At 71.4% G+C, this 57,390-nt stretch carries 49 protein-coding genes and 2 pseudogenes (1 of these 51 only partly in view); 35 read left to right on the top strand and 16 right to left on the bottom strand.

The genetic code is table 11. From position 1 onward, the window contains the following. The 7 genes in view from ACFVYN_RS10870 to ACFVYN_RS10840 are tightly spaced (at most 24 nt apart) and all read left to right on the top strand, a layout consistent with a single transcriptional unit that may run on beyond the window. Window positions 1–1,388 carry the end of an alpha-(1->3)-arabinofuranosyltransferase family protein gene (locus ACFVYN_RS10870; RefSeq protein ID WP_389995857.1) on the top strand. It extends 2,824 nt beyond the left edge of the window, so only the last 1,388 of its 4,212 coding nucleotides appear in the window; the start codon falls outside the window, past its left edge; its stop codon occupies window positions 1,386–1,388. Next, a complete protein-coding gene (locus ACFVYN_RS10865) occupies window positions 1,385–2,752 on the top strand; it encodes a condensation protein (RefSeq protein WP_389995616.1) in 1,368 nt (455 codons plus the stop codon). The genes ACFVYN_RS10870 and ACFVYN_RS10865 overlap by 4 nt, the downstream gene beginning before the upstream one ends. After that, entirely contained in the window at window positions 2,749–3,483 is a 735-nt protein-coding gene (locus ACFVYN_RS10860; RefSeq protein WP_389995614.1) for a methyltransferase domain-containing protein, read from the top strand. Before ACFVYN_RS10865 ends, ACFVYN_RS10860 begins: the two co-directional genes overlap by 4 nt. 24 nt (window positions 3,484–3,507) lie before the next feature. Further along, a complete protein-coding gene (locus ACFVYN_RS10855) occupies window positions 3,508–4,413 on the top strand; it encodes a hypothetical protein (protein ID WP_389995855.1) in 906 nt (301 codons plus the stop codon). Further along, window positions 4,410–4,619, top strand: a complete 210-nt coding sequence (locus ACFVYN_RS10850) for a Trm112 family protein (RefSeq protein ID WP_352383532.1) — start codon at window positions 4,410–4,412, stop codon at window positions 4,617–4,619. Before ACFVYN_RS10855 ends, ACFVYN_RS10850 begins: the two co-directional genes overlap by 4 nt. Then, window positions 4,616–5,449 (top strand): FkbM family methyltransferase, encoded by an 834-nt coding sequence (locus tag ACFVYN_RS10845; protein ID WP_389995611.1) that lies wholly within the window; start codon window positions 4,616–4,618, stop codon window positions 5,447–5,449. Before ACFVYN_RS10850 ends, ACFVYN_RS10845 begins: the two co-directional genes overlap by 4 nt. Next, window positions 5,415–6,014 carry a hypothetical protein gene (locus ACFVYN_RS10840; RefSeq protein ID WP_389995608.1) on the top strand — a complete coding sequence of 200 codons (600 nt, stop codon included), beginning with the start codon at window positions 5,415–5,417 and terminating at the stop codon, window positions 6,012–6,014. The genes ACFVYN_RS10845 and ACFVYN_RS10840 overlap by 35 nt, the downstream gene beginning before the upstream one ends. A gap of 37 nt (window positions 6,015–6,051) precedes the next feature. On the opposite strand, the gene ACFVYN_RS10835 is transcribed toward ACFVYN_RS10840, so the two are convergent. Next, window positions 6,052–7,116: a MerR family transcriptional regulator gene (locus ACFVYN_RS10835; RefSeq protein WP_389995606.1), complete on the bottom strand. Its 1,065-nt coding sequence runs from the start codon at window positions 7,114–7,116 to the stop codon at window positions 6,052–6,054. Window positions 7,117–7,242: 126 nt separating this feature from the next. On the opposite strand from ACFVYN_RS10835, the gene ACFVYN_RS10830 reads away from it, so the two are divergent. The 4 genes from ACFVYN_RS10830 (at window position 7,243) to ACFVYN_RS10815 (ending at window position 12,360) form a co-directional block, all read left to right on the top strand. Beyond that, window positions 7,243–8,115 carry a RimK family alpha-L-glutamate ligase gene (locus ACFVYN_RS10830; protein ID WP_389995604.1) on the top strand — a complete coding sequence of 291 codons (873 nt, stop codon included), beginning with the start codon at window positions 7,243–7,245 and terminating at the stop codon, window positions 8,113–8,115. An 85-nt stretch (window positions 8,116–8,200) separates the two neighbouring features. Continuing rightward, on the top strand, window positions 8,201–9,646 hold the full coding sequence (locus ACFVYN_RS10825; RefSeq protein ID WP_389995601.1) for an acyl-CoA synthetase: 1,446 nt from the start codon (window positions 8,201–8,203) through the stop codon (window positions 9,644–9,646). After that, window positions 9,639–11,144, top strand: a complete 1,506-nt coding sequence (locus ACFVYN_RS10820; RefSeq protein ID WP_389995598.1) for a carboxyl transferase domain-containing protein — start codon at window positions 9,639–9,641, stop codon at window positions 11,142–11,144. The genes ACFVYN_RS10825 and ACFVYN_RS10820 overlap by 8 nt, the downstream gene beginning before the upstream one ends. A 178-nt stretch (window positions 11,145–11,322) precedes the next feature. Next, a complete protein-coding gene (locus ACFVYN_RS10815; protein ID WP_389995595.1) occupies window positions 11,323–12,360 on the top strand; it encodes a rod shape-determining protein in 1,038 nt (345 codons plus the stop codon). 27 nt (window positions 12,361–12,387) lie between these two features. Here ACFVYN_RS10815 and ACFVYN_RS10810 read toward each other — a convergent pair whose 3' ends face one another. Continuing rightward, window positions 12,388–13,017, bottom strand: coding sequence for a ScbR family autoregulator-binding transcription factor (locus tag ACFVYN_RS10810; protein WP_389995591.1), 630 nt, complete (start codon window positions 13,015–13,017; stop codon window positions 12,388–12,390). Between the two features lie 374 nt (window positions 13,018–13,391). On the opposite strand from ACFVYN_RS10810, the gene ACFVYN_RS10805 reads away from it, so the two are divergent. Continuing rightward, window positions 13,392–13,892, top strand: coding sequence for a hypothetical protein (locus tag ACFVYN_RS10805; RefSeq protein WP_389995852.1), 501 nt, complete (start codon window positions 13,392–13,394; stop codon window positions 13,890–13,892). Window positions 13,893–13,935: 43 nt separating this feature from the next. Here ACFVYN_RS10805 and ACFVYN_RS10800 read toward each other — a convergent pair whose 3' ends face one another. After that, window positions 13,936–14,850 (bottom strand): DUF4231 domain-containing protein, encoded by a 915-nt coding sequence (locus ACFVYN_RS10800; RefSeq protein WP_389995588.1) that lies wholly within the window; start codon window positions 14,848–14,850, stop codon window positions 13,936–13,938. Window positions 14,851–15,132: 282 nt separating this feature from the next. After that, window positions 15,133–16,062: an anti-sigma factor RsbA family regulatory protein gene (locus ACFVYN_RS10795; protein WP_389995585.1), complete on the bottom strand. Its 930-nt coding sequence runs from the start codon at window positions 16,060–16,062 to the stop codon at window positions 15,133–15,135. A 360-nt stretch (window positions 16,063–16,422) separates the two neighbouring features. Here ACFVYN_RS10795 and ACFVYN_RS10790 point away from each other — a divergent pair, with 360 nt between their 5' ends. The 3 genes from ACFVYN_RS10790 to ACFVYN_RS10780 all read left to right on the top strand — a co-directional run bounded on the left by ACFVYN_RS10790 (window position 16,423) and on the right by ACFVYN_RS10780 (window position 19,824). Then, complete coding sequence (locus ACFVYN_RS10790; protein ID WP_389995582.1) at window positions 16,423–17,094, top strand: ANTAR domain-containing protein; 672 nt, start codon at window positions 16,423–16,425, stop codon at window positions 17,092–17,094. 441 nt (window positions 17,095–17,535) lie between these two features. Further along, complete coding sequence (locus ACFVYN_RS10785; protein WP_389995579.1) at window positions 17,536–18,138, top strand: hypothetical protein; 603 nt, start codon at window positions 17,536–17,538, stop codon at window positions 18,136–18,138. A 159-nt stretch (window positions 18,139–18,297) separates the two neighbouring features. Then, window positions 18,298–19,824, top strand: a complete 1,527-nt coding sequence (locus ACFVYN_RS10780) for an APC family permease (RefSeq protein WP_389995576.1) — start codon at window positions 18,298–18,300, stop codon at window positions 19,822–19,824. Between the two features lie 21 nt (window positions 19,825–19,845). Here the strand turns inward: ACFVYN_RS10780 and ACFVYN_RS10775 are convergent, their stop codons facing one another. Further along, window positions 19,846–20,544, bottom strand: coding sequence for a hypothetical protein (locus tag ACFVYN_RS10775; protein WP_389995573.1), 699 nt, complete (start codon window positions 20,542–20,544; stop codon window positions 19,846–19,848). Beyond that, a complete protein-coding gene (locus ACFVYN_RS10770) occupies window positions 20,541–21,092 on the bottom strand; it encodes a SigE family RNA polymerase sigma factor (protein ID WP_389995570.1) in 552 nt (183 codons plus the stop codon). The genes ACFVYN_RS10775 and ACFVYN_RS10770 overlap by 4 nt, the downstream gene beginning before the upstream one ends. Before the next feature lie 408 nt (window positions 21,093–21,500). Here ACFVYN_RS10770 and ACFVYN_RS10765 point away from each other — a divergent pair. The 4 genes and pseudogenes from ACFVYN_RS10765 to ACFVYN_RS10750 all read left to right on the top strand — a co-directional run. Further along, a pseudogene (locus ACFVYN_RS10765) lies at window positions 21,501–21,674 on the top strand (esterase-like activity of phytase family protein); the annotation flags it as partial. Between the two features lie 76 nt (window positions 21,675–21,750). Then, window positions 21,751–24,600: an ATP-binding protein gene (locus ACFVYN_RS10760; RefSeq protein ID WP_389995567.1), complete on the top strand. Its 2,850-nt coding sequence runs from the start codon at window positions 21,751–21,753 to the stop codon at window positions 24,598–24,600. A 120-nt stretch (window positions 24,601–24,720) separates the two neighbouring features. Then, window positions 24,721–26,352: a protease pro-enzyme activation domain-containing protein gene (locus tag ACFVYN_RS10755; protein WP_389995565.1), complete on the top strand. Its 1,632-nt coding sequence runs from the start codon at window positions 24,721–24,723 to the stop codon at window positions 26,350–26,352. A 163-nt stretch (window positions 26,353–26,515) separates the two neighbouring features. Continuing rightward, window positions 26,516–29,374: a beta strand repeat-containing protein gene (locus tag ACFVYN_RS10750; protein WP_389995562.1), complete on the top strand. Its 2,859-nt coding sequence runs from the start codon at window positions 26,516–26,518 to the stop codon at window positions 29,372–29,374. Window positions 29,375–29,458: 84 nt separating this feature from the next. Here the strand turns inward: ACFVYN_RS10750 and ACFVYN_RS10745 are convergent, their stop codons facing one another. Continuing rightward, a complete protein-coding gene (locus ACFVYN_RS10745; protein WP_389995560.1) occupies window positions 29,459–30,952 on the bottom strand; it encodes a ricin-type beta-trefoil lectin domain protein in 1,494 nt (497 codons plus the stop codon). A 375-nt stretch (window positions 30,953–31,327) separates the two neighbouring features. Next, window positions 31,328–32,401, bottom strand: a complete 1,074-nt coding sequence (locus ACFVYN_RS10740; protein WP_389995557.1) for a LacI family DNA-binding transcriptional regulator — start codon at window positions 32,399–32,401, stop codon at window positions 31,328–31,330. A gap of 631 nt (window positions 32,402–33,032) precedes the next feature. Between ACFVYN_RS10740 and ACFVYN_RS10735 the strand changes: the two genes are divergently transcribed. From ACFVYN_RS10735 to ACFVYN_RS10725, 3 genes and pseudogenes are all read left to right on the top strand, one after another. Then, the gene (locus ACFVYN_RS10735) at window positions 33,033–35,042 is read left to right on the top strand and encodes a ricin-type beta-trefoil lectin domain protein (protein WP_389995849.1); all 2,010 of its coding nucleotides are present in this window, start codon (window positions 33,033–33,035) and stop codon (window positions 35,040–35,042) included. A gap of 231 nt (window positions 35,043–35,273) precedes the next feature. Further along, a pseudogene (locus tag ACFVYN_RS10730) lies at window positions 35,274–35,396 on the top strand (NADP-dependent oxidoreductase); the annotation flags it as partial. Between the two features lie 76 nt (window positions 35,397–35,472). After that, a complete protein-coding gene (locus tag ACFVYN_RS10725; protein ID WP_389995554.1) occupies window positions 35,473–36,180 on the top strand; it encodes a phosphotransferase in 708 nt (235 codons plus the stop codon). Window positions 36,181–36,313: 133 nt separating this feature from the next. On the opposite strand, the gene ACFVYN_RS10720 is transcribed toward ACFVYN_RS10725, so the two are convergent. Further along, window positions 36,314–36,550 carry a hypothetical protein gene (locus ACFVYN_RS10720; protein WP_389995551.1) on the bottom strand — a complete coding sequence of 79 codons (237 nt, stop codon included), beginning with the start codon at window positions 36,548–36,550 and terminating at the stop codon, window positions 36,314–36,316. Window positions 36,551–36,824: 274 nt separating this feature from the next. On the opposite strand from ACFVYN_RS10720, the gene ACFVYN_RS10715 reads away from it, so the two are divergent. Next, window positions 36,825–37,784 (top strand): DUF1152 domain-containing protein, encoded by a 960-nt coding sequence (locus tag ACFVYN_RS10715; protein WP_389995549.1) that lies wholly within the window; start codon window positions 36,825–36,827, stop codon window positions 37,782–37,784. Window positions 37,785–37,936: 152 nt separating this feature from the next. Further along, entirely contained in the window at window positions 37,937–38,221 is a 285-nt protein-coding gene (locus ACFVYN_RS10710) for a hypothetical protein (protein ID WP_389995547.1), read from the top strand. 29 nt (window positions 38,222–38,250) lie between these two features. On the opposite strand, the gene ACFVYN_RS10705 is transcribed toward ACFVYN_RS10710, so the two are convergent. From ACFVYN_RS10705 to ACFVYN_RS10690, 4 genes are all read right to left on the bottom strand, one after another. Continuing rightward, window positions 38,251–38,994, bottom strand: coding sequence for a DUF4232 domain-containing protein (locus ACFVYN_RS10705; protein ID WP_389995544.1), 744 nt, complete (start codon window positions 38,992–38,994; stop codon window positions 38,251–38,253). 734 nt (window positions 38,995–39,728) lie between these two features. Next, window positions 39,729–40,586 (bottom strand): hypothetical protein, encoded by an 858-nt coding sequence (locus ACFVYN_RS10700; RefSeq protein ID WP_389995541.1) that lies wholly within the window; start codon window positions 40,584–40,586, stop codon window positions 39,729–39,731. Between the two features lie 203 nt (window positions 40,587–40,789). Next, entirely contained in the window at window positions 40,790–40,969 is a 180-nt protein-coding gene (locus tag ACFVYN_RS10695; protein WP_389995538.1) for a hypothetical protein, read from the bottom strand. A 362-nt stretch (window positions 40,970–41,331) separates the two neighbouring features. Continuing rightward, window positions 41,332–42,795: a benzaldehyde dehydrogenase gene (locus ACFVYN_RS10690; protein WP_389995535.1), complete on the bottom strand. Its 1,464-nt coding sequence runs from the start codon at window positions 42,793–42,795 to the stop codon at window positions 41,332–41,334. A 137-nt stretch (window positions 42,796–42,932) separates the two neighbouring features. Between ACFVYN_RS10690 and ACFVYN_RS10685 the strand changes: the two genes are divergently transcribed. From ACFVYN_RS10685 to ACFVYN_RS10665, 5 genes are all read left to right on the top strand, one after another. Beyond that, the gene (locus ACFVYN_RS10685) at window positions 42,933–45,386 is read left to right on the top strand and encodes a SpoIIE family protein phosphatase (protein WP_389995532.1); all 2,454 of its coding nucleotides are present in this window, start codon (window positions 42,933–42,935) and stop codon (window positions 45,384–45,386) included. Window positions 45,387–46,142: 756 nt separating this feature from the next. Then, a complete protein-coding gene (locus ACFVYN_RS10680) occupies window positions 46,143–47,579 on the top strand; it encodes a carboxylesterase family protein (protein WP_389995530.1) in 1,437 nt (478 codons plus the stop codon). Window positions 47,580–47,642: 63 nt separating this feature from the next. Beyond that, entirely contained in the window at window positions 47,643–48,668 is a 1,026-nt protein-coding gene (locus ACFVYN_RS10675) for an alcohol dehydrogenase catalytic domain-containing protein (RefSeq protein ID WP_389995527.1), read from the top strand. Between the two features lie 43 nt (window positions 48,669–48,711). Beyond that, on the top strand, window positions 48,712–49,167 hold the full coding sequence (locus ACFVYN_RS10670) for a YybH family protein (RefSeq protein WP_389995524.1): 456 nt from the start codon (window positions 48,712–48,714) through the stop codon (window positions 49,165–49,167). Between the two features lie 146 nt (window positions 49,168–49,313). Next, window positions 49,314–49,694 (top strand): VOC family protein, encoded by a 381-nt coding sequence (locus tag ACFVYN_RS10665; RefSeq protein WP_389995521.1) that lies wholly within the window; start codon window positions 49,314–49,316, stop codon window positions 49,692–49,694. A gap of 46 nt (window positions 49,695–49,740) precedes the next feature. Here ACFVYN_RS10665 and ACFVYN_RS10660 read toward each other — a convergent pair whose 3' ends face one another. Then, the gene (locus ACFVYN_RS10660) at window positions 49,741–50,676 is read right to left on the bottom strand and encodes a helix-turn-helix domain-containing protein (RefSeq protein ID WP_389995518.1); all 936 of its coding nucleotides are present in this window, start codon (window positions 50,674–50,676) and stop codon (window positions 49,741–49,743) included. 126 nt (window positions 50,677–50,802) lie between these two features. On the opposite strand from ACFVYN_RS10660, the gene ACFVYN_RS10655 reads away from it, so the two are divergent. From ACFVYN_RS10655 to ACFVYN_RS10630, 6 genes are all read left to right on the top strand, one after another. After that, window positions 50,803–51,198 carry an MmcQ/YjbR family DNA-binding protein gene (locus ACFVYN_RS10655; RefSeq protein WP_389995516.1) on the top strand — a complete coding sequence of 132 codons (396 nt, stop codon included), beginning with the start codon at window positions 50,803–50,805 and terminating at the stop codon, window positions 51,196–51,198. Continuing rightward, the gene (locus tag ACFVYN_RS10650) at window positions 51,195–51,563 is read left to right on the top strand and encodes an MmcQ/YjbR family DNA-binding protein (protein WP_389995513.1); all 369 of its coding nucleotides are present in this window, start codon (window positions 51,195–51,197) and stop codon (window positions 51,561–51,563) included. The genes ACFVYN_RS10655 and ACFVYN_RS10650 overlap by 4 nt, the downstream gene beginning before the upstream one ends. Before the next feature lie 100 nt (window positions 51,564–51,663). Next, window positions 51,664–52,977, top strand: a complete 1,314-nt coding sequence (locus tag ACFVYN_RS10645; RefSeq protein WP_389995511.1) for a replication-associated recombination protein A — start codon at window positions 51,664–51,666, stop codon at window positions 52,975–52,977. A gap of 164 nt (window positions 52,978–53,141) precedes the next feature. Beyond that, window positions 53,142–53,897: an SDR family oxidoreductase gene (locus tag ACFVYN_RS10640; RefSeq protein ID WP_389995507.1), complete on the top strand. Its 756-nt coding sequence runs from the start codon at window positions 53,142–53,144 to the stop codon at window positions 53,895–53,897. 40 nt (window positions 53,898–53,937) lie between these two features. Further along, the gene (locus ACFVYN_RS10635; RefSeq protein ID WP_389995504.1) at window positions 53,938–54,627 is read left to right on the top strand and encodes a TetR/AcrR family transcriptional regulator; all 690 of its coding nucleotides are present in this window, start codon (window positions 53,938–53,940) and stop codon (window positions 54,625–54,627) included. Window positions 54,628–55,172: 545 nt separating this feature from the next. After that, the gene (locus ACFVYN_RS10630) at window positions 55,173–55,451 is read left to right on the top strand and encodes a hypothetical protein (RefSeq protein WP_389995502.1); all 279 of its coding nucleotides are present in this window, start codon (window positions 55,173–55,175) and stop codon (window positions 55,449–55,451) included. A 320-nt stretch (window positions 55,452–55,771) separates the two neighbouring features. Here ACFVYN_RS10630 and ACFVYN_RS10625 read toward each other — a convergent pair whose 3' ends face one another. After that, on the bottom strand, window positions 55,772–56,455 hold the full coding sequence (locus ACFVYN_RS10625; RefSeq protein WP_389995499.1) for a response regulator: 684 nt from the start codon (window positions 56,453–56,455) through the stop codon (window positions 55,772–55,774). A gap of 52 nt (window positions 56,456–56,507) precedes the next feature. After that, on the bottom strand, window positions 56,508–57,390 hold an 883-nt coding region (locus ACFVYN_RS10620), incomplete at its 5' end, for a sensor histidine kinase (protein WP_389995496.1).

Raw genomic sequence — 57,390 nt, 5'->3', positions numbered from 1 at the left:
TCACCGCGACCGCCGACTCCACAGCGACCCTCGGCACGGGCCTGTCCGCCCGCAATCTCACCGACGGCGACCTCACGACGGCCTGGATCGCGGGCGACCGCCCCACCATCCACCTCAGCTGGGACGGCAAACAGCCCATATCCGAGCTGGTGTTGGCACCCGCGGGCGGCCTCTCCACCCGGCCCACCGAAGTGGACATCACCTCGCCCGACGGCGCGACGGTCGCCGGGGTTGACGAGAACGGCGCGGTGCGCTTCCCGGCGATCACGACCGACCGCCTCGACATCACGATCACCAAGACGGCCCCGCTGGTCCTGCACAACCCGGTCGCCGACGAGGACCTCCAGCTCCCGGTGGGACTGACGGAGGCCTACCTCCCGGCCCTCGACCAGTACCGGACCCCGCAGCCAAAGGCCGACCGGACGTTCTCCCTGCCGTGCGGCAAGGGTCCGGTGACGGCGATCGACGGGAAGCTGTACCAGACGGGAGTGTCGGGCCGGATCCGCGACCTGACCGAACGGCGGGAACTGACGGTGACGCTCTGCCAGTCGGGCCGTTCCGACGCCGAGGTGTCCCTCCCCTCCGGCGAGCACGTCGTCGAGGGCGGGGACGCCGGTCCGCTCGCCCTGACCGCCATCACCCTGACCCGCGGCACGGTCGCCGAACCGACCTCCCTGACACGGGAGTTGCGAATACGGGACTGGCTGGGCGACAAGCGCGAGGTGAGCGTGGGCTCGGGCGCCGCCTCCTACCTCACGACGTACGAGAACTACAACGACGGCTGGAAGGCCACCCTGAACGGCAAGTCGCTCACCCCGCTGCGGCTCGACGGCTGGCAGCAGGGCTGGCGCATCCCCGCGGGGGCGGGCGGCACGGTGAAGCTGTCGTACGAGCCCGCGACGACGTACGACGGCGCGCTGATCGGCAGCGGGGTCGCACTGGCGGTGTTGGTGGGCCTGGTGCTGTGGCGCAGGCGCTCCCCGAACTCCGACGAGCCGCAGCCGGTGCCCCCGGAGCCGGGGGTGTGGCTCGGGGTGGTGGCGCTCACGCTGGTGGGCGTCGTGATCGCCGGGTGGTTCGCGCTGCTGGTGCCGGCCTTGGCGCTGCTCGCGTCCCGACGGCACGGGCTCCTGGTGCCGATCGCCTTCGTGGCACTGGCGGGGGCGGGGATCGTCGCGGCGGTGGGCGCGGGAGAGCCGGTGGGCGCGTCGCACGGGGCGTTCGGGCATGTGGCCCAACTGCTGGCGCTGATCGGCCTGTTCGCGGCGCTGGTGAGCGTGGGTGAGCGTGAGAGTGAGCGCGGGGCTGAGGCACCCCCCGAATCCGAGGCCCCGACACAGCACCTGCCGCCGGTCGAGGCGAGCAAGGGGAGGACGGAACCGACATGACCCCACCGACACGCATCCCGTTCCCGGTGGTCGACGAGGTCTCCCGCCACTGCCTCCAGGAGGAGGAACCGGAGACGGTCCACATCGAGGTGCACCTGCCGGGACGGCTGGACCGGTCACGGCTCCGCAAGGCGTTCCTGGAGGCCCTGCACCGGCACCCACGGATCCTGATGCGGGAGGCCCCGGGGGGCCGGTACCGCCGCCGCTACGAGTGGGAACTGACGACGGAACCGGATGTGGAGGTGGTGACCTTTCCGGAGCCGGGGCGGGATGCGCTGCGGGACGCGAGGACAAGGGCGCTGATGGAAACACCACCGCTCTCGCTGTCTCCACCCATACGACTGGAGGTGGTCGAGGAGGCAGGCCCGCCAGAGGGCAGCGAGGCGACCGACTTGGTGGGAGTGGCCCCACCTGGTAAGGGGCGCGGGGAACGGCGCGACCAGCCCCCACAGAGCGGCACCCGGCATTCGACCGTCCTCTTCCTGACTATCAACCACACAGCCCTCGACGGCCCCGCCTGCCTCCGCATCCTCGCCACGGCAGCCGAAATCTACGGCGGTAAGGACAACTCCCCCGCCGCACCCCCCACCCGCACCCCGGAACCCCCCGCACCCACCGAGAGCACCCCCTCCAACTGGTCCCGCCCCGCCCGCGTAGCGCAAGGCACCCCCGAGAACTCCCCCGGCAACGGCCTCCTCGTCACCGAACTCGCCCTCCCCCACCGCCCCAAGGGCTCCCCCTACACGGTCAACGACCAGCTCATGGTCACCACGGCCCTGACGATCGCCCACTGGAACAAGGAACACGGAGAAACCCCCCGCCCCCTCCGCATCACGATGCCCGTCGACGACCGCCCGAGGGACACCACGATGCCGATAGGCAACGGCACCCGACTGGTAGAAGTCCCGTTCTCGTCGGGCGAGTTGAAGCACGGCCCCGACGACATGCCCGCGTTCCTGCGCCGCACGGCACAACGCACGCGCGCTCTCAAGTCCCTCACCCGCCCCCAACTCGGCCACGGCGCGGGTCTGCTGACCGCCCCGGTCACCCCGGTGGCCTGGCGGGCGGCCCTGACCCGGGGCCTTCGCCGAGCCGCCGCCCCCTGGACCTCCACCACGCTCCTCAGCAACATCGGCCGCATCCCGTACCCCTTGGACTTCGGTGAGGAGGCCGGTCGCGCGCACGCCGTGTGGTTCTCGGCACCGGCGAGGATGCCCCGCGGCCTGACCGTCACGACCGCCTCGACCGCGGGCCGGCTGCATCTCGCCCTGCGCTGGTCACGGGCCCTGCTCAGCCACGGCGACGGCGCCCATCTGCGGGACCTGTTCGAGCACTACCTGCACACCACGGAGGTGGCCCCGTGAACACCACCGCACCCCCGCACCGCGGCCTCAGGGACTTCTACGAGGACCCAGCCGTCCCGGTCGCCTCCGGCACCCCCCGCTCCCTGCGCCAGGCCCGCATGCTGGCCGGGGCCCTCGGTACGGCCGGAACCGCCGCGCGCACCGTCCTGGACATCGGCTGCGGCGACGGCACCGCGGCCGCCACCGCGGCCCCGCTCCTCACCGGTCACCGGATCGTCGGCGTCGACTGGTCCCAGGACGCCCTCAGGCGGGCCCGCAGCAGGCTGGCGTACGCCGTGCGCGGTGAACTCACGGGCTCCGGGCTGCCGTTCAAGGACGCCTCCGTCGACGCCGTGCTGTTCAGCGAGGTCGTCGAGCATCTCGTCGACCCGGACTCGGCACTGGACGAGATCCGCCGCATCCTGCGCCCGGGAGGCCATCTCATGCTGTCCACACCGAACCTGGCCGCCTGGTACAACCGCGGACTCCTGCTGGCCGGCGTCCAGCCGGTGTTCTCGGAGGTGAGCCTGCGGGCGATCCACGGGCGGCCGGGGCGGGAGGTCGTGGGGCATCTACGGCTGTACACGGCCCGTGCGCTGCGGGAGTTCGTCGCGGCGGCCGGCTTCGAAGTCGTACGGCTGGAGGGGGCGCCCTTTCACGGGGTGCCGCGTCCGCTGCGCGCACTGGACCGGCTGGCGTGTGCCAGACCGTCGCTCGCGTCGATCCTGCTGCTGCACGCGCGCAAGACCTAGGGGGCGTGGACCATGTGGTGGGGAGTGGCGGCGGCCCTGTTGGCGAACACCCTGTACAGCGTCGGATTCGTGCTGGAGAAACGGGCGCTCACCGCCCTGCCGGAGGTGACGATCCGGGAACCGGTCAAGCTGCTGGGGCTGGTGCTCCGCAGCCCCCTGTGGATCGGCGGCTCGCTGTCGCTGGCGGCCGGGTTCGGGGCGCAGCTCGCGGTGTACCGGACGCTGCCGATCGCGGCCGCGCAGGGCATCTTCGTCTCCGGTCTGGTGCTGCTGGTGCTGCTGTCGGCACGGCTGCTGGGCGAGGAGACGACCGGCCGGGAGCGGTACGCCCTGGGCGCGATCCTCGCCGCGCTGCTGATGGTGGTGCTGTCGCTGAAGGAGGGCTCGGACCACGTCAGCCGGGATGCCCCGTACCAGCTGATCCTGCTGGTGTGCGTGCCGTCGCTGGCGGCGGGCGTGTGGCTGTACGGCTCCGCCGAGCGGCGCACGAGACACCGGCACCGGATGCCGACGACCGGCGTCGAGTACGGCGTCGCGGTGGGTCTGCTGTACGGGGTGAGCTCGCTCGCGATCAAGGGCGTGTCGAGTTATCTGACCTCAAGTGGGCTCGGCGGCGCGGTAGTTGAGCTGTTGGCCTCTCCGTATCCGTATCTCCTGTTGTTCACCGGGGCGTTCGGTCTGGTGATGTCGCAGGCGGCGCTGCAGCGCTGCCGGGCCTCGCTGATCGTGCCGGTGTGCACGACGGTGACCTGTCTGTACACCGCGGTGCTCGGCACGCTCTCGTTCGGCGAGTCCCTGCCCCACGATCCGCTGCGGCTCACGCTGCGCCTCTCGGGCACGGTGCTCGCGGTCGGCGTACTGCTGAGCATGCCCAAGCACGATCCGGCGCCCCAACCGCCTGTCGCTGCCAAGGAGTTGACGCCCCCATGAACCCCGACGACCCGCTGCTGCAGATCCTGGCGTGCCCGCTCGACAAGGGTCCCCTGCACCTCGTACCGCCGGACGACGTCCTCTACAACCCCCGGCTGCACCGCCGTTACCCGATCGTCGACGGCATCCCCCAGCTGCTGCCGGCCTCCGGTGAGCAGGTGACGGACGACGAACACGAAGACTTCCTGAAACGGATGACCCCATGACCACAACGGCCCGTACCTGGGCGGCGAGAGTGGCCCCCCATCTGCCCACCCGGCTCGTCGCGGCGGCGGCCCGGGCGGTGTACCCGCGCTTCGAGCCGGAGCTGGCACGCCTGGCCGAGCTGTGCCCGGCGGACTGCCGGACGGCGGTGGACGTGGGCGGCTGGTACGGGCCGTGGACGCGCCGGCTGGCGGGGCGGGCGCGGCAGGTGGTGACTGTCGAGCCGGTCCCGCATCTGGCCCGGCTGCTGACCTCGGCGGCTCCGGCGAACGTCCAGGTCGTGCAGGCCGCGGCCACGGACCGTCCGGGCACCGCCCGGCTGTGGCTGCCGCCCGGCGACGAGGGCGACCGCGGGGTGTCCTCCCTGGTCCGGCGGGACATCCACGGCCGTGCGGTGGACGTCCGCTGCGTCACGCTGGACGAACTGGGCCTGAAGGACGTCGGGTTCATCAAGATCGACGTGGACGGGAGCGAGCTGGCGGTGCTGCGCGGGGCGACGGGCATCCTCGCGCGCGACCGGCCCGCGCTCTTCGTCGAACTGGAGTCCCGGATCCAGCCGATCGCCCCGGTGGTGACGTACTTGTCCCTCCTCGGCTACGACGGCTGGGTGCTGCCCCGCGCCACCTGGGTCCCGCTGTCGGGCTTCCCCCTGGAGGCCCACCAGGAGACGGCCTCGTACGTCGTCGACCAGGGCCTCCTGCGCCGGGTCCTGCCCTTCCTGCACCGCCCGCGGTACATCAACTCGGTGCTGTTCCTGCCCGACGGCCGGCGGCCCGGTGTCAGTGCGGTGGGGGACGATGGGGACCATGTCCTCCGGAAAGCCCGCGGCTAGCCCCTTCACCGTCCACGACTTCCACCTGGTCCTGCTGCGCCGCATGGCCGACCACAACCCCGACCTGGTGGAGGGCGCCCGACACACCCTGGGCGTGTCGATCGCGGACATGCGGGAGGCCAACAAGCGCTGGCAGGCGATGGTCCGCTCCCCGCGGGCCCGCGCCGCGGCGTCCCGGTACCGCTCGGTCCTCGGCACCCCCGAGACCGTCCTCACCCGCAAGGTCGGCGACCTGGAGTGCGAGGCGTGGCTCTGGCCTCTGCCGCTCTGGCCCGACCTCCGCTTCGAGGTCCTGCTGGCCCCGAACGGCTCGACGGTGTGGAACGAATGGCTGGTCAGGGCGCCGGAGTCCAAGGGCCCCGACCTCCGCACCCTGGAAGACCTCACCCCATGGTCCTGCACGGTGGACGAGGCGGCCCGGGCCTTCCCCCCGGCCCGCCCCCTGGAGGGCACGGCCCCGACCCGCTGGGGCCTCATGTTCACGGCCCCGGACGGGAAGGGCGTACGGCGAGAGGTGGTGGCGGAGTTCACGTGGGGCCTGCTGCAACGGCTGTCGGTGCGCTGATCGGTCCCGGGCCCCGCCCGCAGGGGCGTCGGGCGCGTCAGGCCACCGCCTCCACCACGTCCGCCACCACGCAGCTGACGTTGTCCGGGCCGCCCGCCGTGTTCGCCGCGTCGACCAGGGAGTGGACGGCCTCGTCGGGGGCGGGGGCGGTGGTGAGCAGGGCGCGGATGGTGGTGTCGGGGACGACGCCCGAGAGGCCGTCGGAGCACAGGAGGTAGCGGTCGCCGGGTTCGGCGTCGTGCAGTTTCAGGTCCGGGATGCCACCGGCGGTCGTGAGTGCCTTGAGGAGCAGGGCGCGCTGGGGGTGGGTGACGGCCTCCTCCGCGGTCAGCCGGCCCTCGTCGACCAGGGACTGGACCATCGTGTGGTCGTGGGTGATGCGGAAGAGCGCGCCGCCGCGCAGGAGGTAGGCGCGCGAGTCGCCGATGTGGACCAGGGCGAGCCGGGAACCGGTCCACAGCAGGGCGGTCAGGGTGGTGCCGTTCTCGTCGGTGCCGGCCACGTCACGGACCGCCTCGCTCGCCCCGTGCACCGCGTCCGCCAACAGGTTGAGGACGTTGCCGGCCGGGAGTTCGGCGCTGTCGGCGCTGTCGAGGAACAGCAGCGCCGCCACGGCCGCGCTGCTGGCGGGGGCGCCCGCCGGGCCGTAGCCGTCGGCGACCGCGAGGAGGCGGGCGCCCGCGTAGGCCGTGTCCTGGTTGGCGGGGCGGACCAGACCGGGGTCCGAGTGGGCGCAATAGCGCAGTTCGAGCATGGTGGTGTCCTTCCTCGGTGTCGCCGTCAGCTCGTCGACGAGGAACGCGGCGAGGTCCCGCCGTACGGCCGTCTCCGCCTCGACCCGCGCCCAGTACGCGCGGATCTCGCCGGCGGCGGCAGCGGGCGGCAGCGCACACACCGTGCGGATGCGGGCCAGCGGCATGCCGAGCCGGCGCAGCCACGCCACCAGCCGGGCCTGTTCGAGCTGGGCCGGGGCGTAGTAGCGGTAGCCCGTCTCCGCGTCGACGCGTGCCGGACGCAGCAGCTCCAGCTCGTCGTAGAGCCGCAGCGCCTTCGGCGACAGACGGCACGCCCGCGCGAAGGCCCCGATCGTCAGCCACTCCATACGGCCTCCTCACGTTCCTCGCTCCTGATGGTGGGGCTTCACCGAGGGGGAAGGTAAAGGGGTTGCCGCTGTTTCCCCCGCTGCGGTTAGCCTGCCGGACGAGCCCCGATGGGAAAGGACCCCGCCGTGCCCCGAGTCGCCCTCGTCACCTACGACCCCCACCCCGAGCCCAGCAAGGACGCCGACCTGCCCGTGCTGGTGGCGGCGCTGCGTGAGGCCGGGGCCGACGCGCAGGCCGTGGTCTGGGACGACGACGGCGTCGACTGGGCCGGCTACGACCTGGCCGTCATCCGGTCGACCTGGGACTACACCTGGCGGGCGGCCGAGTTCGTGGCGTGGGCGGAGCGGTGCGGCAAGGTGACACGGCTCGCCAATCCGACGCAGGTGGTGCGCTGGAACACCGACAAGCGCTACCTCGGGGAGCTCGCCGAGGCGGGGGTGCCGGTGGTGCCGACCCGCTTCCTCGCGCCCGGCGACCCGGCCGACCTGCCCGGCGACCACGAGTACGTCGTCAAGCCCACCTCCGGGGCGGGCGCGCGGTACGCCGCCCGGTACACGCCCGAGCAGCACGACAGTGCCGTACGGCATCTGGAGCGCATGCACGCGGAGGGGCTGACCGCGATGGTGCAGCCGTACATGCGGGCCATCGACGCGGGCGGTGAGCGGTCGCTGCAGTTCTTCGGGGGCCGGCTGCTGCACGCCAGCCGCAAGCGGGCGGTCCTCGCTCCCGGTACCGCCTTCGACGCGGCGAAGGTCGCCCACCCGGGTCTGGAGCCCTGGACGCCGACCCCGGCCGAACGCGCCGTCGCCGAGCTCGCCCTGGCCGCCGTGCCGGACGCACCGGAGCTGCTGTACGCGCGCGTGGACCTCGTCGACGGGGAGGACGGGCAGCCGCGGGTGATGGAACTGGAACTGGTCGAGCCGAACCTCTTCCTGTTCCTGCACCCGGAGTCGGTGGGGCCGGTGGTGGAGGCGGTGCTGGCGGCCGCCCAGAGGTGAACAGACCGGGGAGGCTCCCGACCGCATGGGGAGGCTCGCTCCCGACCGCACGCCGAGCAGCAACGACAGTCAAGGAGTACGACGCGTGTCCTCTCTCTTCCCGGCCCTGACCGGCGCCGCGGCGGACCGTCCCGCCCTGCGGTTCGGTGACCGCTCCCTGACCTACGCGGAACTCGCCGCCGCGACCGGAGCCTTGGCCGGTCGCCTCGCCCGGTACGACCGGGTGGCCGTCTGGGCGACCGCCGAGCTGGAGACCGCGGTGGCCGTGGTGGCGGCGCTGGAGGCCGGTGTCGCGGCGGTGCCGCTCAACCCGAAGTCCGGCGAGAAGGAGCTCGGGCACATCCTGGACGACAGCGCGCCGGGCCTGCTGCTCGCCGCGCCGGGCGTCGAAGTCCCTTCAATCGCAGGCGACTTGGAACGCATCGACATCGACGTGCACGCCACCGGCGCAACTGCCCCCGACAGCTCGGCGCAGGACGGCGACCCCGCCCTGGTCGTCTACACCTCCGGCACCACCGGTCCCCCGAAGGGTGCCGTGCTCCCCCGGCGGGCCGTCGCCACCACCCTGGACGCCCTGGCCGACGCCTGGCAGTGGACGTCGGACGACATCCTCGTGCACGGCCTGCCCCTGTTCCATGTGCACGGCCTGGTGCTGGGCGTCCTCGGTCCGCTCCGCCGCGGCGGCTCGGTGCGTCACCTCGGCCGTTTCAGCACGGACGGGGTCGCCCGTGAGCTGAACGACGGCGCGACCATGCTCTTCGGCGTGCCCACGATGTACCACCGCATCGCCGAAAACCTGTCGGAGGAACCGGAGTTGGTGAGGGCTCTGGCCGGTGCCCGTCTCCTCGTCTCCGGCTCGGCGGCGCTCCCCGTGCACGACCAAAAGCGCATCACGGCCGCGACCGGGCGCCAGGTCGTCGAGCGCTACGGCATGACGGAGACCCTCATGAACACGAGCGTGCGCGCGGACGGCGAGCCGCGTGCCGGGACCGTGGGCGTACCGCTGCCGGGTGTGGAGCTGCGGCTGGTGGAGGAGGACGGGGCGACGATCACGTCGTACGACGGCGAGACGGTGGGCGAGATCCAGGTGCGCGGGCCGAACCTGTTCACCGAGTACCTCAACCGGCCGGACGCGACGGCGGCCGCGTTCACGGCGGACGGGTGGTTCCGTACGGGCGACATGGCGGTGCGGGACGCGGACGGATACGTCCGGATCGTCGGCCGGAAGGCCACCGACCTGATCAAGAGCGGCGGTTACAAGATCGGGGCGGGCGAGATCGAGAACGCGCTCCTGGAGCATCCGGGGGTGCGGGAGGCGGCGGTGACCGGGGAGCCGGACCCGGACCTGGGCGAGCGGATCGTGGCGTGGATCGTCGCGGCGGACCCTCAATCACCTCCCTCTCTCGACGAGTTGGCCGACCACGTGGCCCGCCGCCTGGCCCCCCACAAGCGGCCCCGGGTCGTCCACCACCTCGACTCCCTCCCCCGCAATGACATGGGGAAGATCATGAAGCGGGCCCTGCATGCCTGAGCGCCTGTCCGCCCGCGAGATGGTCGCGCTGCTCACCGACGACTTCTCGGAAATCCCGTACCCCGCACGGCAGTCGAAGCCCGACGGCCCGCTCGCCTGGCAGGGCTACGACGCCTCGCGCGCCCGCGCCGCCCAGCGCACCGGCGAGCAGGAGTCGGTCATCTGCGGCACCGCGCGCGTCGAGGGCACCCGAGCTGTTCTGATCGCCTTCGAGTTCGGTTTCCTCGGCGGGTCGCTGGGCGAACGTACCGGTGACCGGCTGGAGGCGGCATACCGGTATGCCCGCGAACACCGCCTGCCGGTCGTTCCGTTGGTGGCCACGGGTGGCAGTCGTATGCAGGAGGGCATGCTCGCTCTGACCCAACTCCAGCGCGTGGCGCGGGAGTCGGCCCTCACCCGGGCGGCGGGCCTTCCCCAGATCGCGGTACTGCGCGACCCCACCACGGGCGGCGGCTGGGCCACCCTGGGCGCGGGCGCCGACGTGATCCTCGCCCTCCCGGGCGCCCAGGTCGGCTTCGCGGGCTCCCGGGTCCGCCCCCCGGACGCGGACCCGACGGCTTACACGGCGGAGGCGCAGGTGGCGGCGGGCGCGGCGGACGCGGTCGTACGCCCGGAGGCGCTCCGGGAAACGCTGGGCAGGTGGCTGCGCCTGCTGGCGAGACCGTCGAGCGGAGGCCCCGGCGACGGGACAGCGGACGGTCACACCGCCACGCCATCGGGCCACCCCGGCGACAGGACCGCGCCCGGTCACACCACCAGGCCCCCGAGCGCACCCGGCGACGACACCACGCACCTTCGTACCGCCGGCGCGTCGCCCGTCGAACCCGCCCCCGTCCCGGCTCCGCTCGGCACCACCGACCTTCCCCTCACCGGGTGGGACGCGGTCCGGCGGGCCCGTTCTCCCGAGCGCCCACGCGCGGAGGCGTACCTGGACGCCTACTTCACCCACCGCGTGGCCGTATCCGGTGACCGCTGCGGCGGCACCGACCCGGGCATGCTGTGCGGCTTCGGTGAGCACGGGGGCCGCACCATCGCCTACGCCGCCCAGACCGGCACGGCGACCCGGCCCGCCGGCTACCGCACCGCCACGCGTCTGATCCGTCTCGCGGACCGCCTCGGCATCCCGGTCCTCACCCTGGTGGACACCCCTGGCGCGGCCAACGACGCCGAGGCCGAGCGCAAGGGCGCGGGCGCCGCCATCGCCGACCTGTTCACCACGGTCGCCTCCACCCGCACCCCGATCACCACCCTCCTCATCGGCGAGGGCGGCTCCGGTGGCGCCCTCGCGCTCGCGGCGCCCGACGCCACGTACGCCACACCGGACAGCTACTTCTCCGTGATCGCACCGGAACTGGCGGCGGCGATCCTGAAGCGAGCCCCGGAGGAAGTCGAGTCGACGGCGGATCAGCTGCGGATCCGGCCGCAGGATCTGGCGGAGCTCGGGGTGGCCGCACTCCCCGAGGGGGAACCCAGTCGTGAGCGACCTGCGGCCCCCTGACTGCGCATCACCCACCCTTACGGAACGCCCCCATAAGAGGTAGGCCACAAGACCCCCCATTCAGCCGCACCCCACCCGGCCCCCTAATAAAGGCGCCCCCTCCCCCGCCCCCGCACGATGCCACTAAGCCCCGCCACCCGGCGCGGCCCCACGGTCTGTGCTCTCGGGAGGACCTGCCATGACCGCCAGTCTGGAGCAGCTGCGCCGCTGCCACTTCGCCGTCGACCTGGGCGCGGCGCGGACGCGGGTCTACGTGAAGGGGGCAGGGCTCGTCGTCGACCAGCCGTCGGCCGCCGCCGTGAACACCCGTACCGGCGCGCTGATCGCGGTCGGTGAGTTCGCCGAGAAGATGACGGGCCGCACCCCCGACTACATCCGCGTCGTACGCCCCGTCTCCGGCGGCACCGTCGTGGACATCGAGATGGCCCAGCGGATGCTGCGCCACCTGCTCGGCGACAGGATCCGCCGCAATCTGCGCCGCAAGCCGCGCCTGCGGGCCGCCGCCTGCACCCCGCACGACGCCGACCCGCTGGCCCAGCGCGCGGCGATCGAGACGCTGGTGGGGCTCGGGGCGCGGCGCGTGGAGCTCGTGGACACCCTCATCGCCGCGGCCGTCGGCTGCGGACTGCCCGTCGAGCGGCCCGAGGCCACCATGATCATGGTGTGCGGGGCCGCCGCCACCCAGGTCGCCGTGCTCTCGCTCGGGTCGATCGTGACCGCCGAGCGCGTCCCGGTGGGCGGCGAGGCCGTCGATCACGCGATCGTCCAGCACCTGCGTCACGAGCACGAGCTGATGCTGCCCAGTCAGTCCGTACGACCGCTCCAGCTCGCTCTGTCCGGCAACGGCCTCACCCCGCAGGGCCCGACCTCCACCGAGATCCACGGCCGGGACGTCGCCACCGGCCTGGCCCGTTCCGTGCGGGTCGACACCGCCGCCGTACGGGACGCGATCGAGACCCCGCTGACCGCCGTGCTCGACGGCATCGGCCGGGTGCTGCGCAACTGCCCGCCCGACCTGGTGGCCGACCTCGCCGACCGCGGGATCATGATGGTCGGCGGCTCCGCCCTGCTCCCCGGACTCGACCAGATGCTGCGGCAGGCCACCGGGATGCCGGTGCACATCGCCGAGCGGCCCGACGTCTGCGCCGTACAGGGACTGGGGTACATGCTGGAGGGCCGGATCGAGCCGCTGTCACTGAACCCGCTGGCCACCTGAGGCACGACGGGCGTCCGGGAACCCCTCTCAGGCCATCTCCGGCACGCGCGCCCCACCCTCGGGGTGGAAACGTTCCAGCCGCCGCGGCGGCACGATGCTCGGCAGCAGCATCTCCCACATGAGGGTGGTCTCCTCGGTCAGGTCGGCCCGCCCGCTGAGGACCTGGGAGCTGAGCTGCAGCCCGGTCCAGGAGCCGACGATCAGCCGGGCCACCCGCCCGGGGTCGAGGTCCGCCTTGACGTCCCCGCGCTGCTGGGCCTGGACGAGGCACTCCCGGAAGCGCTCGATCCACCGGGTGTACGGCTCGCTCACGATGCCCGTCCTGGAGCTCTGGTCGAGGACCAGCCGGATGCCGGCCCGTACCCGGACGTCCGCCACCAGCAGCCGGGCCATGGAGTGCACGATGTCGATGACGGTCTGCACGCCGGGCCTGCCCGTGTCCGTGACCGGCTCCAGGGCGGAGAACTGCTCGTCGACGAGAGCTCGGGCGAGCTCCTCCTTCGAGCCGAAGTGGAGGGACAGCGCGCCCTTCGTCGCCCCGGCCTCCTTCGCGATGTCCCCGAGCGACGTCCCGTGATACCCCTCGGCGTCGAAGGCGCGGGCCGCCGCGTCGAGGATGGCCGACCGGGTGACCTCCGCGCGTTCCTGTCTGACCATGCGTCGAACCCCTGCCTGTGTCACGACGAGCTCCGGTGATCAGTCTGCCCCGTCGAACGAGGGGAGTTGAGATGGCGGACGGAATCCGGGAGGGGGTCGTCGGCGCGCACGCCGAGCGGGGACGGGGGGTCGCACCATCCCTCTCCCGGCGCTCACGGCGCTAAACGATTTTCAGGTCACGGCAGTCGTCGGCCGGGAGCGGCAGCCGGGTGCGGCCGGGCCGGGCGGATGCCGTCCGATGAGCCCGGTGTGAGCAGGTGCGCCCCTGTATGCTCCCCGCCGGCGGCGCTACGGTGTAGGTTCCGACGGCTGTGGGAGGCTCTCTGGTGACGAGCGGAACCGCGACGACCCGACAGGCCGGAAGCCATCCCACAGTGACCGCACCGGCCCCCCTCTCCGTCACCCGGATCGGCGTGACCGGGCACCGCTCCATCCCCGGCCCGGTCCTGCCGGGCGTGCGGGCCGAGATGCGCAGACAGCTCGGCGGCGGCGTCCTGGAGGCCTTCACCTGTCTCGCGGCCGGCGCCGACCAGCTCTTCGCGGACATCGCCCTGGACTGCGGTGTCCCGGTGACGGCGGTGATCCCGGGCATGGACTACGAGGCCCATCTCGACGACGACGCGGCACGCGCCGGGTACCGCAGGATCCTCCGCGCCTGCACGCACCTCGTCGAGCTGCCGCCCGAGCCGACGCACGAGGAGGCGTACTTCGCGGCGGGCCGCTGGGTCGTCGACCACTGCGACCGTCTCATCGCCGTGTGGGACGGCCGCCCGGCCCGGGGCCTCGGGGGCACCGGCGACGTGGTGGCCTACGCGCGCCGGACGGGGGTCCCGGTGACCGTCCTGTGGGAGCCGGACGTGCGGCGAGAGACCTGACGGCACATGCGCTGACCCTGACGGCACAGTCGCTGACTGTCCGTCAACTACCGAACCTGCCCAGCCAGTCCGAGTGCTGCGGCGACACCAGCCGCTCCGCCTCCGCCACCGCCAGGGCCCAGCGGTCCTCGGTCACGGTCGTGCTCATCTCGACCCGCAGGGTCTCCAGATCCTGCTCGACGAGCGAGTGCGCGTAGGTCAACGGCCGGTGCCTGCGCACCTCCTGCCAGGCCACGCCGGCCGCCGCGGACGCGCTGAACACCCCGGTCAGGTCCCAGCCGCCGAGCATCCCGGCCGCCCTGAACACGGCGGCGAGCAGGGCCAGCAGGGTCAGTACGGCGGTCACCGACGACCACTGCACGGAGGCGCGGTGGGCCTGCGCGGCACGACGCCGGTACCAGGCGTGCTGTTCCATGAGCCGCTCGCGCAGATAGACGTCCCGCCGCACCGGGAAGGGCTTCCCCCGCACCCGCCGCATCACCGGCGTGATCTGGCCCTCGCCGCGGGCGTGGGCGCCGTTCCTCGAGTCCTCCCAGCCCACCTTGCGCATCTCCCTGAGCCGTTCCTCGACCCGCTCCGCGAACAGCGCGTCGGCGTTGGCCACTTGGGAGTGGAAGATGCCCCCGTGCACCATGTACTGCCACGCGAGGGACTTCAGCATCTCGGCGACGGCACGATGGGCCTGCCAGCGTGCGCGGGCCCGACGGCGCGTGGTGTGCAGACCGAGACCGATGGTCAGGGCGTACAGCAGCGCGGCGAGGAATGCCGGGACATGGCTGTCCAGGCGTTCGGCGAGCATGGCCGAGGTCGTGGCGGCCAGCAGGACGATCAACTGGGCGCGCACGGCACGGAACGATTCACTTTGATGGATGATCGCGAGTTGATCGTTGACGCGGAAGAGCGGGGGGAGGTCGTCGTCGTTCCATGTCGTGCCAGGACCCGGAATAGCGGCGCTCATGAACCACCCCCGACGACAGGCTCCCCGGACATCCGAGTATGAGGGCGCACGCGCCCCCTAGCCATGCTCCGGAGCCGGTCGGCTGCCCCACAGCGCCGAGTCGAAGGTGGTGGGACGCCTCCGGACACCCGACACCCGGACATCCGGCCGCGAGTGCGAATCTTGCCCACACGGGCGTACGGCGAAACGGACCCGCAGGTCGAAGGGGGCCGGGGCCGGGGAGACCGGCGCGCTTCGGCCACGGAAGGAAGCCGCGCGGATCATCGCCCGTCCCGCCCCGTGTCAGCAGGCGAACCAGCAGCGGACCGTCGTGCCGTCCGGCCCGGTGTGCACCCGTACGAGGTCGGCGACGAGGTTGACCATGAGGAGGCCGCGGCCTCCGAACTGGTCCCGGGAGGGCGGCCGGCGTCCGGCCAGCGGGTCGGTGAGGTGTCCCCGGTCGCGGACCTCGCACACCACGTGCCCGTCCTCGGCCCACACCCGCAGCAGGCCCGAACCGCCGCCGTGCACCACGCTGTTGGTGGTCAGCTCGGCGACGGCCAGCGCCAGGTCGTCGAGCCGGGGCCGCAGCAGCCCGAACCGCTCGGCCGCGTCGGACGCGAAGTGCCGGATCTCGCCGAGCACATCGGCGACGAAGGCGTGGGCGGCCACCTCCGGGGCCGGGGGCAGCGGGGCGTTGTAGCGGGCGTGCACGCCCTCGACGTCGTACCGTCCGCTCTCCTCCGCCCGGCCGGAGCCGGCATCGAGGACCGTGGGGTGGGTGGCGTAGGCGTCGGCGACGGCCTGCGGGGCGAGGCGCCGGGTGTCGTACGGGCACAGGATGGTGACCTCGCGGCCCTGGAAAGCGGCGTTGATCAGCGCCTCGTGCTGGACGCAGGCGGGGTACTCGGTGGCCGAGCGGCCGGCCCAGATCGGTTCGCCGACGATCCGCACCCGGGTGCCGGGCGGCTGGGCGTCGGCGAAGGCGCGCAGCACCCCGGGGATGATCCGGCCGGGGTTGCGCCCGGCCTCCCGCATGTCGAGGAACCGTACGGCCTTCCCGGCGCCGATCGCCGCCTTCAGCAGCCGCAGGTTCTCCGTCGGCACGGCCACGGCCACCGGTTCCCCGGCGGTGAGCGCCTCGTGCACGAACGGCACCACGCCGGCCAGGTACTCCCGCTCGTCGCGGTAGAAGAGCGCGGGATGCACGAACGGATCCGCGGCTTCGGCCACGGCGTTCACAGCGGCCGCACCGGGTTTCCGCTCGCCCGAAGGCGGCGGCGCCGTGGTGCCTCGTCCAGCCGTGGTGCCTCGTCCAGGATCCTCACGCCGACTCCCCACTGCTGAACCCACTCCGTCCCTTCCGATACGTCTCCCCTTCCGAAACGTCTCGTGTCGGTACTTGGACTAGACCGCGTTTACCCCCGGAGTGCGCCCGTCACGCCCCGGCGGCCGGGTGTACTCCCCGACCGGCCGGGCAGGCGCATCCCAGCACCGCCGGAGCCCGCACCGCCACACCCACGGCCGGGGCCGGGACCCGGCGGCCATCGGTGACTCAACGTCGTGACGACTGTGGGGAGCAGCGAGGCGGACATGAGCTCAGCCACACACACATCGCTCGCAGGGCGGCCGGACACCCCGGCCATCGACAGCAGCGTGGAGGGGGGCAGGGCCGTGCTCGTCCCCCGCGGCGATCTGGTCCACGGCTGCGCGGACGCCCTGGGCAGGACCCTGGCCGGACTGCCGGACGACACCGACCGGGTCGACCTGGACATGACCGGCGTGACCTTCATGGACCCGACGGGACTGCAGTTCCTGGAGGTCCTCGACACCTACGCCCGCCACCGGGGCATACGGGTGTCGGCGACCGGCTGGAACGACCAGCCGCGCCGCGTCCTGGAGACGGCCGGTCTGGATCCCGACGATCCGCTGCACGGCCCCGCGACGCGCTGGGAGCCCGTGCCCTCCACCATGGTCCTGGAGCGCACCCGGCAGCTGGACAGGCTGCGCACGGAGGTCCAGCAGCTCCGGCAGGCGATCCTCACCCGCCCGGTCATCGACCAGGCGCGCGGGGTCCTGATGGCCACGCACGCCTGCTCCCCGGACGAGGCGTGGAACATCCTGCGGGAGGCCTCCCAGCTCTCCAACACCAAGCTGCGCAAGGTCGCCGCGGTGGTCACGGCCGGTGCCGAGGGCGGTGGCCCGCAGCCTCCGCCCGAGCTGCGCGAGGCGCTGCGGACCGCGATCGACCGCTGTCTGAACTGACCGGCGGCCGGATCGGTCGGACGGGCGTCAGTACGGCAGCAGCCGTCCCGAGGGCGTCCTGCGGTCGATCTCCGGCTGCCGGGTGTCACGGGAGGACGAGGGCCGACGGGTGACGCGAACGCGGATCTGGCGGTTCATGGCGCCCTCCTCGGGCCTGGACTATGTTCCCCGACACGGACCAGCCTCGTCTGCGAGACCCGCCCGCACATCGTGCCCACGGAGGCACCTGCCCTGCCTCTCCGGGACGACCGCACCGCCTTCCGCTACTCCCGGGGGAGGACAACTACCCCTGAGAACACCCGATCACGCCTTCTTCCGGCAGGACGCGAAGGAACACCGGGCCGCGCACGAGGCGCACACTGGAGGGACGCGGCGCCCGGAAGCCGGTTCACGCGAGGGCGTGGCGAGGAGCCCGGGCCGCCACGGACGCCAGGAGGGGCCATGCGCACAGGCACAGCTCCGGACCGGCCCGAGCCCCGGGCGGCACAACGGCCCGGCGCCCCACGGCGGCTCGCGGCCGTACGACTGCTGACTGCCGTACGACTGCAGGCTGCCGTACGGCAGTTCTCGGCCGCAGGGTCACACCTGCGCCCGCTTCTGCGTCCCCACCGGCCCCGTCCCGCACCCGTCGGCCCGTCGCGGCCCGACCAGTTGCGGGCGCTCGTCGCGGTGCTGGACGAGGCGGTGGCCGCGCAGAGGCCGGCCGACGAGGCGGTGGCCGCGTGCGGCGAGCCCGGCCCGGTGTCCCGCGGGACGGCCCGGGACTGCGGGCTGCAGAGCATCACCGTGCACCGGCTGCGCACCCGCCTCCAGGAGCTGCGGACCACCGACCCGGACCTGGTGGCGGCACAGGCCCGCGCGGCCCGGCTGCTCGCCTACGACCTGTGGATGCTGCGCGCCTCGATGAACCTGGCCTTCACCGTCCGCCCCGTCGACCGCACCGAGGCGGCCCGCCTGCGCCTCAACGGCCTGGGCCGCCCCGCGGACGACCTGCGCCGACTGCGCGACGCCCTGCGCGCGGACCTCCGGGACGACAGGGCCTAGAGCTGGCCGAGAGCTGGCCGAGGGCTGGTCCAGGGCTAGTCCAGGGCCCGCTTTCGGCAATAGCGGGTCAAGACTTCCCAATGAAAGCTTGTGAGCGTGTGCGGCGGCGCCGATCATTGGCCGAATTCCGCCTGTACCGCCCATTCGCAGGAGTTCCCGGTGACCGCTGGCCCCATCACCTCAGAGCCGGCCGACGCGCCGCCGGCAGCCCGGTCGGAACGCGAGAAGCTGCGCAAGCACTTCGGCCGCTTCGACATCCTGTTCTTCCTGCTGTGCACGATCGTCGGCGTGGACACCATCGGCTCGGTGGCCTCCCGCGGCGCGGAGGCGTTCACCTGGCTCATCGTGCTGGCCGTCGTGTTCTTCGTCCCCTCCGCCCTGCTGACCGCGGAACTCGGCGCCGCGTTCCCCGACGAGGGCGGCCCCTACATCTGGACCAGCCGGGCCTTCGGCCGCCTGGCCGGCGCGGTCAACAACTTCCTGTACTGGATCACCAACCCGGTCTGGCTCGGCGGCACCCTCTCCGTCTCCGCCGTCACCGCGTACACGACCTTCTTCAACGGCGGCAAGGACCTGAGCACCCCGGCCTTCTACGTCTTCACCCTCGCCTTCGTGTGGATCGGGGTCCTCGCCGCGATCCTCTCCTTCGACGTCGGCAAGTGGATCCCCACCATCGGCGCGTGGAGCCGCTTCCTGCTGCTCGGCCTGTTCACCGCCACGGTCGTCGTCTACGGCGTCCGGCACGGCCTGCACGGCTTCGGACCCGGCGACTTCTCCCCGACGTACGCGGGCTTCGTCGGCCTGGTGCCCGTCCTGATGTTCAACTACGTCGGCTTCGAACTGCCCAGCACGGCGGGCGACGAGATGACCGACGCCCAGAAGGACGTGCCGTACGCCGTCTTCCGCAGCGCCGCCCTCTCCGTACTCCTGTACGCCCTGCCGATCCTCGGCATCCTGCTCGTGCTGCCCGTCAAGGCCGTCACCGGTCTCGGCGGCTTCCTCGACGCCATCCGCCAGGTCTTCACGGTCTACGGCGGCCATGTCGCCGGCGACGGCACCGCCACCCTCAGCGGCGCCGGGAGCGTGCTCGGGGACCTGGCCGCGATCCTGTTCATCCTCACCGTGCTCTCCTCGGGCGTGACGTGGGTGATGGGCTCCGACCGCGCCCTGGCCGTCTCCGGCTACGACGGCGCGGCCCCCCGCTTCCTCGGCGTCATCTCCAGCCGCTTCGGCACCCCGGTCCGCGTCAACATCCTCAGCGGGCTGGTCTCCACGGCCGTCCTGGTCCTGGCCCACGAACTCACCAACGGCAGCGCGGCGAAGCTCTTCGGCGCGGTCCTGGGCCTGGCGATCTCCACCACCCTGGTCAGCTATCTGGGCATCTTCCCGGCGCTCGCGGTACTGCGGTACAAGGCCCCGGGCGTGCCCCGCCCGTACAAGGCACCCGCGCCCCTCGCCATCAGCATCGTCCTCACCGCGCTCATCCTCTTCGCCAGCGTGCAGTTGGTCGCCCCCGGCCTCGGCGACCACTGGTTCGGCAAGGGGTACGTGCCGGACGGCTGGCACCACCACGAGCGGGTGAAGTACCTCCTCACCGAGGCACTCCCGCTGCTCGGGTTCATGCTCCTCGGCGTCCTGTTCTGGGCACTGGGCAGGCCGACGCGCAGGGCGGCGACGGGTGCGTAGCCGTCTGTTCCGTACCGGCTGTCAGTGCGGGTCCAGGCGGGTGGCCAGGTCGTGGACGGTGGCGCTGGTCAGGTCTCCGCTGTAGGCCCCGGCGATCTCGACACGACCGCCGGTGATCGAGCCGCTCACGAAGGGCATGCCCCACAGCTTGCCGTCGACGACGATGGCGAATCCGTTGCGCGGGGCCGAGGCCGGGGCGATGGAGCCCGTGAGGGCGGCGAAACGGGTCCGGTCGGTGGAGTCGAGGGTCACCTCGACCTGCCAGGTGCCGTCGATGCTGCTCTTGACGGCCTTCGCGGAGGCGACCTGAATGTCCGTCATGCCCTTGGCCCGGTCGGCCTGGACGCAGTACTGCGGGTGATTCGCGCTCGCGTGCACGCTGTAGCCGCCGCTGCCCTGCTTGCATGCCTGCTCGGTGGCTGAGGTGATCGGCAGGAGGGAGAGCAGGGCCGCCTTCCCGGTGTTCCCGGTGCTGTCGCCTTCCGCGGGCTGGATCACGTTCGCGCGCGGGGGCGCGTCGTCCGCGACGGCCACCCAGGCGGTGGCCACCGCCGCGGCGGCGACGATGCCGACCCCGGTGCGGGCCAGTCGCTGCCGTCGCCGGGCGATCCGCAGCGCGCCGTCGGCCAGGCCGGCCAGCTGGGCGCCGGCGTCGCCGGCGTTCTCCCGGACATGGGCGTGCAGGGCCTCGTGCAGCGGGTGTTCGGTCGAGTCGTTCATGCGACGAAGCCCCTTCCGGAGGCGGTGGAGGAGGAGGCGGCCGACGGCCCCGCCTCGGCCAGGGCGGCACGGAGAGAGGCGAGGGCCTTGTGGGTCTGGCTGCGGACCGTCCCCTGGGCGACCCCCAGAATCGTGGCGATCTCCGCGTCCGGCCGGTCCTCGAAGTAGCGCAGCACGACCACCGCGCGCTGGCGCTTGGGCAGCCGCCGCAGCGCGGCCATGATGTCCTGCCGCTGGACCACGGTCTCGGCCCAGTCGGTGCCCTGCGCGGACGGTTGGTCGGGCACGGTGTCGGTGACCGTCTCCCGTCCCCAGCTGAGCAGCCGGAAGCGGTCCACCTGGGCGTGGTACAGCGCCCGGCGCACATAGATCTCCGGCTGCTCCCGGTCGCGCAGCTTCGACCAGCGCCGAGCGGTGGCGGCAAGCGCGGTCTGGAGCAGGTCACGGCCCTGCTCCCAGTCCCCGGTGAGCAGGTAGGCCGTATGCAGCAGCGATCTCGACCGCGCCGCCACGAACTCGCGGAACTGGCGTTCCTCGTCGGCGTTCAATGCGCCCTCCCTCGTTCCCCCGTAGAGACGGGTGCGGGGGGAGGTTCGACTGCCTTGGCGGCCGGACTTTTTCGACCGTCCATCCGGTCCGACGACGGGGACCCGGTGGGACGGGGTTGTGCAAAACGTTTTGGATCCTTGGCGTCCGGTTCGGACGGAAGGATCCGCATCATGCGCCGACTGATCGTGACATCCTGTTCGGTGCTTCTGGTGCCCGAGGAGGGCCCCTGCCGGGTGGAGACCGACCAGGACATCCTGGTGGAGGACGGGTGATCGCCTGGCTGGGCCCGGCGGGCTCCGGGCCGGACGCCGCCGGGGCCGAGACCGTGGACGGTACGGGACTGGTCGCCGTGCCCGGACTGGTGAACGCCCACACCCACGGACCGATGACGCTGACCGGTCGACAAGACGCTCGTGAGCGACCTGTCCGACGTCCCCGGGCTGGCCCGGGTCGACAACGTCGAGGGCATCACCCTCGGCCCCCGCCTCCCCGACGGCCGCCGCACCGTCGTCCTGGTCTCCGACGACAACTTCGCCGCCCGCCAGGTGACCCAGTTCATCGCCTTCGCACTGCGCGGCTGACCGCGTGCCGGACGGCATTGACAACCGTGATCCACCAGGGTTGTCATGAGCACATGATCCGACCTGCTGGGACCCCATGGGATCACGCCCGCTGACCGGGCGGCACGAGCTTCTCGACCTCGTCAGGGCCGAGTCGGCGGCCCGTCCCGGGGTCCTCCTCCACGGCCCCGCGGGGATCGGGAAGTCCACGCTCCTGACAGCCCTGACGGCCTCCGCGCCCGGCACCGTGCTGTCCTGCGAACCCGCCGAGGACGACGCCCGACTGCCGTTCGCCGCTCTCGTCGACCTGTTCGCGCGGGTGCCGCGGCGCTGCCTGGAGTCCCTCGCACCGGAGCCCCGCGCGGCACTCGGGGCGGCCCTGCTGCACCACCCGTGGCCCGAGGACGGCCGGAGCCGGCTCGCGCTGCGCGTCGCCGTCCTCGACGCCCTGCGCGCCCTGGCATCGACAGGGCCCGTCCTGCTGGTCGTCGACGGCGTGCAGTGGCTCGACGAGCCGACGGCCGAGGTGCTCGCCTTCGCGGTACGCCGCCTCGACCGGCCCGGCATCCGCGTGCTGGCCGCCGAGCGCGTACCCGACGGCGGGCAGCCCCAGGGACTGCGCAACTGCCCGCCGGGCACCCTCGAACTCGCCGTACCGCCCCTGACGGACGCCGAGGTGGCCCACCTCGTGCGCCACCGCCTCGGCACCGACCTGCCCCCGGCGGCGCTGCGGTCGGTCCAGGAGAACGCCGCCGGAAACCCGCTGTACGCCCAGGAGTTGGCGCGAGCGGCCCTGGACGGCGTCGACGTACCGCCGGGGCTGCGCGACCTCCTCCTGTCCCGGGCCCGCACCCTCCCGGAGCCGGCCCGCCTCACCCTCCTGGTCGCGAGCACCGCCGCCCGCCCCAGCCTCACCCTGCTGCGGGCCACCGGGCTCCCGGACCCGGTCGCCGACCTCGCGGCCGCCGAACGGCTCGGCGTCGCGACGGCCGACGCCGAGGGGACCGTACGCTTCCCGCATCCGCTGATCCGGGCCGCCCTCCAGGCCGACGCCCCGCAGCACGCCCGCAGACAGGCGCACACCCTGCTGGCCCGCGCGGTCGCCGATCCCGTGGAACGGGCCCGGCACCTCGCCCACGCCCACCCGTACGAGGACGAGGCCACCGCCCGCACCCTGACGTCCGCGGCCGAGACCGCGCGCCAGGGCGGCGCGCCCTCCACCGCCTTCGAACTGGCCGCGCTCGCCGCCCGCCGCACGCCGGGCGACCACCCCGCCGACCGGGCCGGCAGGCTGCTGGCCGCGGCCGACTACGCCTGTGACGCCGGTCGGCTGGAGGAGGCGGGCGAGGCCGCCGGGACCGTCCTCGCCGAGTCGGACTCGGCGCGGCTGCGGGTGCGGGCCCGGCTGATCCTGCTGCGCAACGCGGGCCAAGCGCTCGAAGGCGCCGGTGACTTGATCGAGGAGGGCCTCGAAGACGCGGCGGGCGACCCGGAGTCGCAGGCACGGCTGCATCACTGGGCCGCCGTACGGGGCCTGGTGTGCGGGGAGTTGGAGGCCGCCGACCGGCACGCCCGGCAGGCGGCCCTGGCGGGTGACACGGAGACCCGCGTCGCGGCCCTGGCGACCCTGGCCCGGGTGCGTTCCCTGGCCGGCGAGCCGGACGCCGCGGATGCCGCTCTCGCAGCCGCCCTGACCCTGAGCGGCGGCACCGACGGCGGTCCGGAGAGCTGGCGGCTGATCCGGATGCGGGCGATCCTCGCCCTGGACTCCGACCGGGTGACCGAGGCCCACGGACAGCTGACCCGACTCCTCGCGGCCATCGGCGAGTTCGCGGGGGTCGAGGACGTCCTGGCGACCCTGGTGGCGCTCACCCGGGTGCAGGTGCGCGCCGGGTACTGCCGGGAGGCGCTGCACACCGCGGACCGCTGCTCGCGGGCGCTGGCCGAGGCGGGCGTACAGGCCGCTCCGGCTCTGTACGCGGCGGCGCTCGCGGCGACGGCGGGAGGCAGCGTGGACGAGGCCCGGGAACTGGCCGGGCGGGCGGTGCGCGCCTCGGAGGCCGACGGCGACCGGCTGTTCCTGGTGCGTGCGCTGGCGGTGCTGGGGCAGGCCGAACTGCTCGGCGGCGACCCGCATGGGGCGGCGGCCGCGGTCGAGGCGCTCCAGCGGGTCAGGGCGCTGGGCACGGCGATGCGCGCCGCCGACCCGCCGTTGCTGCACTGGTACGCCGACCTGGCCGAGGCGCTGGTCGTCCTGGGCGAGAACGACGAGGCGGGGGCGGTGGTCCGGGAGGCCTACGCCCGGGTGTCCGCCGCCACACCGGACAGCGTGCCGGCCGCCCTGGAGCGGGCTGAGGGCCTGCGGGAGGCGGGGCTCGGCCGGGCGAAGGAAGGCGCCGCGCGGCTGCGTGCGGCCGTTGACCGGCTGCGCCAACTCCCCCTCCCCGTCGAGCTGGTGCGCACCCTGATCGCCCTCGGCGCGGTCGAGCGCCGCTCGCGCCGCAGGAGCACGGCCCGCCAGATCCTCGGCGAGGCCCTGGAGACCGCCACCCGGATCGGCGCCGCCCCGCTCGCGTCCCGGGCCCGCGACGAGCTGGCACGGCTGGACGCCGGAGACCGCGGTGGCGAGGCCGGCGGGCCCGAACTCACGCCCACGGAAGCCAGGATCGCCGCGCTGGTCGGCGGCGGGGCCACCAACAGGGAAGTCGCCGCCGAGCTGTTCATCAGCGTCAAGACGGTGGAGGGAGCCCTGTCGCGGGTGTACCGCAAGGTCGGGGTGCGCTCGCGCACCGCGCTCGCGCACGCGATGGCCGTGGCCGTCCTCGCGACCGGCGCGGCAGCTGTCGACCTGTCCGACGACGACCAAGTGCCGCCGCCCGCCCACGCGATGACGGCCGGTCAGTCGGTCCGGGCCCGTGTCCCCCGCGTTCCCGGCACCCGCCGCTGACGTGACATCCGCAGTTAACACATGACGCAAGGGTTCCCCCGCTTATGGGGGTGGGGCCGGTGTTCCTACGGTGAAGCCGTTCCGCTTCCGGGACATCCCCCCACTCTCCGGAGGACCACAGTGAAGTCTCGTCTGAAACTGCTCGGTCTGGTCACCGTGCCGGCCCTGCTCGCCGCGGCCGTCCCCGCCGCCTACGCCACGAGCGCCCCCCTGCCGCACACCACCCGCGCGGCCGTCACGGGAGACGTCGTGAAGGGCCTGAACAAGCAGGCGAAGCGCACGGGTTCGGTCGCGGCCGGGAAGCGGATCCCCGTGGCGATCAGTCTGGCCCCCAGAGGGGGCACGGCACTCGACACCTTCATAGCCCGGGTCAGCGACCCGCACTCGTCCTCCTACGGCCACTACCTCACCAAGGCGCAGTTCGCGGCCCGGTTCGGCCGCACCGACGCCGAGGTCAAGCAGCTCAAGGAGTACCTGCGGGGGCAGGGTCTGACGGTCGGCAAGGTCCACTCGGGCAACCTGCTGGTCGACGCCACCGGCACCGCCGCCCAGCTGGAGAAGGCCTTCGGCACCCGGCTTTCGACGTGGAAGGACACCGCGTCGGGCCGTTCCTTCTACGCCAACGACAGCGCGCCGACCCTGCCTTCCGGTATCGCCTCCCTGGTCAGCGACGTGGCCGGCCTCAACAACCGCGTCCAGCTGCACCACCAGGCCACCCCGCACACCGTCTCCCCGCACAACGGACCGGGCGGCGGCTACACCCCGGCCCAGCTCAAGGGCGGCTACAACGTCTCCGGCACGTACACGGGCACCGGCCAGAAGATCGCGCTGATCGAGTTCGACGGCTTCCAGCAGTCCAACATCACCAAGTACGACACCAACTACAGCCTGGGCTCGCCCACTCCGACCGTGTCGAAGGTGGACGGCGGTTCCGGCGCGCTCGGCGACGGCCAGGTGGAGGTCGAGCTGGACATCGAGGTCCTGCACGCGATCGCCCCCAAGGCGAACGTCACCGTCTTCGAGGGCCCCAACTCCGACGCCGGCGAGGTCGACACCTACCAGGCCATCGTCGACAGCGGCATCCCGACCACCTCGATCAGCTGGGGCGCCGCGGAGTCCGCCCGCACCACCTCCAACATCAACGCCGTGGACGCGGTCTTCAAGGCGGGCGCGGCCCAGGGCCTCGGCTTCTACGCCGCCTCCGGCGACAGCGGCTCCGACGACGCGGGCGACGGCGGCACCTCCGTCGACTTCCCGGCCAGCGACCCGTACGTCACGGGCGTCGGCGGCACCAAGCTGACGGTCACCTCGGCGAACGCCTTCAGCAAGGAGGTGGCCTGGTCCGGCGGCGGTGGCGGCAAGTCCTCGGTCTTCAAGATCCCGAGCTGGCAGACCGCGGTGCAGAAGAGCGCGGGCGGCGGCTACCGCCAGGTCCCGGACGTCTCGGCGCACGCCAACCCCAGCCCCGGTGTCTCGGTCTACTCGCAGGGAAGCTGGTTCTCGGTGGGCGGCACCAGCGCGGCGGCCCCCGAGTGGGCGGCCTTCGCGGCCCTCTACAACCAGCAGGCCGCGGCCGCCGGCAAGGCCAACCTCGGCTTCGCCAACCCGTCCCTGTACGCCGCCTCCGGCACCGGCTTCCACGACATCACCAGCGGCAGCAACGGCGCCTACTCGGCCGCCACCGGCTGGGACTTCACCACCGGCTGGGGCTCCTACAACGCGGCCACGCTGGCGAGCAAGCTCCTCGGCTGACGCCGACACCCGCAAGCCCGTGAGTCACGCCGTGCGCCGCAACAGCGCACGGCGTGACTCGCGTGACGACCGGACCTGCTCGTCATCGGCCGAGGTCTTGTGATCTTCATACCCTGGACACCTGGTCAGCCTGTCGCGGGGCAGAAAGGATGGCCGGAACTTCATGGGAAGGCTGGGGACAGTGCTGCCACGTTCGATCACGGTCTTCGCGGGCACAGTCGGCCTTCTCGGCGCGGCCCTGGTGATGACTCCGCCCGCCGCAGCAGCAGCCGGCGGCACGCTGTACGTCAACAATCTCGCGACGTCGAACTGCTCCGACAGCGCGGCGGACGCGGGCTCGCAGGCACAGCCCTACTGTTCACTGCAGGCCGCCGTCGACACCGCCGACCCGGGTGACACGGTGATGGTGGTCAAGGGGGACTACGGACCGCTGGACGTGAAGACCTCGGGTACCGCGAGTGCTCCGGTCACCATCACCACCAGCGCGGGCAAGGCGCTCAACTCGATCGTCACCCCCCTGTCGGGTTCCGGTCCTTCGCTCACCTTCGACCACGTGCACGACGTCACGGTGCACGGTTTTTTCGTCGCGACGAACGTTTCGGCCCCGGCCGTGGCGGTCAGGGCCTCCAGCGACATCACGCTTGACGGCGGCACCGTCGCGGGCGCCTCGACGGGTGCCCTGGTGGGCATCGACGGGCAGAGCAGCGCGGTCACACTGAGCCGGGACGAAGTGGAGACGCGCCCGGCCCAGGACGGCGTGGACGTCTCCTCGGGAGCCGTCGGGACGGTGATCACCGGCAACAAGTTCTCCTACCTGAAGAACACGCCTGTGAACGCGGCAGACGCGCCCGGCACGGTCGTGGTCGGCAACACCTTCACCGACGACGGCGGCTGCAACACCGCGATCTCACTCACCGGTGCCTCCTCCGGTTCGACGATCGAGAACAACGCCTACTTCCTCGGAACCTCGGGCGGTTGCACGACCTACGGCAGCAGCACTCCGGTGGTGGTGTCCGCCGCGTCGACGAACGGCACCACCTACGCCTACAACGTCTTCGAGTCCGAATCCGACGGGGCGCTCTACAACTGGGGCGGCCAGTCCTACGCGACCGCCGCCGAACTGCGGGCCGCCACCGGCGAGGGGCAGCACGAACTGTACGTCGCGGTGGCCGCGGGCTCGGCCGGCGTGGACGTCACCTCGCTCCTGGACTCCGCCGACGCCGACGCACCGGGCGAACTCAGCACCGACTTCTACGGCAACCCACGCGTGGACGACCCGCTCCTGTCCAACACCGGCACCGGCAGTGGCTACTACGACCGCGGCGCGGTCGAGTCCCAGGATCCCTACCAGTTGGCGCCCGCCGTCTCCGTCGGCAAGGGCCCGGCCCCACTCTCCGAGACGATCACGGCGAACGAGACCAACCCCTGGAAGACCCGCATCACCGGCTACACCTTCGACTTCGGCGACGGCAGCGACCCGGTGGTGTCCACCACCCCCAGCGTCGCCCACACCTACACCGCGATGGGCTCCCACACCGTCACGGTCACCGCCCTCACAGCGGCCGGGGCCACGTTCGCCGGCAGCAAGAAGGCCTACGCCACCGTCGCGCCCGAAGCTCCGCTGGTGCCCGCCCTGTCGCTCGGCCGGGCCTCTGCGCACAGCAGCCTCACCGTCCAGGCGGACGCCTCCGGGACCACTGACGAGTGGAGCATCGCCGAGTACAGCGTCGACTACGGGGACGGCACTCCGGCCGCGGATCTCGGTACCGGCGGCTTCGGCGGCCACACCTACGCCAGGCCCGGCACCTACACCGCCACCCTCACGGTCAGGGACGACGGCGGGAGAACCGGCACGATCAGCCGGCAGGTCACCGTCGGCAGCGCGTTCGTGCCCTTCGGTCCGACCCGGATCCTGGACACCCGCAACGGCACCGGTGCCGCCAAGGCGAAGGTGAGCCCGGGGGCGGTGCTGCGGCTCAAGGTCGCCGGCGTCAAGGGCGTCCCCGCCACCGGGGTCACCGCGGTGACCCTCAACCTGACCGGCGTCAACGCCTCCACCAGCACGGTGATCACCGCCTTCCCCGACGGCACCACCCCGCCGACCGCCTCCAACCTGAACCTGGTCCCGGGCCAGGCCACGCCGAACCTGGTCACCGTCCCGGTCGCCGCCGACGGCTACGTCGACCTGTACAACCACTCGGGCAGCGTCGACCTGGTGGGTGACGTCGAGGGCTTCTACAGCACCACCGCCGCGGTCACCCCGGGCGGGGCGGGCTTCGTTCAGGTGAGCGGCCCGACCCGGGTGCTGGACACCCGCAACGGGACAGGGACCGTCAAGGGCAAGGCCGGGCCGGGCGGGCTGATCTCGCTCACCCTGCCGGCCGGCGGCGCCGACAACGCCTCCGCGGTGCTGCTGAACGTCACCGAGACCGACGCCACCGCCTCCGGCTGGGTCGGCGTGGAGCCGGTCTCCGGCGTTCCCCCCGTCAGCTCCGTACTGAACTTCACGGCCGGACAGACCAGCGCCAACCTGGTCGTCGCGCCGGTCGTCGACGGGCGGGTCCAGTTCTACAACCGGGCCGGAAGCGTCGACCTGATCGCCGACCTCGAAGGCTATGTGGTCTCCGACGCGACGACCTCCCCGCACGCCACGGGCTCGGCCTACTTCCCGATCCCGCCGACCCGGGTGCTCGACACCCGCAACGGCACCGGCACGGCCCAGGGCACACTCGGCGCCAAGTCGGGGCTCAGCGTCAAGGTGGCGGGGTCGCGCGGCGTCCCGGCCGGGGCGAAGGCGGTGCTGGTCAACCTGACGGGCGTCAAGGCCACCACGAGCACCTGGCTGTCGGCCTACGCCGGCGGTTCGGCCCTGCCCGCCGGGTCCACCCTGAACCTCGCCGCCGGTGCCACCCGCGCCAACCTGGCCCTGGTACCGGTCGGTTCCGACGGCTCCATCGCCATCCACAACAACAGCGGCAGCGTCGACGTGGTCGCGGATGTCGAGGGCTACTACCTCGGCTGATCCGGCCCGGCGGACATCACCGGACCGCCGGCCTCGCCCTGAGGCGAAGCGCGACGGTGCCGGCGGTCCGGGTCAGTGCCGGTGTCAGCTCCTGGTCCACTGCTGGTTGGTGCCGCCGTTGCAGTACCAGACGTCGACCGACGTGCCGTTGCCGGTGCCCGCTCCGGACGCGTCCAGGCAGAGCGCCGGGTTGGCGACACTGGTCACGGAGAGGTCCGCGTTCACGTTCCACTGCTGTGCCGCGGTGCCGGTGCAGTCGGTGATGACCACGGGGTCGCCCGCGGTGGCTCCGGTGCCTCCCAGCGTCATGCACTTGTTGCCGTAGACGGTGAGCTGCTTGTCCGCGTTCCAGTTCCAGGTCTGGTTGCCGCCGGCGTTGCAGTCCCAGAGGTCGAGCTGGGTGCCGTTGGTCGTGCTGAAGCCGGGTACGTCGACGCAGCGGCCGGAGGCCACTCCGCGCAGGACCTCACCGGGAGGCGCGGGCGGCAGGTCGTTGACGGGCGGGGTCTTGCCGAAGCCGTAGCCCCAGCGCAGCAGCGCGACGCCGGTGGCGCTGTTGTCCACCAGGTTGCCGTCGGCGTCCAGCGACTCGATCGAGTAGGAGTCGCCGAAGCGCAGGCCCGGCCAGTACACCAGCCCCATCCCCTTGCTGCGGGCGGTGTTGGCCACGGACGCGAGGTACGAGGTGTAGATGTTGCCGTTCCAGGCGCCGTAGTTCAGACCGATGGTCATCGGGGAGCCGGCCTCGTCGATGATGGTCCGGCCGGTGTACTTGCCGAGACGGGCCTCGAGGTCGGCGGTCCAGTCCGACTGCTTGGTGTAGCTGTTCCAGAAGCCGTAGAAGTGCAGCGACAGCAGGGTTCCGCGCAGTGCGGGGGCCGCGCCGACACCGGTGACGTTGTCGTTGTAGCCGGTACCGCTGATCACGACACGGCCGCGCGGAACGTCCTTGTGCCGGCCCAGCCAGCCGCTGGTGACGGACACCCACTGGTCCAGGGTGTAGCCGTGCGGCTCGTTCATGGGCTCGAAGTAGACCCGCGGGTTGTGCTTGTACTCCCGCACCACGGTGTTCCACATCTTGGTCCAGGCGGCCGTGTCGTCGACCAGGCCGTCCTTGCTGCTGTCGGCCTCCCAGTAGCTGACGATGACCTTGTCACCGCTTGCCGTGGCCGCGTCGATCGTCGCCCGGTACGACTTCCACCAGGTGGTGCCGACGGACGCCGGGTTGATCGGCAGTCGCAGCGTGTTGGCGCCGAGGTTCTTCTTGAACCCGCGCACCATCTTGTTCGTGGTGCGGTACACGGTGCGGTAGTTGTCGGTCACCGACAGCCCGCTCGGCACCACCGCGTCACTGGCGTAGTTGTCGCGCGGGTCCGCCCAGTTCACGCCGCGGAAGTCCCTGGTACCGCCCTTCGGCGCGGGCTTCCCCGAGACGGAGGAGGCGTGCGAGGCGGCCTGCGTCTCGGGGGCCTGCTGGGCGAGGGCGGGGCCGGGGGCGGTCAGCACCATGAGGGTCGCGCCGAGGCCGGCCATCAGCACACTGGCCAGTCTTCTCGACCTCGTCGGGGTCTTGGTCATGTCGTCTCCAGTGACGGGAATCGCGGAGGGCGGAGTGCGGGTTCGTCACCTGAGCCGAGTCAGTGAGGAACCAGGGTCCGGATACAGACACTCGGACCCGTGTAAACCGGCCATGGTTACGTAACCATGGCCGGACACTGACACGGTGCCGACCCCGGTGACAAGAGATGTGACGCTTCCGAAATGCCACGGACTTCTTGATCCAGGGGTGCGGCGGTGGCCACGGCTCCACTTGCAGGGGCCGCCTCCCGGCCACGCTCGCTCATGACCAGGTTCCGCTACGGGCCTCCCCACACTGTTGGTGGCCGCTGTCCCTCGACCCGGATAACGACCACGACAACAGGGCCGCCGCGTGGGCCCAACGTGCCTGCCCCCTCAACTGCGGTCCCGCCGGGACGGAGCCGGGCCGCTGCTTGCCCGCACGATCAGTTCCGGCTCGGCCCACAGGGGCAGGGCCGGGGCCGTATCGGGCTCCAGGAGCCGGTGGAGCAGGCCGAAGCAGCCCCGGCCGAGGCCTTCGAAGTCGAGGCGGACGGTGGTCAGGGCGGGGTGGGCGTACGCGGAATGCGGGGCGTCGTCGAAGCCCACCACGCTCAGATCGCCCGGCACATCACGGCCCGCCTCCCTGGCCGCGCGGAGGACGCCGAGTGCCAGGTCGTCGTTGCCGCACAGTACGGCCGTGACCGACGGGTCGGCCAGCAGCGAGCGGGCGACGAGGTAGCCGGAGCGAGGGCTCCAGCCGGCGGCCAGGGGTTCGGGGACGGGCTTGCCGGCCACCCTCAGGGCGTCGCGCCAGCCCTCGCCACGCTGGCCGATGCGGGTGGTGGAGGACGGGATCGCCAGGTAGTGCACGGTCTCGTGGCCGAGGCCGAGGAGGTGACGGGTGGCCTGGGCCGCGGCCGCCCGGTCGTCCAGCCAGAGCTCGGGCCGGTCGCCGGGGCGGCCGTCCTCGGGCCGTTCCACGGCCGCCGCTGCGGGGAACCCCGCGGGCAGTGCCTGCCATGCCGATACGCCGGGTGCGTCGAAGGCGATCACCAGCACCGCCTCCCCCGGCCGGCTGATCCGGGCCGCGACATCCGCGGGCTGCTGGGCGGAGCCTGCGTCGAGCACGCTTATCCCGACTGCGAAGCCGGCCGCCCTCGCCGCCTCCTCGATGCCCTTCAGGGTCGCCGAGGCACCGTACAAGGAGGTGTCGGAGGTCAGCACGGTCACCGAACGCACCGCTCCACCGGCCAGCGCCCGGGCCATCCGGTTGGGCGTGTAGCCCAACTCGGCGATGACATCCAGGACTCGGGCCCGGGTCGACACCTTGACTTTGGGGTCACCGTTGACGACCCGGGAAACGGTCTGGTGTGACACGCCCGCCTCTTTGGCGACGTCGCGGATGCTGACGGCCTTCGACGCCTGCGGTCCCCCGGCCGGGCGGGGGGCGGGGGGCACTTCGTGCATGTGGAGAGGGCTCCTCGTATGCCTGTCACCCGAACCGGACCGGCTGCCTGGAACGGGGTGGGACCTTCACTCTGCGTGTGGACGACGACGTGGTCAACGGGTAGCCGACCGTGGCCGACCGAGGGGCCTCGAGAGGAAAGTTCGCGAGGAGTATTGCGGAGGGCAAATGTTACCGTTCACACTACCCCTGCATCACCGACGCGTCACAGGCGACGACGGGGGCCGACGGGGTTCCCTGTTCCCCGAGTCCGCCTCGTGGCCCCCCTGATGCGGCAGCCTTGCTGCAGCTCTCCGCCACTCCCCCATCACCTCCCCCCACCGCATCGTCCGCCGTCGAGCCCTCCCGGAGCTCAAAATTGTGAACGGTAACATTTCCGGGCCCCAGAGAGCGCTCCGGCCGTCAGGTCTCCGTGGGCCCCCTGGGCCCGAACCGGGCGAATCTCCACCTCCCCATCCGCGCCGGCTCACGGCACCCGCCTGGGCAAGGCGTTGCCCGTACATCCACAGCTGCCACCGTTCATTCGCATGAGAAAGGGTTGATCCCGTGTCATCAGGGAGAACCGCCGTGTCCCACTGGGCACGACGTGTGGCCGTCCAGGTCTCGGTCCTCGGCCTGGCTTTCGCCGGGCTGATGGTCATGGGCGGTGGCCGGACGGCGTCGGCGGACCTGGGCCGGACCGAGCCGCTCGCGGTGACGGCCAACCAGGTCGCGGTTCCGTCGGCACCGATGGGCTGGGCCTCCTGGAACAGCTTCGCCAGCAGCATCGACTACGCCACCATCAAGGCCCAGGCCGACGCCCTCGTCTCGTCGGGCATGGCGGCCGCCGGCTACAAGTACGTCAACATCGACGACGGCTGGTGGCAGGGCGCCCGCGACAGCAACGGCAGGATCGTCACCGACGAGAGCCTGTTCCCCGGTGGCATGAAGGCCATGGCGGACTACATCCACAGCAAGGGCCTGAAGGCGGGCATCTACACCGACGCCGGCAAGCAGGGCTGCGGCTACTACTACCCCACCACCAGGCCCGCGGCGCCCAACACCGGCAGCGAGGGCCACTACCAGCAGGACATGCAGACGTTCCAGGAGTGGGGCTACGACTTCGTCAAGATCGACTGGTGCGGCGGCAACGCCGAAGGCCTCGATCAGGAGACCACGTACAAGGCGATCAGCGCCGCCAACGACGCCGCCGCCGCGGTCACCGGCCGCAAGCTGGTCCTGTCGCTCTGCGAGTGGGGCACCGGCAACCCCTGGAACTGGGGCGCGGGCACGGCCCCGATGTGGCGCACCAGCACCGACGTGATCTTCTGGGGCAACAGCCCGTCCACGGCCAACATGCTGGCCAACTTCGACAAGACGCTGCACCCCTCGTCCCAGCACACCGGGTACTACAACGACCCCGACATGCTGATGGTCGGCATGAACGGCTTCAGTGCCGCGCAGAACCGCACGCACATGGGACTGTGGGCGATCTCCGGCGCCCCGCTGGTGGCCGGCAACAACCTCGCCACCATGAGCTCCACGACCGCGTCGATCCTCAAGAACCCTGAGGTCATCGCCATCGACCAGGACGCCCGGGGCCTTCAGGGTGTCAAGGTCGCCGAGGACACCAAGGGCCTGCAGGTCTACAGCAAGGTCCTGTCGGGCACCGGCAAGCGGGCGGTGCTGCTGCTCAACCGCACCTCCGCCGCCGCCTCCGTCACGGCCCGCTGGACCGATCTGGGCCTGACCTCGGCCTCGGCCGCCGTACGCGACGTATGGACCGGGACCGACGCCGGCAGCTTCGGGACCGGCTACACCGCCGGCGTCCCGGCCGGCGAGGCGGTACTCCTCACGGTCTCCGGCACCGAGGTCTCCGGCACCACCTACGAGGCGGAGTCCTCGTCCAACACCCTTGCCGGTACCGCCGCCAACGCCACCTGCGCGAACTGCTCGGGCGGCTCGCTGGTCGGCTGGATCGGCAACGGCTCCGCCAACACCCTGACGATCAGGAACGTCAACGCCTCGACGTCCGGCGTGAAGCTCGCCACCATCGCCTACGTCAACGGCGACAGCACCGCCCGTACGGCGACGCTCCAGGTCAACGGCCAGCAGCCCACGGTGGTCTCGTTCCCGCCGACCGGCTCCTGGACCACTCCCGGCACCGTCTCCGTGCAGGTCGGTATGGCCAAGGGCGCCAACACCATGCAGTTCTCCAACAGCGGCGGCTGGTCGCCCAACGTCGACGCCGTCCTGCTTCAGGGCATCACGGGCACCAACGGCAACGAGATCGTCGGAGCCGGCTCCGGCCGGTGCCTCGACCTCGCCAAGAACTCGATCAACAACGGCACCCAGGCCGCCCTCTGGGACTGCGTCGGCGGACACAACCAGACCTTCACGTCCACGTCGCGCGGCGAACTCGTGGTCTACGGCAACAAGTGCCTCGACGCCGACAACAGCGGCACCACCAACGGCACGAAGGTCATCATCTGGGACTGCACCGGCGGCACCAACCAGAAGTGGACCGTCAACGCCAACGGCACCCTCACCAACAACCAGTCCGGGCTCTGCCTCGACGCCGTCGGCAGCGGCACCGCCAACGGGACGAAGATCGACCTGTGGACGTGCAACAGCGGGAGCAACCAGCAGTGGACGCTCAACTGACCAACTGACGCACCGTCCGACCCCGATCGGCGGACGGACCGGATTCACCGGCCCGTCCGCCGACGCATGCCGACCGACCACGAGGCTCCGCCTCGCGAGCAGGACACCGACGTCACCCGCGACCCCTCTGGCGCAACCCGTGACAGCAAATACTTGGCCAGCCACATGGTTGCTGTCACGTTAGTTATGTGCCCGGCCACCTAAATGGGTGGCGGCACGAGAGGAGTCGTCATGAGAGCCATCCTGTTCGACCGTTTCGGAGGCACGGACGTGCTGCACGAGGCGGACATCGAGGTCCCGCAGCCCGGCCCCGGGCAGATCCGCGTTCGCGTCAGGGCGGCCGGGCTGAACGCGCCGGTAGTTGTCCCTGCCAACGGACCAGACGTCCGCCCCGAGCAGGCCGTTGCCGTGCGACGGATAGGGTCCCTGCATGCAGACGGGTGGGTTACTCGGCTCCGGCCGCAGCGCGGACGTGTTCGCCATCGATGATCACTGGGTCCTTCGCCGATACCGCGACGGCGGCGACGTCAGCGCCGAAGCTGCCGTGATGGCCTACCTCGCGGAGCACGAGTATCCGGTGCCCCGCCTCCGCAACCCGGCGAGCGCCGGAGGCAGCACGGCGCCGCGAACCGACCTGGTGATGCAGCGACTGCACGGCCCGTCCATGCTTCAGGCGCTGCTGAAGGGCATGCTCACGGCCGAGGAGGCAGGAGCGGGGCTCGCCGGTCTGCTGCACCGCCTGCACTCGGTTCCCGCACGGGTCTCCGACGATCCCGTCGATCGGATCCTCCACCTCGACCTGCACCCGGACAACGTGATGCTCACCTCGGACGGGCTCATGGTGATCGACTGGCGCAACACCCAGGAAGGGCCACCCGGACTGGACTGGGGAATGTCGGCCCTGATCCTGGCGCAGGTCGCTGTCGGCAACACGGCCCTGGCGACGCCGGCCCGGGCAGTACTCGCCTCACTGCTGGCACATCTCGACCCCGCGATCAGCCTGGGAAGCACCGACTCCGGATGCCTTGCGGAAGCCAGGAAGAGACGGGCGGCCGACCCGTCGATGAGCGAGAGCGAGACGCACCTTCTCGATGAAGCCGTGGAGTTGATACTTGAGCTGACGCCCTCCCGACCTTGAACGACAAGCTCAGAGCAGGGCGCGCAGGTCGTCGAGCGAGTCCGGGGTGTCGAGCAGCCGGGCCCCGTTGGGGAACAAGGTCAGACGTCCAGTGAAGGCCCGGGCTTCGATCCCGCGCCTGCTGACGTGCTCGCTACTCGGCGTACCGGACCGCCCTCTTCACATCAAGTTCCACTCCGGCCCGCATCGCGCCCTGCTCCTTCGCGTGCTCGGTGACCGCGGCCTGCACGTCGCGGGCGAGGTCACGCCATGCCTGCCACGCGGTCTCGTAAGCGGGCGGGTCGCCTTGGCCGCGTAGGGCTTGCACGGCGGCGTGCGCCTGGTCGGCGGCGCGTTGCTTGTCCAGGAGTTCTTCGAAGGTGTGTGTCACGTAGGGACTTTAAGCCGCGCGGCACCGAGTTCCCCGCCGCGACCTGTACAGCGAGGGATTCGCTCGAGTCCTTCTCGGTCGGGTCGGCTTCTCTGCCGCCCGCTGCTGCAGCTGTTTCAGGTGTCTCATGAGCGGGCGCCGGCCAGGGCTCGTCATCGCATCAGGTCAACTCTGACGGTCGAGCCTGGATGCCTTCATCCTGTTGCTCTGCGACTCCGTCGCCGCGTCGACAACTCGGGAGCGCCCGGCGTCGGGTCCCGGGACAATGATCGGTATGACGTCTCTCCACTCCAACCCGCTTTTCACTCGGCTTGCCGACGCCGAACGGATCCTCGTCTCGGGCGCGGGTGGGGGCTTCGACATCTACTCCGGCCTGCCATTGGCCCTTTCCCTCTTGCATCAGGGCAAGCAGGTGTATCTCGCGAACCTTTCCTTCAGCGCGCTCGAGGGTCTTCCGATCGACGACTGGGTCGCCCCCGACCTGGCCGCTGTCACTCCCGACTCCGCTCTGCACCAGAGCTACTTCCCGGAGCGGACACTCGCTCAGTGGCTGCACCGGCACGGCTACCCGTTCCACGTGTACGCCTTCCCCCAGACCGGGGTGCGTCCGCTGCGCGCCGCCTACCAAGCACTGGTCGAGCTGCACCGTATTGACGCTGTGGTACTGGTCGACGGCGGTACGGACATTTTGATGCGCGGTGACGAAGCCGGGCTCGGCACTCCGGAAGAGGACTTGGCCAGCGTGGCGGCGCTGGCCGCGCTGGACGGTATACCAACCCGCCTCGTCGTTTCAGTCGGCTTCGGGGTGGACGCGTACCACGGCGTAAACCATGTGCAGGTATTGGAGAATATCGCCGCGCTGGAGCGCGACGGCGCATACCTCGGTGCGTTCTCGATACCGCGTGCCACCCGTGAGGGCGCTCTCTACCTCGACGCGGTGACGCACGCTCAGGAGCACACCCCGGAGCACCCCAGCATCGTGAACGGTTCCATTGCGGCAGCCGTGCGCGGCTCGTTCGGCGATGTCCGGTTCACCGACCGCACCCGGGGCAGCGAGTTGTTCGTGAACCCGCTGATGTCCCTGTACTTCGCCTTCGACCTTCCGGGCCTGGCAGCACGCTGCCTCTACCTGGACCGGATCGAGGACACCCACCTGATGCGCCAAGTCCATTCACGGATTGCCGAGTTCCGCGAATCCACAGTGACTCGCCCGCCCCGCCGTTTCCCACACTGACGACCAGGCCGACGATGCGCTGCCCTGTGCCATCGCTGCGTCCCCAGGAACGATGTCACGGCCATCGGTGCAGTGGGCTACGGAGCAGTCCGGCTTCCCCGGAGTATCTCGATACCCGCTCGGTCGGTGTCCTCCGGTACCGCGTCGAGGCGATGGATCAGCACCCAGCGACCGTCGTCCATCACCTCACCGCCGGACAGGCCGGTGATGCGCCCGCCTTCACCGACGTCATGGCCCGCCCGCGCGATCCGCGAGCGCCTGCGCAAGCGCGGCATCCGGGCGGTGAACCCCGTACCCGCCGACCAGCGCGGACACCGGCTACGTCGAGGCGGCCGCGGCAGCAGGTCACCGGCCTCGACCCCGCGACCGATGAGCAGCGCAACACCGTCGAACGGTGCGTCAACCGCCTGAAGCAGTGGCGCGGCCTCGCCACCTGAGGGCGTGCGGTGGTCCCCCGCGCCACTGCTCAGAGCTGGATGATCGGGCGCATCGCCAGTCCCTCGGTGCCGGCCCAGCCGTTCACCCGCGCCGCGTCGTCGACGGAGACGGTGTCGAGACCGTCGGGCAGGTCGAAGACGAGCGTGCCCCTCAGTTCGGTGCCCTCGCCGGCGACCAGGGTGGCGGTGAAACGGTCGGACTGGTCGTACTCCGCCTCGCCGCCCTCGTCGTTGCCGAAGGCGTACAGGCCGGCGTACGCCTTGCCGCCTCCCTCGACGACGACGGGTTCGGTGTCCGGCTCTCCGAGCGTGTCGACGATCGGGGCGTCGTTGCCGGCCTTGAGCCGTACCTGCGGCGCGTCGTTGAGGACGCACGGCGTCCTGGTGCTGTTGGTGACGGTCAGCAGGAAGTGGCGGGGGGTCTCCCCCGAACCGTCCTGGAGCTCGACCGCGGTGTTGAGCCCGGTGACCTCGCAGTCGGCGTACGAGGTGCCGTTGCCGCCGCCGGTCTCGCCGCTGTCCCCGGTCCCCGCGCCCGTCGTGCTGCTGCTGCCGGTCCCGGAGTCGCCCGTGGACTCGGTGCTCTTCGACGTACTCCCCCCGGCCGGGGCGGAGCCCGAGCGGGCGGCGGTCGGCGATGCGGCTGCCTTGTCGTCATCCCCGGACGGCTGGCAGGCGGTGGCCGTCAACAGAGCCGCGACCATGGTCACGCCCAGGGCGGCGCCACGCAGGCCCCGACGCGATGAGCCGGGTCCGACCGTCTTCGAGTTCATGCCGTTTCCTCTTCCCCCGTGACCGACCCGAAGTCGGTCGATGTGTACGCGACATGGGCAGTCTTGCCACTCGGGGGAGCCGGATGACCGTCGGCCCGCGTTTGTTACAGCCCTCGCACGAAGCAGCAGCCGTGACGTGACCATGACTCCGAGAGCCACTGCTGAGGATGAGAGGTGATCTGCCCGCCGGGACATGGGAAATGAGTGCGGGTTTCAGGGCTGTAGTCGGGCATCAGGTGCAGATCCACGTGCTCGGCGTTCTCGGCGAGAGACCGCATTGCCACGCAGGCCCTCGTCGACGAGGAGACCCTCCTGGCGGACGCGCCATGCGTGCCTGGCTCAGGGGGCCGCGGCTCGCAAAGGCGGGCGCCGGCGGCATGCTGGTCGGCCTCGCCGACGCCACCCGTCCGCCCGGTGGCGGTTTCGAGGCTCCGTACGGTTCCCCGGATCGCGCCGAACTCACCCAGCGGCCGGCCGCCCTGACCGTCCGGGAACGGGAGACGGCCGAACCGGTGGCGCGCGGGCTCACCAGCCGGCCCATCGGAGCGAACCGGCTCTACGTCAGCCGGCACACCGTAGAGCCCCCTGTCTCCGCGCTTTCCGCAAGACCGGGGTCTCCGGAGCCGTTTCGGGGACGCCCGGGCGGAGCAAGGACCGAGCCTGGCCCAGGTGCCCTCGGCGGTGATCGGTGAGCCTCTGCGAACCGGCCACCGCCGTCTCGGCCGGGAAGCCGCCTACCTGACGTCGACGAAGTCGCCGGGCGCCGTCGCCGAGCCGGTCGTGGTGGTGCCGGCGAACACGAAGCGGTAGTAGCCGTCGGAGACGGCCTTGGTGGTGGTGCTCAGGGCGCCGGTGCTGTTCGTCTTGACCGTCTTGAGCGTGGTGTAGGTGTTGCTGCCCTTCTTGCGGAACTGCAACTTCACCGGCTGGTTCGTGTATCCCGCGTACTTCCCCGTGGTCCAGTTGGCGCGGCTCAGCTTGCCGGTGACCGTGATGGTCTTGCCCTTCTTCACCGGCTCCGGGGCGGCGTTGGCGGTCAGCTTGGCGGCACGCTTGATCTGGGTCCTGGCGACGTCGTCGTCGTAACTGGCGTTCGCGTAGAGGTCGTAGGCGCCCAGGAACACCTTCCAGGTCCCCGCGGTGCCGTTGCCGTCCTTGAAGGCGACCGCGGGGTCGATGGTGAAGACGGTCTTGCAGCTGTAGCTGTAGCCGTTCTCGACCGGCGTCTCCGTGCAGGTGGGGTAGTCGTCCGACTCCAGGCTGCCGGTGATGGTGTCCGTGCTCGAACTGTCGGTGCCCTGCCACAGGAACGCCTGGGTGATGGCTACACCCTCCTCGTCGAAGGCGGTGAACGTGACGGGAACGGCCTTCTTGCCTGTTACGCCGAGAACGATGTCTTGGCCCTTGTTGACGACTCCGTCCTTGAAGGTGGTGCCGCCCAGCGCGTCCTGCGGCCGGACGCTGTGGGCGGCGAAGAGTCTGAGATCCTTCGCCGCCCCAGGGTGTTCCGCTGCCTGGGCGGTGCCCGGAAGAGCGAGTGCCGAGAGTGCGACGGCGCCGGAAAGGACGGTGGCCGCAGTGGGTATACGCATGTGAATCCCCCAAGGTGAGATCGGGTGGACCTGCCGAACTGACCTTATGGCAGGGCCTGTTGATATGGTGAAGATTCGGTGAACGCCCGGATCCCGCGGCAGCAGCTCAGCGCCTGGATGCCGATGACCGTGACACGGATGCCGTTCGACCGCTTGCCCGCGAAGACGCCACAGAGCAGAAACGCCCCGGCGATCAGCGGACGTCAGCACTGCCACGCGACGGAGCAGCCCGGCCCCTTGTCCCGACCGTGGTCGGCTGCGTCGTTCACCACGGCCGACGACAGGCCGCCCGCCGCCAGGTTCAGCACGGCCTGGACCCATGCCCCCGCCAACGCCGGCCTGACACTCTTCGCCATCTGCGCTTTCACGCTCGGTGCCGTCATGAGTGCAAGGAAACGGCATACGTGTCAGGGGCACATCGGTAGGAGTACGTAGTCCGTGTACGTATGTGCCGTCGCCACCCGGCCACCGCGACCTCCTCCGCGGCCGCCGCGACCTCCTCCGCCGTCGTTTCGGCGCGCGGAAACACGCTGGCTGCTCTCGGTGACGAGGTCCACGGGCGAGACACAGGATGCGAGCGCCGTGCCGACCCCACCGACCCCGCCGACCCCGCGACCCCGCGACCCCGGCCGACCGCACGGTCGACGCCCCCTGGACACGGCGGGGCGCAGGCAGGCCCGCCCCCGGTACAGGACGTAGGACAGGCACAAGCCCTGCCCCCACCGACCGCCGAACGAGCGGCCCGTCAGACCCCCTCGGTGACCGTCATCCAGCGCCACTGGGTGAACTGCTCCAGATTGGCGGTGCCGCCGATGCGGGAGCCGTTGCCCGATGCTCCCATCCCGCCGAAGGGGGCGTTCGCGGCGTCCTTGGCACAGACGTCGTTGAGGTGCACCATGCCGGTGCGCAACTGCTCGGCGATGACCGCGGCCCGCGGCACCGAACGGGAGTGCACGGCCGCCGTGAGGCCGTACACGGTGTCGTTGGCGATCTCGACGGCCTCCGTGTCGGTACGGAAGGGGACGACAGGGGCGACCGGCCCGAAGATCTCCTCGGTGAAGGCGGGCATGGTCCGCGCGACGTGGTCCAGGACGGTGGGCGGGTAGAACAGCCCGTCGCGGCGTCCGCCGGCCAGCACCCGCGCCCCGGCGGCCACGCTCTCGTCCACGATGCGTTCGATGTTCGCGGCCTGGCGCTCGCTGATCACGGGACCGAGGGCCACCCCCTCCTCGCGGGGGTCGCCGACCCGCAGCGCGCCGGCCTGTTCGATCAGCGCCTCGGTGTACGGCTCCACGATGTCGGCGTGCACCAGATGACGTCCGGCGGCGACGCAGGCCTGCCCCTGGTAGCCGAAGGAACTCATCGCCCCGGCCGCCGCGGCGGCGTCGATGTCGGCGTCGTCGAGCACGACGATCGAGTTCTTGCCGCCCAGTTCCAGGGCCACCCGCTTGAGCCCGTCGCCCGCGGCCCGGGCCACCGCCCGTCCCGCCTGGGTGGATCCGGTGAACACGACCATGGCGACGTGCGGATCGGCCACGACCGCCTCACCGGTGCCGGTGCCTCCGGGCAGGACGTGCAGCAGCCCCTCGGGCAGTCCGGCCTCCTCGAACAGCCGCGCCACGAGGACGCCGCCGGACACCGGCGTGTGGGGATCGGGTTTGAGCAGGACGGCGTTGCCCAGCGCAAGGGCGGGCGCGAGGGCCCGCATGGCGAACAGCAGGGGGGCGTTCCAGGGGTTGATGACGCCGACCACACCCAGCGGTACCCGCCATGCGTAACTGGCCCGGCCCGGTGCCGACGGGCTCAGGATCTCGCCGCGGGGCAGCGAGGCGAGCCCGGCGGCCTGCGCCAGCTGACTGAGTCCGGCCGCGATCTCGTAGTCGCCCTTCGCCGGGACGCCTCCGGACTCCCTGACGATCCACTCGCGGACAACCCCGGTGTGCGCGCGCAGCGCCCGGGCGGCCTCGAGCAGGACCTCGGCGCGTTCCTGGGGTGGCGTCTCGGCCCAGGCCCGCTGAGCCCGGGCGGCCAGGGCACCGGCCCGGGCGACATCCGCGGGCGCCGCCACACCCACCTCCGCCAGCCGCTCTCCGGTGGCGGGTTCGTTGACCGGCTGGGTCCCGCCCCCGGACTGCCGCCAGCCGCCGCTGTAGATCTTCCCGGTCCACTCGGCCGCGTCCGGCCACGTCCCCTCGCTGGTGGCAGTCATGGCAGGACCCCCATCATCGCTACATTGGTAGCCTTTTGGGACTTATGACCCCGTTAAGCTTATATGTTCGACCGATTCCCTGTCGGTTGCTCGCGGCCGGGCCGGGGCGCACGGTGGAAAGACCGAGGTGAGGGCGGATGAACGTGATGACGGGTTCTGAAGCCGCCGACGACGACCGGGCGGCCCTACGGCCGGAGGACCCCGTCGACGAGTCGGCCACGGCCAGAGCCACCGTGGATCCCCACGGCATCGTGACCGGGTGGAGCGAGGGCGCACGGCGACTGCTCGGATACCGGTCCGCGGAGGTCATCGGCCGACTCGCGGCGCCGTTGCTCGCCGCGGAGCCGCCCTTGGAGGCGCTGCGCTCCCTGCACACGCTGCCGAGGTGGAACGGGGCGGCGACTCTCCTGCACTCGGACGGCCACCACCTCACAGTGAACCTGCTGGCCCACCGCCGGGAACCCCACTCCGAGGACGACGGGGGCGGCGAGTGGCTCCTGGTCTCCCCCCGGGCCCGGCCGACGTCGCCCCGCCGGGACGACGCGCTGCTGATGTGGGCGTTCACCCAGTCCCCGGCCACGTCGGCGCTCTACGACACCGGTCTGCGGCTGCGGCGGGCGAACGCGGACATGGAGCGGGTGATCGGCCTCCCCGAAGCGGCGATGCAGGGGCTGCGGGTGTCGGAGATCGTGGTCGACTCGGAGGGCGACCGGACGGAACAGTGCATGCGGCGGGCGCTGGAGACCGGAGAACAGCAGCATCTGCAGCAGGTCCTGCGCCTGGCGGGCCACGCGAGCGAGAGCATCTGGTCGACGGCGCTCACCCCCGTGAAGGACGCCGGCGGAACGGTACGGGGCGTGCTCCTTTCCGCCCACAACGTGACCGAGGAGCACCTGGCCCGACGGCGTCTGGCCCTGCTCAACGAGGCCAGTATCCGCATCGGCAGCACCCTGGACCTGGCCCGGACCGCGCAGGAACTGGCCGACGTCGCCATCCCGCACCTCGCGGACTTCGTCACCGTCGACCTGCTGCCCGCCATCGAAGGCGGCGACGACCCACGCGCCAGCTCGCCGCCCAGCCCGGTCATGCTGCGCCGTGTCGCCTACCAGTCGGTCCTGGAGGGCTGCCCCGAGGTCGTGGTGGAGCGCGGCACAGTGGCCGCCTACCCGGACGAGTCGACCGCGGCCAGGTGCCTGAGCACCGGCCGACCGCTGATCGAGAACGTGACCGCGCCCGCGATGGACCAGGTGGCGACCCAGGCCCCGGACCGGGCCGAACGGATGCGGCGCTACGGCTTCCACTCGGTGCTGGCCGTGCCGATGCGCGCCCGCGGCATCACCCTCGGCGTGGCGACGTTCTCCCGCCACCGGCGCCCGGAACCCTTCGAACGGGACGACCTGCTCCTCGGCGAGGAGATCACCGCCAGGGCCGCCGTCTGCATCGACAACGCCCGCCGCTACGACCGTGAGCGCCGCACCTCCCTCACCCTGCAGAGCAGTCTCCTGCCGCAACGGCTGCCCCCGCAGGCCGCCGTCGACGTCGCCTCCCGCTACCTGCCCGCCAGTGCGCAGGCCGGCGTCGGCGGCGACTGGTTCGATGTGATCCCGTTGTCCGGCGCCCGGGTCGCGCTCGTCGTCGGCGACGTCGTCGGCCACGGCATCCAGGCCTCGGCCACCATGGGACGGCTGCGCACCGCCGTACGCACCCTCGCCGATGTCGACCTCCCGCCCGACGAGTTGCTGACCCACCTGGACGACCTGGTCATCCGCCTGTCCGCCGAGGCCGAAACCACAGCCACCACAGCCGACACCGTCGGCGACATCGGCGCGACCTGTCTGTACGCCGTCTACGACCCGGTCTCCCGGTGCTGCACCGTGGCTCGCGCGGGCCACCCCGCACCCGCGGTGGCGACGCCGGACGGCACCGTGGAGTTTCCCGACATCCCCGCGGGTCCGCCGCTGGGGCTCGGCGGCCTGCCCTTCGAAGCCACCGAGATCGAACTGCCCGAAGGCAGCCTTCTCGCGCTGTACACCGACGGTCTCGTCGAGGAGCGTGGCCGCGACATCGACGAAGGTCTCGACGCGCTGCGCGAGGTGCTGGCCCGGCCGGCCGCGTCCTTGGAGGACACCTGCGACACCGTGATCCAGAGGCTTCTCCCCGACCGCCCCGCCGACGACGTGGCGCTGCTGATAGCCCGCACCCGCGCCCTGGACGCGACACATGTCGCCACCTGGGACGTGCCGGCGGATCCCGCAGCGGTCGCCGAGACCCGTAGGAACACGCGTCGGCAGCTGGCCATGTGGGGCCTGGACGAGGCCGCCTTCGTCACCGAACTGGTCGTCAGCGAACTCGTCACCAACGCCATCCGCTACGGCGGCGCCCCCGTCCAGCTCCGGCTCATCCGGGACCGCAACCTCATCTGCGAAGTCTCCGACGCCAGCAACACCGCCCCCCACCTGCGCCGTGCCCGCACCTTCGACGAAGGCGGCCGCGGCCTGCTCCTCGTAGCCCAGCTCACCCAGGGCTGGGGCACCCGCCAGACCTACGACGGCAAGACGATCTGGGCCGAACAGGTCCTCCCCACGGCCTGAACGACATTGCCCTCCGCGCAGGATCCGCAGCCGGAGGGGGCGGTGGCCATCTCGCCGGTCTCGGCGTTGTGGCCGGCGGTCCAGGTCTTCTTGGCGAGTGCGGCGCTGGCCACCACTTCGTCCCCGTTCGGGAAAAGTTCGCGTTCAGCCACCCGATCGCGCATGTGCCGGGCCCCGGCCAGGCCGTCCTCGATGCTTGTGCCACGCGATAGGCGGCTCTTGTGGACGATCGCCGCCGACGACGCCTTCGAACCGGGCTTTCCCTTGACCTTGATTCGGGCCGTGCGCCAAGGCCGACCTCGCCCCGCCCGCGCCGGCCAACGATCAGACAGGACGGCGCACCACGCCGTAGACACCCTCGATCTGGACCGGGGCATGCAGCCCGGGCCCCCGTGATCTATGGGCGGCGCGCATGTGGTCGGCGATCGCCCAGCCCGCCAGGCGCCAGGCACCGGGACGCGAGGCCGGTGACCGTGGCCGGACATCCCTCCGGGATGCCGCCGCACCGGCCTTCCTGGGCAAGGCAGCGTGTCGAGCCAGAGAACCCGCAGATGGCAGGGCCTCAGGTCGCCCTCGCCTGCCCGGCGGCGCACGAGAGGAAGAAGAGGAGCAGGCAAGTGTCACCTGCTGACCACCAGGTGACCGCTACTCGCCGGGCGCTGTGTCGGATCGCGGGAAACGATGGGAGACGTCACCTCGAGCGACCAGCCGCCGAAGCACCGCGCGAACACCCGAACCGCGCTGGAAGGACATGTCATGACCGCCCCCGCTCCCAAGGCTCCGACTGCACCAGGGGTGCGGTCCTGGTGGGGAATCCCGTACGCCACCGCCGAGCGGTACCGCCGCCCCGTGGTCGCGGACTTCGATCCGGACCTTCCCTACGACCGCAAGGGCGTCGTCTCCGTCCAGCCCGACAGCGGCGACTGGCTCGAAGCGGACAGCGGGATGGGCGAGGACTGCCTGAACCTGAACGTGTGGGCCCCCGAGCAGCCGGCCGACAAGGCGCTCCCGGTGACCGTGTACGTCCACGGCGGCGGATTCGAGTACGGCGCGAACACCCAGATCACCTCGAACGCCTCCGGTCTCGCCGCGACGGGGCGCGTGGTGAGCGTGTCGGTCAACTACCGGCTCGGCGCCCTGGGCGCGCTCTCGCTCTCCCAGTACGGCGGACAGCTCGCCGAGGCCGGCAACCTTTTCCTGCAGGACATCATCGCCGCGCTCACCTGGGTCAAGCGGAACATCGTCCACTTCGGCGGCGACCCCGACAACGTCACCGTCTACGGCCACAGCGCCGGCGCCTACTCCACCTTCGGGCTGCTCGGCGCCTCCTCCGCCGACGGCCTGTACCGGCGCCTGGCCGGGTTCTCCGGCGGGCCCGCTCGTAGCGTCCCGGCCTGGTGGGCCGAGGAGCTCGCGCACCGGTTCGTCACCGAACTCGGCGTCGCGGACAACCCGGAGAAGCTGCTCGACCTCGACGCGGTCTCCCTGATGAACGCCCTGCGCAAGGTCGCCCCGACGGACCTCGGAGTCCGCGGCGGGGTGGACAACAAGGCCACCGGCGTCGTCCTGGACATCGGGCAGCCCGGCGCGGTGGTGCACGCCCATCCCATGGACGTTCTCGCCTCGGGCGCGCACCGCGATGTCGACGTACTGCTGAGCATGGCGAGTGACGACATGGGGTGGTGGGTGACGAACGACCTCGACCGTTTCGACCCGCACACCCTCGACCGCGTCGTCGACGAGGTCGCGGGGTGGCGTATTTCCCGCTCCCGCGCGCAGAAGATCGTCGACGTCTACGACCAGGGCGGCCGTACCCCGGCCGAGGTCCGCGCCGCGGTCATGGCGGACTACCTCTTCGCGCTCCCGGCCGCCCGCGGCGCCCTGGCGCACGCCGCCGCGGGCGGCAACGCCCATCTGCTCATGATCGGGCCCGCCGAGGGCGCGCCCGCCGTGCACGGCACCGAGATGTACGCCCTGGTCGGCCAGGAACAGCCGGGTCGCAGCGCCGAGCAGGCCGAGCGGGACACGCAGATCCGCGACATCGTCCTCGACTTCGCCACCGGCGAGCAGTCCCGTCTGTGGCCCGCCGTCGCGGACAAACCCACCTCGGGAAGCGTCGGCAAACCGCCCTTCGAAGCCACCGCCCACTACCGGCAGGCCCTCGACCTGTGGGAGGGCATCGACCGCCCCTGACGGCCGGCGGGACGCCATCCGGAAGAGCACATCAGGGGGCGAAACAGAGACAGGGAGCTCGGCATGAGCCAACCGACAACAGCAACCGGCGGCACCGCACCGGCGACGATGCGGGCCGTCGTCGTCACCCGGCCCGGCGGCCTCGACGCCCTGGAGATCAAGGACGTGACGGTGCCCGTCCGCAAGCCCGGCTGGGTGCGGATCAAGGTGAAGGCGTTCGGCGTCAACGAGTCCGAGGTCACCACCCGCAAGGGAGAGTCGGACGCGGTGGTCACCTACCCGCGCGTGCCCGGCATCGAGGGCGTCGGCGTGGTCGACGAGGCCGACGAGGACAACGGGCTGCGGCCGGGCCAGCAGGTGGCCACCATGATGGGCGGCATGGGCCGCTCCTACGACGGCGCGTACGCCCAGTACGTGACCGTTCCCGCCGGGCAGGTCATCCCGTTCGAGACCAGCCTGCCGTGGGACGTCGTCGGCGCGCTGCCCGAGATGTTCCAGACCGCCTACGGATCCCTGACCCGCGGCCTGGACCTCAAAGCCGGGCAGACGCTGCTGATCCGCGGCGGCACCTCCACGGTCGGGCTGAGCGCGGCCACCATCGCGAAGGACCTCGGCGCCACCGTCATCTCCACCACCCGCAGCCCCGGCCGGGCCGGGGAGCTGCGGGCCGCGGGCGTCGACCATCCCCTCGTCGACAACGGCACCCTCGCCGACCAGGTGCGCGAGCTGATCCCGGACGGCGTCGACGCCGCCCTGGAACTGGTCGGCTGCTCGGTCCTCCCCGACACCCTGAACGCCGTCCGCCGGCACGGCACCGTCTGCTTCACCGGAGCCCTGGCAGGACAGTGGTCCATCCCGGACTTCACCCCGTTCATGATCCCCTTCGGGGTACGCCTGACCTCCTACGGCGGTCAGGCCGCCGACCTGCCGGCCGACGTCTTCGCCCACCAGCTCCAGGCCATCGCCGCCGGACGCCTCAACGTCCCGGTCGCGAAGGTCTACCACGGCCTGGAACAAGTCCGAGACGCCCAGGCCGACCTCGAATCCGGCACCACGCCGGGCAAGCACGTCGTCGTCCTGGACGACTGAAAGAAACACATCCCCTGGTTCGCCGACAGGCACCGGCTGGGGCATGCACAAAGAAACGGAGGACGCCGTGGGCGTCAACAAGGAAGAAGTCAGCAAGACCCTCATCGAGCTGGAGAAGTCGTACAACGAACGCTTCAGCGTCGGCGACCCGGGTGGCTACCTGGACGGCTTCGCGGACGAGGTGAGCTACTTCGACCCGATCCTCGAGAACATCGTGGTCGGCAAGGAGAAGACCGTCGCGTGGCTGTCGTCCATCTACTCCGACCCGCACATCGTACGCAGCGAGTACCTCAACCCGACGGTCCACGTCGGTGACAGCGGCGACTTCGCCGTCCTGGCTTACAACCTGAAGACCTACGTGCTCGACGAGGACGGCAACGACAAGCAGCGGCGCGCCTGGAACGCCACGCACGGCTACCGGCTCGTCGACGGCCAGTGGCTCATCGTGCACTCCAACTGGGCGTTCTCCCAGACCGTGACCGAAAGGACCGCCTCCTGACCGCGGCGGAGCCTGTGGGCCCAGCCTCACCAGGTCCCTCCGGCATGGCGAGCGGGGCCCCGCCTGTGCCGCCGGCATCCGGCCGGTGGTCGTCCCAGCCGCACCGATCAGCTCCGAGACCCGCCCCGCGACACCAGCGCACCCGAATGACCGAACGTCAGGATCCCGTGATCACGGACACCGCAACCGACGCCTACAGCTCCTTCACCGTGACCGACCTGGAATCGACCCGCGCCTTCTACCACGACGTACTCGGGCTGCACGTCGAGGACCGGGACGCCATGCTCACCATCCGCCTCCCCGGCGGTGCGAGCACCGTCGCGTACGCCTCCCGCAACCACCGACCAGCACGATTCACCATCCTCAACATCGTCGTCCCTGACCTCCCCACTGCTGTCGCGGACCTCACCCGACGCGGCGTGGATTTCGAGCACTATGAGGGAGTGCAGATCGACTCGGACGAGTGGCACGTCGGGCACTCCCACTGGGCGTTCACGCAGACCGCGAAGGCAGCCATCTCCTCCTGACGGGCAAGGCGCCTCCGACGGGCAAGGCTCCTCCGCCACGTTTGCGTCACGCGCCGGTCCTCGCCTCGCGGGCAGCGAAGGCGGCCGGGGTGAGGCCGGTGCGGTCGCGGAAGAAGCGGCCGAAGTTCGCGGGGTCGGTGAAGCGGAGGTGGGCGGCCACCGTCCGGGCGTCCCACCGGGCAGCTCCCAGCAGGCGCCGGGCTTCCAGGAGGCGCCGCTCGTCGATGAGTTCACGTACCCCCTTGCCGGTGGCGTCCCGGGCGGCACGGCTCAGGGTGCGGACCGAACACCCGAGCAACTCGGCGTAGTCCGCGGCTTGATGCAGCTCACGGAAATGCAGTTCCAAGGCGTCCAGGAAGCGCCCGTACCTGTCGGCACGGCCCGCGTCGGCCGTGGTCATGTCGATGGGGGCGATGCCCGGGACGTTGGTCAGGCGCAGCAGCAGCGATTCGAGCAGGCTGCGGCGCAGGGCGTGGTGCATGTCGAGGGGGCGACGTCCCAGTGCGCGGTGTTCGGCCAGGAGCTGGAGTGCCGTCTGCTGGAGCCAGGCGGTGTCGCCGGCCTGCGGGCTGAGCACGGCCGGGGCGTCGTGCGCGGTGAGCGGGGCCAGCAGACGGGCGATGTCGGGCCGCAGTACGTCCGGTTCGAACAGGATGAACGGGCCGCGGGCGGAGCCGGGCGGATGCCAGCACAGCGTGTGTCCGGGACGCACCCACAGCCACTGGCCGGGGGCGACGGTCCGCGTGACGTGGTCGACGTCGTGCCGCAACTCGCCCTCGGTGACCGCGATGAGGTAGTGGAAGGTGGCGCGGACCGGGCGGGGCGGGTTCCACGGCCAGTCGTCGTGCTGGGCGAAGAAGTCCTCGATGGTGTTCACCTCCAGGCCGTAGGGAGTACCGACCGGGGGCTGGAAACCGTACAGCGGAACCGCAGCCGGTTCAGCCCGTCCGCTTGGGCCGGGGTGTCGCTTGTCGACCATCATGTGTCCGCAGTTTACTGCGCCTTATGTCGGCTTCGGGGAGAGAGTGGGAGGCGTCGCCACGACCGCGCAGCGCGCCACTCGGTCATGGGCTGTCCATCCCGCACTCACCCGATGAAGGAAACGTTCGTGAACGAAACATCCCTGCACAAGACCGCCGCCGCCTGCGCCGAGGAGCTCCCCGGCGCCCAGCTGGAGCACCCCTTCGGCCCCGACTGGGAGGTCTACAAGGTGCGCGGCAAGGTGTTCATGCTGATGACCGAGGTCCCGGGGCGTCCCGTCGTGATCCTCAAGGCGGACCCCGACGAGGCCCACGCCCTGCGGGAGCAGTACGGCCACATCACCCCCGGCTACCACATGAACAAGAAGCACTGGATCACCCTGGAGAGCGGAGAAGGCGTCGACAACGAGCTCATCAGGGAACTCGTCACCGACTCCTACCGGCTCGTCGTCGCCCAACTCCCCCGGGCGGAGCGGCCCGTCGACCCGCACACCTACGGCACCGGCACACGGGCGGTCCGATGAGCGCGGCCGGCGACCGGCTCCAGGACACCGCCCGCCGGGCGGCCCTGGCCCTCCCCGATGTCAGCCACGACCACCCGTTCACCCCCGGCCTCGACGTGTACAAGGTCGCGGGCAAGGTGTTCCTGATCGTCACCGACGACCCGGACGAGCAGATCATCACGGTCAAGTGCGAACCCGAACACGCCCGCGCGCACGTACGCGACCACGCCTCGATCACACCGGGCCGCTACCTCGACAAACGCCACTGGATCTCGCTCGGGCCCGGCCCCGGCATCACCGAGCGGCTGGTCACCGACGCGGTCGAGGATTCCTACGACCTGGTCTGCGAGAGGCTGCCGCGACGCGACCGCCCCGGTGCCCGATGAACGCCGCGAGTTCCCCCACGATCGGCTGAACCGAAGCCTGTCACTGCCCCCTGCACGGCTTGCCACGTCCGCACACGTCCGCCTGCGACCCGAGAGACCGATGGAACCCACCGAAGCGACCCTGCCGCTCTTCGGCGAGGAGCCCTCCCGGCCCCTCGCCGACCGCCTGCGCCCCACCCAGCTGGACGATGTCGTCGGGCAGGACCACCTCCTTGCCCCGGACGCCCCGCTGGGCCGCATGGTCGCCCAGCAGCGCCTCAGCTCCGCCATCCTGTGGGGGCCGCCCGGCGTCGGGAAGACCACCATCGCCCGGCTCCTCGCGGACGCCGCCAACCTGGCCTTCGAACCGGTGTCCGCCACCTTCTCCGGCGTGGCCGATCTGCGCAAGGTCTTCGCCACCGCACGAAGCCGACGCGGCATCGGCCAGGGCACCCTGCTGTTCGTCGACGAGATCCACCGCTTCAACCGCGCCCAGCAGGACAGCTTCCTGCCCTACGTCGAGGACGGCACGGTCACCCTGATCGGCGCCACCACGGAGAACCCGAGTTTCGAACTCAACGGCGCCCTCCTCTCCCGCACCCAGGTCCTCGTCCTCAAACGCCTCGACGAAGCCGCACTGTCCACGCTCCTCGACCGCGCCGCGCAGCTCACCGGCCACCATCTGCCCCTGGACGACGACGCCCGCCGCGCCCTGATCGCCATGGCCGACGGCGACGGCCGCTACCTCCTCAACATGGCCGAACAGCTCCAGGCCCTCCCGGACAACGAAGCCGCCCTGGACACCGCCGGGCTCGCCCATCACATCCAGCAGCGGGCCCCGCTGTACGACAAGGCGCAGGAGGGCCACTACAACCTGATCTCCGCGCTGCACAAGTCGATGCGCGGCTCCGACCCGGACGCGGCCCTGTACTGGCTCGCCCGCATGCTCGACGGCGGCGAGGACCCCCTGTTCGTGGCCCGCCGCCTGGTCCGCTTCGCGAACGAGGACATCGGCATGGCCGACCCGCACGCCGTGCAGCAGGCACTCGCCGCCTGGGACGTGTACGAGCGACTGGGCTCCCCCGAGGGCGAGTTGGCGATCGCCCAGGCAGTCGTCCACCTCGCCACCGCCCCCAAGTCGATCGCCGTCTACCGCGGCTTCAACGCCGCACACCGATCCGCCCGGCGCACCGGCTCACTCATGCCACCCGCCCACATCCTCAACGCCCCGACCCGGCTGATGAAGGACCTCGGCTACGGCAAGGACTACCGGTACGACCCTGACACGGCCGACGGGTTCTCCGGTGACGACTACTTCCCCGAGGGCATGGACCGCGAGACGTACTACCAGCCCACCCGCAACGGCTACGAAGCCCAGCTCACCGAGCGCCTGCGCCACTGGGCCACTCTGCGCGCCCGCCGGCAACGCGGCTGACCGGCCGGAGTAGGCGGTCGACATCGGCTTGAAGACCATGTCGTGACCGAACCGCCCCGGACGTCGATGGTAAGTGGATCGACTTGCCTTAGGGACGGTGCGGGAGTTACTTTCAAGTGGTGAGTCCATCGACTTACCATTCGCCTCGGCAAGGAATCGTGAACATGAATCGTCTTGCGGGCAAGCGCGCCCTCATCACCGGCGGCACGAGCGGGATCGGCCTGGAGACCGCGCGGTGCTTTGTCGCCGAGGGCGCCGACGTGCTGGTCACAGGCGTCACCCCGGCCAGCATCGACAAGGCGCGGCAGATCCTCGGGGACAAGGTGCCGGTGGTGCAGGCCGATGCCCGCGACCTCGATGCGCAGCGCGGCCTGGCGGAGCGGGTGCGTGAGCACTTCGGCCGGCTGGACGTGGCGTTCCTGAACGCCGGCGTCTCGGACTGGCGGCCGTTCGAGGACCACACGGAGGACAGTTTCGACCGGCTCTTCGACATCAACGTCAAGAGCGTCTTCTTTCTCACCCAGGCCCTGGTGCCCGTGCTGGCCGACTCGTCCTCGGTCATCCTCAACGCGTCCAACAGCGCGCACGGCGGCTACGGGCAGTCGAACGCCTACGCCGCGACGAAGGCGGCCATCAGCTCCCTGATGCGGTCGTGGAACGCGGACCTGCTGAGGTCGCACGGCATCCGGTTCAACGCGATCAGCCCCGGCCCGGTGAACACCCCGCTGTACTCGAAGCTCGGGATCGAGGATCCCACGCAGCAGACGACAGTTCTGGAGGCGATCAGCTCCGGCATCCCGCTGGAACGCATGGGCACGCCCGGGGAGATCGCGGAAGCCGTGGTGTACCTGGCCTCCGATGCCTCGGCGTTCACCGTGGGCCAGGACCTTATCCTGGACGGCGGCCAGACCGTCCTCTGACAGCGAGGATGCGGCTGGGAGACGGGCGAAGGGCGTGGGTATGTCGGTGGCGGACCGTGACCGAGCGGAAACCGGTGGCGGGGGCCAGGCCGGGTATCACGCGCAGATCAAAGCGGAGAACCGCGCGCGCATCATCCGCGCCGCCCGCGACCTCTTCCTCGCCCGGGGATACGACAAGACCTCCCTGGCCCAGATCGCCAGGGAGGCCCACGTCTCCACCGGCACCCTCTTCAAGCGGTACCCCACCAAGGCTGCGCTGTTCGCGGCCGTCACCTCCGAACAGTGGCAGCTGGACGTGCAGTACGCCGCACCTCCCCCGCCCGGCGACCCCCGGTACGGTCTGGACCACATCGGCCGCGACTACGCCTGCCTGGTCTCGCGGCCCGGTACCGCGGCGCTGTGCCGCCTCGTCATCACCGAACTTCCCCACATGCCGGAGCTCGCCGACATCGTCGGCACCGGCTTCGCCATCGACCGCGGTCCCTTCTTCGACCGGCTCCGCGACTACCTGGACGCCGAAGCACAGGCCGGCACCCTCGACTTCCGTTCGGCCGACGGACAGCCACAGCCGGCATCCGCAGTGGCCGAACAGTTCCTCGGCATGATCTGCGGCCAGCTCCTGTGGCCTCAACTCGTACGCACCGACTTCGTCCCGCCCGACCCCACCGACACCACGATCGTGGACGAAGCCGTCGCCCTCATGCTGACCCGCTATCGCACCGGATCCTGAACCCCGGACCACCAAGAGCGGGCCGTACAGCAACCTGATCACCTGCCACCACACCACACCACGCCACCCACCACAGCAACATCGGTCGGATGGCGACGAGGCAGCCACTTCCGATTCCCTGCGTCCTGCGTCCTGCCGGCGTCCCGAATGCGGCGCCGGCCACTCACAGAGGCCGCGAACTGCCAGGTGGCGGCAACACTGTTGAACTCACGCGCAGCGGAGCCGGCGCAGCCAAGGGGACCAGGTGGGCGCCTATGATCGCGCGCCGGCGGCCCTGCGCGGACTCGACAAGCTTGTGGCCCTGGCGAGGACGCAGGCGCGCGGCTCCTCCCGATCGTCGGTGATCTTCGTGTCGTAGCTGGCGAACGCAGGCCGGAAGCAATCACTCCACTCGGCGTACGACCACAGCTGCGCCTCTGGTGGTACACCGGCAACCACCCTGGTTGTAGGCGCAGTTCAACCCCTGGTTGGGCGAGAGGGAACAGTCCTGCCCATTAGCTTTCCAGGTAGGGAACTGAAGGGACCTGGAAATGAAGCGACAACTCATGAGTACGTTCGCCATCCTGACCTTGGCCGGCTCCGGCCTCGTGGCCACGGCGAACAGCGTCTCCGCCGCCCCGTCCGCGATCACCTGCGCGAAGGTGTTCGACGACGGCAATACGGCCGGGATCAAGTGCACCGGTGGCGCCTTCAACGGGTGGGCGAAGTGCAAAAACGGCAAAGTCGCGATCGGCGCCACCGCGGCTTCCGGGACGACGTCCTACGCATACTGCACGAGCTACAACTCCTCACTCGCCTACCCGCGTGTCTGGGGCTACGGCTGAGCGTAGTTGTGGGCCAACAGTAGGGCAGCCGACCGCGTGCCGGCCCGCGCGTCAGACACCGCCCGGGCTGACGGACGGGGACGCCCGGAGCTCTGCCGAAGCCCTGGTCAGGGCGAATACGAAGTGCCCCTTCCCGGCAGCTCGAATGCCGGGAAGGGGCACTGGCGTACGGGACGCCGTCCAAGAGACGGCCTCGGGCCCGGCTGCGATGGCGTGGAGGATCATCTCCCGCCTCACCGCGCCAGGCCGCGGGGGCCCGGCTGCGGTCGCGCTCCTCTGACGCTCCCGGGCGCCTTTGACGACATGGCAGTTCCAACACCTCAGGTGTTGTCCGTGCCCCAGGATGCGGCGCCGCGGGAGGTCAGCCCGGTCTCGTACGCGAAGACCACCGCCTGGGCCCGACTGTTCAGCGTGAGCTTGCTCATGCAGCGGTGGACGTGTGTCTTGATGGTCGCCGTGCTGAGCACGAGTCGCTGGGCGATGTCGGAGTTGGACATGCCCGCCCCGACCAGCCCGAGGACCTCTAACTCCCTGGGAGTCAGCGCGTCGAGCCCGAAGTGCGCCTCGGGCGCGGCCGGGCGCGGGGTGTAGGTCTCGATGAGCCCTTTGATCACTGAGGCGCTGAACAGCATGTCGCCGGCGTGCACAGTGTCGATGGCGGCGAGCAGCCGGTCCGGTGGGGTGTCTTTGAGCAGGAAGCCGCAGGCGCCGACCTTCAACGCGCCGTAGACGTACTCGTCGAGGTCGAAGGTGGTCAGGACGAGGATCTTGGGGGGCGGGGACGCAGCCTGGGCAAGGATGCGCTCGGTGGCGGTGATCCCGCTGATGCCCGGCATCCGAATGTCCATCAGGATGACGTCGGGTCTGGTCTGCGTGGCGATCTCGATGGCCTCCTCGCCGTCCCGCGCCTCGCCGATGACCTCGATTCCCGGTGCGGCCCGTAGGAGTGCGACGAGTCCCGAGCGGATGAGGATCTGGTCGTCCGCGACGAGCACTGTGGGCATGCGTGGTTTCCGCCTTCCTCGCGGCTGCCCGGCCGGGAGCCGAGACGCTTGTTCACCTGTCGGGGGGCAGGGGAACGGTCAGTGCGACTTCGAACCCGCCCTGCGGGGCGGGGCCGGCGGTCACCGTCCCGCCGTAGATACCGGCCCGCTCGCGCATGCCGATCAAACCATGCCCGGCAGGCCCCGCGGTGGTGCCGACGGGAATTGCCCCCTGTCCGTCATCGGCCACCCGGACGCGGACCGCGCCCTCGTCGAAGTGCACCCAGACGCTCGCGCTCGCCGCCGGCGCGTGCTTCATGACGTTCGTGAGAGCTTCCTGAATGACCCGGTAGACGCACAGGTCGACGCCCGGCGGCAGCGCGAACGGGGCACCCGTGATCCGGACCTCGACGGAGACACCCGCGGCTTCGACGCGGCGGGCCAGCTGATCCAGCCGCCCGAGACCGGGGGCCGCGGTGTGGCCGCCCACCCCCTCCTGTGCGCGCTCGGTCCCTTCCCTGAGCACGACCAGCATGCGGCGCATTTCCGCCATGGCCTCGTGGGCACTGCCCGCGATGGTCTCCAGCGCCGTGCGGGCCGTCCTCGGATCGGAGGTGAAGACGTATCCGGCCAGGCCCGTCTGCACGGAGATCGCGGACACGTGGTGGGCGATCACGTCGTGCAGTTCACGGGCTATGCTCATGCGCTCGGCCATGACGGCCTGCTGCTCCTTCTCCTCCTGCTCCAGGCGCAGTTGCTCGCTGAGCACCGCGAGCCGCTCGCCGCGCTCCGCCAGTCGGCGGGACCGGTCGCCGGTCACCCACAGGACGGCGACCGTCACAGTCACGAAGACCACACTGAGCGGGCCGATCCCGGGCTCGGCGAGCCGCGTGCCCCACAACAGCACGAGCAACGATGCGGCGGCGCACTGCGCAGCGACCCTGCGCGGGCACTGC

The sequence above is a fragment of the Streptomyces sp. NPDC058307 genome (genome assembly GCF_042880295.1).
Lineage (GTDB): Bacteria > Actinomycetota > Actinomycetes > Streptomycetales > Streptomycetaceae > Streptomyces.
This window is presented reverse-complemented; position numbering and strand designations above follow the sequence as displayed.

Coding starts and splice junctions, on each gene's coding strand:
- ACFVYN_RS10865 (WP_389995616.1), top strand. CDS start 1,385: ATGACCCCACCGACACGCATCCCGTTCCCGGTGGTCGACGAGGTCTCC.
- ACFVYN_RS10850 (WP_352383532.1), top strand. CDS start 4,410: ATGAACCCCGACGACCCGCTGCTGCAGATCCTGGCGTGCCCGCTCGAC.
- ACFVYN_RS10845 (WP_389995611.1), top strand. CDS start 4,616: ATGACCACAACGGCCCGTACCTGGGCGGCGAGAGTGGCCCCCCATCTG.
- ACFVYN_RS10840 (WP_389995608.1), top strand. CDS start 5,415: ATGGGGACCATGTCCTCCGGAAAGCCCGCGGCTAGCCCCTTCACCGTC.
- ACFVYN_RS10835 (WP_389995606.1), bottom strand. CDS start 7,116: ATGGAGTGGCTGACGATCGGGGCCTTCGCGCGGGCGTGCCGTCTGTCG.
- ACFVYN_RS10820 (WP_389995598.1), top strand. CDS start 9,639: ATGCCTGAGCGCCTGTCCGCCCGCGAGATGGTCGCGCTGCTCACCGAC.
- ACFVYN_RS10815 (WP_389995595.1), top strand. CDS start 11,323: ATGACCGCCAGTCTGGAGCAGCTGCGCCGCTGCCACTTCGCCGTCGAC.
- ACFVYN_RS10810 (WP_389995591.1), bottom strand. CDS start 13,017: ATGGTCAGACAGGAACGCGCGGAGGTCACCCGGTCGGCCATCCTCGAC.
- ACFVYN_RS10800 (WP_389995588.1), bottom strand. CDS start 14,850: ATGAGCGCCGCTATTCCGGGTCCTGGCACGACATGGAACGACGACGAC.
- ACFVYN_RS10790 (WP_389995582.1), top strand. CDS start 16,423: ATGAGCTCAGCCACACACACATCGCTCGCAGGGCGGCCGGACACCCCG.
- ACFVYN_RS10785 (WP_389995579.1), top strand. CDS start 17,536: ATGCGCACAGGCACAGCTCCGGACCGGCCCGAGCCCCGGGCGGCACAA.
- ACFVYN_RS10775 (WP_389995573.1), bottom strand. CDS start 20,544: ATGAACGACTCGACCGAACACCCGCTGCACGAGGCCCTGCACGCCCAT.
- ACFVYN_RS10760 (WP_389995567.1), top strand. CDS start 21,751: ATGGGATCACGCCCGCTGACCGGGCGGCACGAGCTTCTCGACCTCGTC.
- ACFVYN_RS10750 (WP_389995562.1), top strand. CDS start 26,516: ATGGGAAGGCTGGGGACAGTGCTGCCACGTTCGATCACGGTCTTCGCG.
- ACFVYN_RS10745 (WP_389995560.1), bottom strand. CDS start 30,952: ATGACCAAGACCCCGACGAGGTCGAGAAGACTGGCCAGTGTGCTGATG.
- ACFVYN_RS10740 (WP_389995557.1), bottom strand. CDS start 32,401: ATGCACGAAGTGCCCCCCGCCCCCCGCCCGGCCGGGGGACCGCAGGCG.
- ACFVYN_RS10735 (WP_389995849.1), top strand. CDS start 33,033: ATGGTCATGGGCGGTGGCCGGACGGCGTCGGCGGACCTGGGCCGGACC.
- ACFVYN_RS10725 (WP_389995554.1), top strand. CDS start 35,473: ATGCAGACGGGTGGGTTACTCGGCTCCGGCCGCAGCGCGGACGTGTTC.
- ACFVYN_RS10715 (WP_389995549.1), top strand. CDS start 36,825: ATGACGTCTCTCCACTCCAACCCGCTTTTCACTCGGCTTGCCGACGCC.
- ACFVYN_RS10710 (WP_389995547.1), top strand. CDS start 37,937: ATGGATCAGCACCCAGCGACCGTCGTCCATCACCTCACCGCCGGACAG.
- ACFVYN_RS10705 (WP_389995544.1), bottom strand. CDS start 38,994: ATGAACTCGAAGACGGTCGGACCCGGCTCATCGCGTCGGGGCCTGCGT.
- ACFVYN_RS10700 (WP_389995541.1), bottom strand. CDS start 40,586: ATGCGTATACCCACTGCGGCCACCGTCCTTTCCGGCGCCGTCGCACTC.
- ACFVYN_RS10695 (WP_389995538.1), bottom strand. CDS start 40,969: ATGACGGCACCGAGCGTGAAAGCGCAGATGGCGAAGAGTGTCAGGCCG.
- ACFVYN_RS10690 (WP_389995535.1), bottom strand. CDS start 42,795: ATGACTGCCACCAGCGAGGGGACGTGGCCGGACGCGGCCGAGTGGACC.
- ACFVYN_RS10685 (WP_389995532.1), top strand. CDS start 42,933: ATGAACGTGATGACGGGTTCTGAAGCCGCCGACGACGACCGGGCGGCC.
- ACFVYN_RS10680 (WP_389995530.1), top strand. CDS start 46,143: ATGACCGCCCCCGCTCCCAAGGCTCCGACTGCACCAGGGGTGCGGTCC.
- ACFVYN_RS10675 (WP_389995527.1), top strand. CDS start 47,643: ATGAGCCAACCGACAACAGCAACCGGCGGCACCGCACCGGCGACGATG.
- ACFVYN_RS10670 (WP_389995524.1), top strand. CDS start 48,712: ATGCACAAAGAAACGGAGGACGCCGTGGGCGTCAACAAGGAAGAAGTC.
- ACFVYN_RS10665 (WP_389995521.1), top strand. CDS start 49,314: ATGACCGAACGTCAGGATCCCGTGATCACGGACACCGCAACCGACGCC.
- ACFVYN_RS10660 (WP_389995518.1), bottom strand. CDS start 50,676: ATGATGGTCGACAAGCGACACCCCGGCCCAAGCGGACGGGCTGAACCG.
- ACFVYN_RS10650 (WP_389995513.1), top strand. CDS start 51,195: ATGAGCGCGGCCGGCGACCGGCTCCAGGACACCGCCCGCCGGGCGGCC.
- ACFVYN_RS10645 (WP_389995511.1), top strand. CDS start 51,664: ATGGAACCCACCGAAGCGACCCTGCCGCTCTTCGGCGAGGAGCCCTCC.
- ACFVYN_RS10640 (WP_389995507.1), top strand. CDS start 53,142: ATGAATCGTCTTGCGGGCAAGCGCGCCCTCATCACCGGCGGCACGAGC.
- ACFVYN_RS10635 (WP_389995504.1), top strand. CDS start 53,938: ATGTCGGTGGCGGACCGTGACCGAGCGGAAACCGGTGGCGGGGGCCAG.
- ACFVYN_RS10630 (WP_389995502.1), top strand. CDS start 55,173: ATGAGTACGTTCGCCATCCTGACCTTGGCCGGCTCCGGCCTCGTGGCC.
- ACFVYN_RS10625 (WP_389995499.1), bottom strand. CDS start 56,455: ATGCCCACAGTGCTCGTCGCGGACGACCAGATCCTCATCCGCTCGGGA.